Source organism: Oerskovia jenensis (genome assembly GCF_016907235.1).
Lineage (GTDB): Bacteria > Actinomycetota > Actinomycetes > Actinomycetales > Cellulomonadaceae > Oerskovia > Oerskovia jenensis.
The window spans coordinates 1,836,341-1,893,641 of the sequence record NZ_JAFBBO010000001.1 but is presented as its reverse complement, the minus strand read 5'-3'; the positions used below and the strand labels follow the sequence as shown (position 1 = coordinate 1,893,641).

Here is a 57,301-nt window from a genome sequence, read left to right as displayed (position 1 = left end):
GTCGTCGTCCTGCTGACCTACGTCTTCACCTTCCTGGTGATCAGCGTGCTGCCCGGGGACCCGGTCACGAACACGCTGCGCGACCCGCAGAACGGGTTCAGCGAGGAGGAGATCGCCTCGATCATCGCCTACTACCGGCTCGACGAACCCGCGGTGGTCCAGCTCTGGCTCTCGCTGTCCCGGTTCCTGCAAGGCGACCTGGGGGTCTCCTTGCGCTCGAACCTCGACGTGTCCGAGCGGATCGGCGAGGCGCTGCCCGCGACCCTGACGCTCGCCCTCACCGCGCTCGTGGTCGCCGTGGTGCTCGCGCTCCTGATCGCCTACGGGACCCAGTTCCTGCCCAGGAGGTACGGGCAGGAACTCGTACGGGCCCTTCCGTCGCTGTCCCTGTCCGTCCCGACCTTCATCATCGGGATCGTCCTCATCCAGGTGCTCGCGTTCCAGCTCGGGCTCTTCCGCATCACCGAGGCCAACGGGCCCGTCGCGACCCTCGTGGCCGCCACGGCCCTGGGCATCCCGGTCTCGGCCCAGATCGCCGAGGTCCTCGTCGCGAACCTCGACCACGAGCGCGAGCAGGACTACGTCGCGGTCGCCCGGTCCCGGGGGTTGAGCGGCACGGCGCTGTTCTGGAGGCACCTCGTCAAGCCCTCGGCGCTGCCCGTGCTGACCGTCCTTGCCCTCGCGGTCGGCGAGCTGCTGGGCGGGTCCCTCATCACCGAGACGATCTTCGGACGCAACGGGATCGGCACGCTCGTGCAGTCCGCGGTCACGAGCCAGGACCTACCGGTCCTCCAGGCGGTGGTCGCGCTGGCCGCCCTGGTCTTCGTCGCGGTCAACCTGGTGACCGACCTGGCCTACCCGCTGCTCGACCCCCGGCTGCGGGCCGGCGCGTCGGCCGGCACGCGGACCGGCGGGGTGGGCAGGGGGCCGGCGCGACCCGGCGAGGCATCCGTCGGCACGACCGGCACGAGCGGGCTCGATCCCTCGACCGAGACCACCGTCGTGGGGGTGCGTGCCTGATGGCGTCCTCGCTCCTCGCCGGACCGGTCAGCGCCCCCGTCGCCCCGCGAGCGCGACCTGGCGTCGCGCCGTCCCTGCTCCTGTCGTTCGCGGTGATCGCCCTGGTGGTGCTGTGGTCGGTGATGCCCGCCGTCTTCACCTCGGCCGACCCCGCGAACGGGGACCCCGCGCAGAAGTTCCTGGCCCCGAGCTCGACGTACTGGTTCGGCACCGACCACCTCGGGCGCGACCTGTTCGCCCGCGTCGTGCACGGCACGGCGTCGTCGGTGCTCAGCGCACTGGTCGCGGTCCTCATCGGCGTGGTCGTCGGCGGGCTCGTCGGTCTGCTCAGCGGATTCCTGGGCCGTTGGGTCGACAGCGTGCTGGGCAGGCTGGTCGACGTCCTCCTGGCGGTCCCCAGCTTCCTGCTGGCCGTCGTCGTCGTGAGCTCGCTCGGGTTCGAGACCATCAACGCCGCGATCGCCACGGGCGTCTCGGCAGTGGCCGTCTTCGCCCGGGTCATGCGCGCCGAGGTCCTCAAGATCTCGCGGACACCGTTCGTCGAGGCCGCGGCGCTCCACGGTGGGTCCAGGCTGCACGTCCTGTTCCGGCACATCCTGCCGAACTCCTACCGGTCGGTGCTCGCCCTCTCGGTGCTGCAGTTCGGGGTCTCGATCCTCGTCATCGCCGGGCTCGCGTTCCTGGGGTACGGCGATCCGCCGCCGGCCTCGGACTGGGGCCTGCTCGTCTCGGCAGGCAAGGACTACCCCCTCGCACCCTGGCTCGTGCTCGCCCCCGCGACGGTCATCGTCGTGGTCGTCCTCGGCGTCAACCGGATCAGCCGCTGGCTGCGCCGGAGCTCGTGACCATCAGCTCCCCAGGAAGGCGAGACATGTCCGCTCAGATCGACGCGGTGGCAGGGGGTGGCGCCGCTGCGGCGGCCGCGACCTCGGCCGTGGCCCTGGCCGAGACCGCGGCAACGGAGGCCGCCACGGCAGCCACGGCAGCCACGGCCGAGCACGCTCGCAGCGCGCTCCTGCGCGTCGAAGGGCTGTCCGTCGCGTACCGGCACGACGAGGTGGTCCACGACGTGGCGTTCACGGTGCGCCGTGGCGAGAGCGTCGCGCTCATCGGGGAGTCCGGGTCGGGGAAGTCGACGATCGCGAAGGCGGTCCTGCGCCTGCTCCCGCAGGGTGCGACGGCGCACGGCACCGTGGACCTCGTGGGGCAGGAGGTGCTCGCGTTGTCGGACCGACAGTTCCGTCCCCTCCGAGGCCGGACCGTGGGTTTCGTGCCGCAGGACCCGGCGAACGCGCTCAACGCCGTGCGAACCGTCGGGGCCCAGGCGCACGAGGCCGCCGCCCTGCTGGGCATCCGCGACGTCGAGGCCCGGAAGGAGCGGATCCTCGAGGTGTTCGCACAGGTGGGCCTCGACGACCCCGAGCGCGTCTACGCCGCCTACCCGCACCACCTCTCGGGCGGCATGCTGCAGCGGGTCCTGATCGGCCTCGCGATCCTGCCGGGCCCCGCGCTGCTGGTCGCGGACGAGCCGACCTCGGCGCTCGACGTGACGATCCAGCGGCGGATCCTGGACCTGCTGACCGAGCTGCAGTCCTCGCTCGACCTCGGGGTGCTCCTGATCACCCACGACCTCGCGATCGCCGCCGAGCGCGCGGACTCGCTGGTCGTCCTGCGGTCCGGCCGGGTCCAGGAGACGGGACCGGCCCGCACCGTCCTGGTCTCGCCCCGTTCGGAGTACACGCGCAGGCTCCACGCCGACGTGCCGGCGCTGCACCCCGACCGGTACCGCGACCTGAAGGCGCTGCGGCGCGCCGCGCAGGACCTGCCGGCCACGCAGGCGAGGCCGGCCGCGCAGGCCCGACCGCCCCAGGGTGTGAAGGGCCGGGCCGCCACGGCTGCGCAGATCGAGTTCCGTGCGGTCGGCAAGACGTTCACCGCGGGGGCCGCTCCCGTCGTGGCGGCCCAGGACGTCTCGTTCACCGTGGCCGCTGGTCGGACCCACGCGATCGTGGGGGAGTCGGGGTCGGGCAAGACGACCGCGGTACGCATGCTGCTCGGGCTCGAGCAACCGGACTCGGGGGACATCCGCGTGGGTGGGGAGTCCGTCGTCGGCCGCTCCCGCTCGGACCTGCGCTCGCTCCGCCGCCACCTGCAGCTCGTCTACCAGAACCCGTTCACGTCGCTCGACCCCACGTGGCGGGTGTCCCGGATCGTGCGCGAACCCCTCGACCGGTTCGGGGTCGGTGGACGCGGTGAGCGCGCCGGGCTGGTCGAGGAGGCGCTCACGAGCGTCGGTCTGGGGGACCAGTACCTCGCGCGGCGCCCGGCGGCGCTGTCCGGAGGGCAACGACAGCGGGTCGCACTCGCTCGCGCGCTGGTGCTGCGCCCCGACGTCATCGTGCTCGACGAGCCGACCTCGGCCCTGGACGTGACGGTGCAGGCGGACATCCTCGACGTCCTGTTCCGCCTCCAGGTCGAGCACGGACTGACCTACCTCTTCGTCTCCCACGACCTCGGCCTGGTCCGACAGGTCGCCGACACGGTGACGGTGCTCGAGAAGGGGCGGGTCGTGGAGCAGGGGGCGATCGAGCAGGTGTTCGCCGATCCGCAGGAGCCGTACACCCGCGCCCTGCTCCAGTCGATCCCGCGCGCCCGCTGACCCTGCCCCCATCACGCCCCGCCCCCGTCCCGCCCCGCCCACGATCCCGCCCACCAGGAGCGCACCATGACGCTGACCGCCTCGCCCACGACCGCCTCGCCCACGCCGGCGCACACCCCCACCGAGCTCGTCGCCGCCTTCACCGCACCGCAGGGGTTCGGCGACACCACGTTGCGGGACCGCAACCCGCACGCGATCGAGCTGCTCGGCGGGATCCCGGACCCGAGCGTCCTGCCCGCGACCGAGCTGGCCGAGGCGACCGCCCGGGTCCTCGCCAGGCCGGGGCAACCCGCGCTGCAGTACTCCCGCACGGCTGGTCTGCCGGTGCTCAGGGAGTGGATCGCGGAGCGTGAGCGGGTCCCGGTCGAGCGGGTCCTGGTCACGAACGGGGGGTTCCACGGCCTCGCGCTGGCGCTGCAGGTCGTCGTCGAGCGTGGCGGCCTGGTGGCGGTGGACAACCCGGTGTTCCCGCTGTTCCTGCGTGGGCTCGAGCTGTCGGCGGGCCGGGTCGTGCCGGTCCCCGTGGGGGCTCGCGGGCTCGACGTCGAGGCGCTGGCCCGGCTGCTCGACGAGGGTCTGCGCCCGGCGGCGCTCTACACCGTCCCGGACTTCCACAACCCGTCGCAGGGCACGCTGCCGAGCGAGCAGCGCCACGAGCTGGTCCGCCTCGCGGAGCGCTACGGCTTCGTGGTCCTCGCCGACAACCCGTACCGCGAGCTGCGGTTCCACGGTGAGCCGCAGGACGTCGAGCCGTTCAACCGTTCGAGCCACGTCGTGCACGTCAACACGTTCACCAAGACCCTGGGCCCGGGGCTGCGCCTGGGGTGGGTCGTGCTGCCGGAGCATCTGGCGGCGGACGTCCAGGCGTTGCGCAGCCGCCACGACTCCCACTCCTCGACCTTCGTCCAGGCCGTCGTCGCCGAGGTCCTGACGTCCCGCGAGGGCTTCTTCGACGACACCCTCGACACTGCGCGGGCCCTGTACCGCCGTCGGGCCGTGGCTCTCGCGGAGGCCCTCGAGCGGGAGGCGCCGGGCGCGTTCGAGGTCGAGGTCCCCGAGGGCGGCCTGTTCCTGTGGCCCCGGGTCGTCGACGACACGATCGACACCGAGCTCCTGGCGGAGCACGCGGCCGACGAGGGCGTGCTCTACCAGCGAGGGTCGTACTTCCCGTCCGGGCCGGGGACGGACGCGGCACGGCACCTGCGGCTCTCGTTCGGGGACACGTCCGAGGACGCGCTCGTCGAGGCTGCCCGGAGGCTGGGGCGTGCGGTGCGTCGTCAGGGAGCCTGACCGCCCGCACCGTCCGCCGTCGTGGCTCCCGGCTTGCGACGGACCCCGCCGGCGCGCGAAGGTACGCGGGTGCCTTCAGCCCCGCTCGTCCGTCATGTCCTCTTCCCGGGGCGCCACCACCTCGTGACCCGCTTCCAGGTCGACTACCTGCGGGCGCTGCGCGCCGGGCTGGTGAGCGACCTCGACGGCGTCCCCGTCCGCTGCTCCCCGGACGCGGTGGTCGTGTGGGCCGTGACGTCCGCGAACCACGCGGGCACGCGACGCAACCCCGTCCCGGGGCACCGGCGCGAGGCGCTCATCGAGCACGTGACGGCGGTCGAGCACCTGCCGAGCCTCGTGGTCCCGGTCCCGGACGTGGCGCCGCACCCGCGGTTCGCGCACCTCGTCGCGACCACGGTCGAGACGGCGACCGGTCACGCCGTGACGCTCGACCCGCACGACACGGTCGTGGCCTGCTCGACCCCCGAGGTCATCGCGGCCTACCAGGAGCTCGGGTACCGCGTCGTGGGCGTCGAGCTCGACGCGACCGACGCCCAGGGCGAGGGGCCTGCCCGCCCGTGGGACGCCGTCGGGCGCCTGGCCGCGGGGGACCCGACGTGGACCGACGTCGCACACCCCGTCGTGCCGGGCTTCTTCCGGCGCTACGGGCTCGAGGCGCAGATCGCCCAGGTCTTCGCCGACCCGGTCGTCTCGGGCGACGGCGACCTGACCGCGACGCGCGACTACCGGACGTACGCCGCGGCGTTCGAGGACGCCTCGCGCCGCAAGTGGGAGCAGGTGCGCCCGTACGTGCTCCCGGGGCGGATCGTCGACATCGGGTGCGCGACGGGTGGGCTGCTCGAGCTCGTCGCGGCCGAGCCGCGCCTGCACGAGTCGGACCTGTTCGGCGTCGACGTCGCGCGCCACCTCGTGGCCGAGGCCGAGCACAAGAAGACGCAGGGCGTGTTCGCGAACCCCAACGTGTGGTTCGTGCAGGCCAACATCCTGCGCGGGGAGGTCATGCCCGAGCGCAGCGTCGACACGACCGTCACGATCGCCCTGACGCACGAGATCTCCTCGTACGGCGAGGGCGTCCCCGACGTCGGACGGTTCGCGCGGCGCACCTTCGTCCACACCCGCCCCGGCGGGGTGTGGATCAACAGCGACGTGTGCGGCCCCGCGGACGGCGACCGCGTGGTGCACCTGACCCTCCGGGACGACGACGGCGCGAGCCCGGGCGTCGTGACGGACCTCGACGAGTGGGCGCGGCCCGACGTCGCCGCGCACGTCCGGGGGTTGTCGACGGCCTCGCGGATGCGCCAGTTCGCGGTCGACTTCCCGCGCCTGTCCGGTGCGTCGTTCGCGGTCGAGGAGGTCGAGCCCGCGACGTTCCGGCTCACGCTGCGCGACGCCATGGAGTTCCTCACGACCAAGGACTACGCCGACAACTGGCTGTCCGAGTGCCACGAGCGGTTCTGCGACCTGGACGGCGACGCGTGGGCCGACCTGCTGGCGGGTGCGGGCTTCGAGCTGGGGCCAGAGAGCGGCGCGTGGCGCAACGAGTGGCTCGTCGAGCACTCGATCGCGCCCGTGGCGACGCTGACGGACGCCGCGACGGGCGACCCCGTCGAGTGGCCCGACACGCACGTGCTGACGGTCGCGCGCCGGCCCGTGCTGGACGCGGCCCGTGCCCGTGGGTGATGGGGTGGGCCCGACCCTGCCCACGCGCTGGACCGCCACGCTCGACCGTGCCGCGCCGCTGCCCGAGTACCCGCGCCCGCAGCTCGCCCGCGACAGCTACCTCAACCTCAACGGGGTCTGGGAGTACGCCGTCACGGCGCAGGGTCCCGGTCCGGTGGGCTCGCTGGGCGGCACCGAGCCCGAGGGGTTCGACGGCGAGATCGTCGTGCCCTTCTCGCCCGAGTCGCCGCTGTCCGGGGTGGAGCGCCAGCTCCAGCCCGACGAGGCGCTCTGGTACCGCCGCGACCTGTCGCTCCCGGACGGGTTCGTGCCCGGCGGCGGCCGTGTCCTGCTGCACTTCGGCGCGGTCGACCAGTCGTGCCGCGTCCTGGTCGACGGCGTCGAGGTGGGGCGTCACACCGGCGGCTACCTGCCGTTCGCGTGCGACGTCACGGACGCCCTCGCCGGTGCGCCGGGCGAGGCGCACGAGCTCCTCGTCGAGGTCACCGACGTCAGCGACACCAGCTTCCACGCACGCGGCAAGCAGAACCTCGCGCGGGGCGGCATCTGGTACACCGCGCAGTCGGGCATCTGGCAGACCGTGTGGGTCGAGGCCGTGCCCGCCCTGCACGTCGCCCGGCTCACGCTCGTCCCCGACCTCCCGGGCGCCCGCCTCGACGTGACCGTCCACGCGGGCGAGGGGTCCGCGGGGGCGAGCGGCGCCGTCGGGCAGGACGCGCCCGTGGCGCGCATCCAGGTGCACGACGGCGCCACGCTCGTCGCGCAGGTCGACGCGCCCGTGGGCGTGGTCGCCCGCGTCCCCGTGCCCGACCCGCACCTGTGGACGCCCGAGGACCCGCACCTGTACGACGTGACCGTGACCCTCGGCGACGACGAGGTGCGCAGCTACGCGGGGCTCCGGTCGTTCGGCGTCGGACCCGACGCGCAGGGGGTGCCGCGCCTGCTGCTCAACGGCGAGCCGTACTTCCACGCCGGGGTCCTGGACCAGGGGTACTGGTCGGACGGGCTGCTCACCGCGCCGTCGGACGAGGCCCTGGTCCACGACATCGCGACCATGAAGGACCTCGGGTTCACGATGCTGCGCAAGCACATCAAGATCGAGCCCCTGCGCTGGTACCACCACTGCGACCGGCTCGGGATGCTCGTGTGGCAGGACATGGTCAACGGGGGAGGCCCGTACCGGCCGGCGGTCGTCAAGGCGCCCGTGCTCCTGCCGCTGCGCCTGAGCGACCGGTTCCACGCCCTGTTCGGCCGGGGCGACGCCGAGGGGCGCGAGGAGTTCCTCCGCGAGGTCGACGCGACCGTCGAGCACCTGCGCAACGCCGTGGGGCTCGCCGTGTGGGTGCCGTTCAACGAGGGCTGGGGGCAGTTCGACGCGGCCCGGGTCGCGGCCCGCGTCAAGGCGCTCGACCCGACCCGGACCGTGGACCACGCGAGCGGCTGGCACGACCAGGGCGCGGGCAACCTGCGGAGCCTGCACGTGTACCTCAAGCCGTTCCGTGTGCCGCCGCGGCGTGACCGGCGGGCGCTCGTGCTCTCGGAGTACGGCGGCTACAACCTGCGGGTCGAGGGGCACGTCGCCGGGGAGAAGGACTTCGGGTACAAGGCGTACGACGACGCCGAGGCGCTCGGCGGCGCGTTCGAGGCGCTGCATCGGGAGCAGGTCGTGCCCGCGATCGCCCGCGGCCTGGCCGCGACGGTGTACACCCAGCTCTCGGACGTCGAGGACGAGACCAACGGGCTGCTGACCTACGACCGTGACGTCGCCAAGCTCCCGGCCGACCTGGTGCGCGCGGTCAACGCCGAGCTGCGGCTGGGCTGAGACCGGTCAGCCGAGCCACACGACGACGGAGTACCCGTCGGCGGCCGCGTCCGCGTACAGGTCCGTCAGGTCGCGCAGCGACGGCAGCACGTACTCCTGGACCGTGCCGGGGTCGTCCTGCCAGCCGCCCGGGTACACGTCGGCCTCGTCGAGCAGCTCGGCCGAGACGTCCGCGAGGAGGGCTTTCGGGGTCGTCGCTGCGAAGGCCGCCGCGGCCTCCTGGACGCGGGCCGGGGTGAGGTAGCGCGGGGGACCGTAGCCCCACTCGTCCTCCGTCAGGGGCTGTTCCCCGTGGATCACGTCCACGGGGAACCGCACTCGTCCGAGCGCGAAGGCGACGGCCGCCCACGCCTTGTCGAGGTCGAGGACCCGCGGCCCGGGACGGGTCTCGTCGTCCGACCCCTCGAGCTCCTCGACGAGCTCGAGGGCCCAGTCCGGGTCGGCAGCGGCCCGGACGAGGTCTGCGGGGGACAACGTCAGTGCGTAGCCGATCATGCTCATGCCGTGAACCTAGCCTCGGGTACCCACAGCAGGGAGAAGTGCGGGGTCCTCGCGCCCGCGCGGCCGGACGCGCGCCGGTGGCTGGTCAGCCCGCCGCGTCCGGGAGCGGCTGCGGGCACTCGCCACCGGGCGAGGTCGCCAGCTCGAAGTGCCACATCTCGTTGGCGAACGTCTGGCACAGGCCGTAGCGCGCACCCTTGCGGATCGTCCAGTCGGCCCCGTCGGTCGGACCGATGTCGACGGCCTGGCCGGAGACGTGCTCCGACGTCTCGGGCGTCTTGACGAACCTGCGGGCCTCGTCGAGCGAGCCGTAGCGGTCGACCGCCCGGTCGAGCAGGCTCTGCTGGTAGCCGGTGCTGCGCCACCCGGAGGTGACCCAGAAGTCGACGCCCGCGGCCCGGGCGTCCTGCGCGGCGGCCTGGAGGGCGGCGCGCAGGTCGTCGTCGAGGCCCGAGATCGCGGGGTGCGTAGTGTCGAACGGGTCGATCGTGTCGTCCTCCTGGCGCGGGTCGTCCTGCGCGGGGAGGTCCGACGTGCCGCCGGCAGCCACCTCCGAGGTCGACGCCTCGTCGCCGAACGTCTGCGTGACCACGGTCCGCAGGCCGCGGTCGGCGCTCGGCAGGAACGCCCACGCGAGGGCGACCAGGATCGCGGCGGCCGCGACGAGTGCGACGGTCCGTCGTCTTCTCGCGCGCCTGCGCGGGCCCCCGGCGGGAGCGACCGGGGGCGGTACGGGGGAGAAGGTCGTCGGTGGGTTGCGTGTTTCCATGTGGTCCACTGAACCCAGGGGGATGTTGTGCGGACGTCTCACTTTTTGCAGACGTTTTCGACACCTCCTCGTTCCTAGACTGACGGGACGGGCCCGCCGTCGGAGGGGCCGGGCGGCGACGAGCGAGGTGGAGGACCGATGCGGGTGCTGGTCGTCGAGGACGAGCCGTTCCTGGCCGAGGCCGTGCAGACCGGGCTGCGGCGTGAGGCCATCGCGGCCGACGTCGCGCTCGACGGAGAGCAGGCGCTCGAGAACCTGAGCCACACCGCGTACGACGTCGTGGTGCTCGACCGCGACCTGCCCGGGGTCCACGGCGACGAGGTGTGCCGGTCGATCGTCGCCCGGGGCAGCGCGAGCCGCGTCCTCATGCTCACCGCGGCGGGCACGCTCGACGACAAGACCCGTGGCTTCGGGATCGGCGCCGACGATTACCTGACCAAGCCGTTCCTGCTGCCCGAGCTGATCCTGCGCGTGCGGGCGCTCGGGCGCCGTCCCGCCCCGCTCCCACCCGTGCTGGAGGCCGCCGGGGTACGACTCGACCCGTTCCGCCGGGAGGTCTTCCGGGACGGGGAGCACGTCCGGCTGAGCCGCAAGCAGTTCGCCGTCCTGGAGGTCCTGCTCACGGCCGACGGCGGGGTGGTCAGCGCCGAGGAGCTGCTCGAACGGGCGTGGGACGAGAACGCCGACCCGTTCACCAACGCCGTGCGCGTCACGGTCTCGACACTGCGCAAGCGCCTGGGCGACCCCTGGGTCGTGCACACCGTGCCAGGCGTGGGCTACCGCGTCGGGGCGCCGAGCGTCGAGACTCCGTGAGGATCCTGCGCCAGACGGCCCGGCTCCGCCTGACCCTGAGCTACGTGGCGTTCCTGCTCGCCGCCGGGCTCGCGATGTCGGTCATCGTGTACGCGGTCATGCGCTTCGTCCCCAACTACCCGCTCACGGCCGCGAACCCCTCCGACGCCCATCTCTACATCGCGTCGCGGGGCACGATCCTCGACTCGCTGATCCAGGCCTGCACCGTGGCGATGGGCGTGCTCGCCGTCGTCGGGACGGCGGGCGGATGGCTCGTCGCCGGGCGTGTGCTGCGCCCCCTCGCGGACCTCAACACCGCCGCGCAGGTCGCGGCGTCGGGGGACCTGTCCCACCGCATCTCGGCCCGCGACACGCGGCGAGGACGGGACGAGTTCACCGACCTGGCCGACACGTTCGACACCATGCTCGAACGGCTCGAACGGTCGTTCGCGACCCAGCAGCGCTTCGCCGCCAACGCCTCGCACGAGCTGCGGACCCCGCTCGCGGTGACCCAGACCATGCTCGACGTCGCTCGGGCCGATCCCGACGCCGTCGACCTCTCCCGTCTGCTCGAACGCCTCGACGTGACCAACCGTCGGGCCAGCGACCTCGTCGCGGCCCTCCTGCAGCTCGCGGCCCTCGACCGTGCGCCGATCGCCCGGACGCCGGTCGATCTCGACGTCGTCGTCGAGGACGCGGTCGACGACGTCGCGCGCGAGGCCACCGACCGCGGGGTCAGGATCGCGGTCGAGAGCACGCCCGCGATCGTGCCGGGCGACGAGGTCCTTCTCGCCCGGGTGGTCGACAACCTGCTGCGCAACGCGATCCGGCACAACCTGCCGCACGGCGGCTGGGTCACGATCCGCCTCGAGGACACCGCGCCCGTCGTCCTGACCGTCGAGAACAGCGGGCGCCCCCTCACCGAGGACGGCCTGCGCATCGCGCTCGAACCGTTCGCCCGGCAGGTCGACCAGCCCGCGCACGCGCGGACCGCCCAGCACGACACGCGACCCGACCGCAGCAGCAACGGCCTGGGGCTCGCGATCGTGGCCAAGATCGTCGAGGCGCACCGTGGCAGGCTGCGGGTCACGGCCCGGCCCGGTGGGGGCGCGGTCGTGCGCGTCGAGCTCTCGCGCGGCGCCGCTCGTGCCGGGACGCGTCGGCCCACGGGTGACGACGTCGGGCCCGCCTGACCGCACGACGCACGGCGGATCGGGTGGGACGTTCGCAGGAGCGGCGCTGCGCCGTCGGGCGAGCGTTCGTACGCTGGAGGCATGCTGCTCACCCGGCAGACGCTCAGCGGTCTCGAGGACGGTACGGTCTCGCTCGCGTACCGCCGCTGGCTCGCGCCGCGCGTGCGCGCGGGAGGGCGGATGAGGACACGCATCGGGGTCGTGGAGGTCACGTCGATCGACCGGGTCCCGGAGGGGGCGGGGGTCCCTGTCCTGCCCGACGACGACGCGCGCGCCGCCGGGTTCCGCTCGGCCGACGCGGCGCTCGCCTGGGTCGCCGCCAAGGGCGAGGGGGACCTCTACCGGATCGGGCTGCGGCGCGTGGGGGAGGACCCGCGCGTCGCGCTGCGGCAGGAGGCCGACCTGTCCGCCGAGGAGGTCGAGGCGCTCCGCGCACGGCTCGCCCGCATGGACCATGCAGCGCCCGAACCGTGGACCCGGGACTACCTCGACCTGATCGTGGCCCGGCCCGAGGTCGTGGCGCGCGACCTCGCGACCTCGATCGGGGTCGAGCGCGACTACTTCAAGATCCGGGTCAGGCGCCTCAAGGAGCTCGGGCTGACCGAGAGCCTGCCCGTCGGCTACCGGATCTCGCCGCGCGGGCGGGCCTACCTCGACGCGACGTCCGGCCCGGACCAGGAACCGACGTCCGTCAGGTCACCGGAGTGATGTCCACCCCGGGCAGCCCGTCGATGCTCGTCGCGTTCTTCTTCTGCCAGTAGGCGTCGAAGTACTCCGGCTCTCGCCGGTCGTGCGCGCGGTCCAGGACGTCACGGTCCGCCACGAAGTCCATGAGCGGCACCGAGAACCCGCACGAGTCGGAGACCCGGTCCACCTCGACCACCACGATGCCGCGCTGCCCCGACTCGCGCTCCTTGGCGAACAGCGGGCGCAGCGCGTCGAACTCGGGGGTGCGGGCGAGGACGTAGCGGCCCCGGCCGTGGAAGCGCACGATGTTCGGCGGCCCCTCGAACGCGCAGAACATGACCACGATGCGCCCGTTCTCCTGCAGGTGCGCCGCGACCTCAGCGCCCGAGCCCGTGTAGTCGAGGTATGCGACCCGGTGCGGGTCGAGCACCACGAACGTGCCCCCCATGCCCTTGGGGGAGACGTTGACGTGCCCGTCCCCCGCGAGGGGGGCCGTGCCCACGAAGAAGACGGGCTGGGACAGCACGAAGCGGGAGAGCCGGGGAGTGATCTCGTCGTGGACGGTCGCCATGGGCGGCAGTCTGGCACCGGGAGCGCACGGCGCCGAGGCGCGGTCCGTATGTGAGACGAGCGGCGACGTCGGCCTGCCCCGTCTCCCCGGGCGGGGCCCGACCTACCAGCGCTGGCGGGCCTCCTCGGCCCAGCCGACGAGGCCGCCCAGGTCCACCCAGGTGCCCTCGTCCGTGCGTGCCCGGCCCGACCACGTGCCGAAGCACTGGTGCGTCTCGCTGCCGACCACGAGCAGCTCGGTGCGTGCGACCCGCTCGTGGAAGGGCGTGAAGACCGCCTCGACGCCGTCCCCGGAGATGTGCCACGGGGCGAGCTGGTCGGTGGAGTCGTACGCCCACTCGAGCTCCGCGCCGATCTTGTGGATCCGCCCGTCCACCAGGAGCGCGTTCTCGGTCGAGCCCGTGCCGTCCGTCCACCTGCCGCCGAGCTGGACGCCACGGCCGTGCCCGCTGCCCGCGGCCCAGTTCCAGGTCATCGCGTAGGGCCAGCGGCCGCGACCGTGGTCGAGCACCGCGAACGAGTCGTCGGCACCGACGTCGTGCCGGTTGCCGCGCACCGTGAGGGATCCGTGGACCGGGCGGGCCACGTCCTTGACCGTGTACTGGAACAGCCGGTCGCTCCACGGCACGACGACGCCCAGCGACTCGTGCCCCGGCGGGAGCGGGACGGTCAGGTCCAGGCTCACGTCGTGCGAGGCTGCCCGGATGCGGGTGGCCTCGGGGGCCTGGTCGATCACGATCGCGAGCCTCTTCGCGCGCGCCTCGACGCGGCCTGCCCCGCTGCGCTCGGGCAGGACCACGCCCCGGGCGAGCGGCACGACGACGTCGGTCACCGTCTCCTCGCCCGTCGCGCGATCCAGGACGTACAGGCCGTGGACGCCCGCGTAGTCGATCGAGGACGCGACGATCCCGACCACGTGGGTCGGGGTGACCACGCCCCAGTACTCCCACCGCTTGGTCCGCCCCCAGCCGCGCAGGTTCGCGCGGTGGAGCGGGGAGCGCGTCCACCCGACCGCGCCGGGGTTCAGGCGTCCGTCCGGCAGGCAGAGGTCGACCGAGGTCGTGATCTCGCGCTCGTGCGTCGTCATGCCAGGAGGTTACCGGGTGGTAGGCCGTGGGCCTCCGGGGGCCGCGCAGAGGACATCTCGATGTCCTGCGTTCGCAACACGGACGAAACGCCGGTGCCGCAGGATCGAGAGCCACAGCCCCGGCAGCGGGGCGGTGCCGACCGGAGGAGAGCCCATGAGCACGCAACGCCCCTACTTCCTCGCCCCGAGCACCCCGCACCGGCGCACCCGGTCGACCCGGGCGACCGGCGCACCTGGCACCTCGGGTGCCCTGCCCCGCGTCGTCGAGGCCGGTGACCGTGCGGGCAAGCCTGTGCGCCGCGCCAACCCCGGGGACGAGAGGACCATCGACCCGGCGGACCGCAAGCGCCGAGCGCGCGCCGCCCTCGGGGACCTGACGCGGGCGCTCCGCGACTGAGGCTCCTCGACCCAGGGCCGGCGCAGGCGCCGACCCTGCCGGCAGCGGCGCCGGGGTGTCAACGGAGACACCGCAGCATCCTCCGAGCGGCGGGGACCGCCGTCGGGCCGGTGGGCGCACGGCCCCGCGAGACTCAGCGCGGCTTGCGTGCCTCGATCAGGAAACGCGTCGTCGTCGCGACGAACGGCCCCTCGGTCTCGAGCCGCTCGTGCAGCGCGGCGAGCTGCGGGCGGTACGCCTCGACCGTGAAACCGGGGACCATCCACACGACCTTGCGCAGGAACCAGACCACGGCGCCGACGTCGAAGAACGCGGTGCGCAGCTCCTCGAACCGCAGGTCCACGACCTCGAGCCCCGCTGCGGTCGCCGCCGCGCGGTCGTGGTCGGGGTGGCGCCCGTTGCGGACCTCCTCGGGCTGCGGGCCCAGGAAGTGCTCCACGAGCTCGAACACGCTCCAGGGCCCCACGTGCTGCGCGAAGTACGTGCCGCCCGGGACGAGGACGCGTGCGATCTCCGACCACCACGGCGTCACGGGGTGCCTGCTGACCACGAGGTCGAACGCCTCGTCGGCGAAGGGGAGGGGCGGCTCGTCCGTGTCGGCGACGACCGCGACACCGAGCGGGTGCAGCAGTCTCGTGGCCTTCGCGACGTTCGGGGGCCAGCCCTCGGTCGCGACGGTCAGCCGGGGGAGCCGTGGGACCGAGGCGAGGACCTCGCCGCCGCCCGTCTGGAGGTCGAGGGCAGCGCTCGCCGTGGACATGCGTTCGCCCATCGAACGGGCGTAGCCCCACGAGGGACGTTGCTCGATCGCGCGCCCGTCGAGCCAGGAGAAGTCCCAGCCGTCTACGGAGGCGGCTTCTGCCTCGGAGATCAGGTCGTCGAAGGAACGCGTCATGCCGTCGATCCTGACAGGTCGGGGTGGCGTGCGTTCAGCTGATTCCGAGGTCAGCGGACGATGAGCGCGATGGTGGTGATCACCGCTCCCCAGAAGGCGACGCCTGCGCCGAGGGCGATACCCATGCCGTGACCGCCCGTGCTCGAACGCCCGCGCTGCTCACCGGCACGCACGGCCCACGCGGCGCGTGCGGCGAGGAGGACGCCGAGCACCACGAGAACCAGCCCTACCGAAACCCATACCATTGTCCCACTCTGCACGTAGGAGGCCGCTGCCCGCAATTCGAAGAACCTCCTGGTAGATGGTGTTTTATGCCACACAGGGGGCGGGCCGTCCTAAGAACCCTAGGTAACGAGCCTGGGAATCCGGACGGTGCTCACTGAGTGGGACGACACCAGGTCTATGCATGGGACGGGCGAGTCAGTCGTCATTCGCGCACGGGGTCCCGTCAGCCCGCTCGCCGTCGTCCGAGATCGCGCTGGCGTAGGTGCCGCGCACGGCGAGGGTGTCCCCGTCGCGGCGGGTGGGGAGCGGGTGAGATCGGAAGGAGTGCGTCCGATCGCCCGCCATCCGAACGCAGTTCGTCAACCCCCCGAGGGAGGATGTAATGTCTTCCTCGGTGGCGCGAAGTACCCCCTGCATCGCGCCACCACCTAACGTTCACGAAGCCCCCGATCGGCCCCGGCCGACGGGGGCTTCGTCGTTCCCCGACCGGTGCGCCGCGCGAGGTCCCCGCAGCCCGCCCGCCCGACGCCGCGTCGTCGAGCCGTCCTCGCTGGTGGGGCGCCGGATCCGGGCTAGTATCACCGAGGAGTCTGGAAGTAGGCCCGCTCCTTTCCCATGCCCTGGGGGCCTACTTGACCACTTCGTACAACCCGTCTCGCCGATTCGACCCCGAGCTCGCCGAGGCCCTGCTGCGCGGCAGGCCGCAGATCGTCGGTCAGTTCATCCTCGACCTGTCCGACCAGAGCTGGTGGTGGTCGGACGAGCTGTACGCCATGCACGGCTTCCGCCCCGGCGAGGTCATGCCCACGACCGCGCTCATGCTCGCGCACAAGCACCCCGAGGACCGCGAACGCGTCGAGGACGTCCTGCTCTCCGCCGTCACCACGGGCGAACCCTTCAGCTCCGTCCACCGGGTCGTCGACGCACAAGGACGGACGCGGACGCTCGGCGTCGTCGGACGCGGCCGCGTCGACCGCCGCACGGGCGAGGCGACCCACGTCTCGGGCTACTTCATCGACCTCACCGCGACACAACGCGAGCTCGCCCAGCGCGAGGCCACGGCCGCGATCCGGGCGTCGTCCGCGAGCCGCTCCACGATCGAGCAGGCCAAGGGCGCCGTCATGGCGATCTACGCCCTGCCCGCCGACGAAGCCTTCGACCTCATGTGCCACCACTCGAGCGTCAACAACGAACCGCTGCGCGACCTGTCCCGGCGGCTCGTCGCAGAGCTCACCACCGGCGGGGTCGCAGGTGCGCTGCGGCGCGCCGACCTCGACCGCTTCTTCGAGGGGAAGCGGCCGGTGCGGTAGGTCGTTGCCGGGGCGGCTCGTGCCGTCGCCGGTGACGACTCAGGCGCGCTCCCGGGCGATGTCGACCCAGAGCGCGAGGTCCGAGGCGTAGGTGATCGCTGTTGCCGCGACCTCGATCCAGCCGGGGCCCATGGTGCGCCCGGCTCCCATCTCGGCGGTCGACGCTCCCAGGCGTCCGAGGAGCTCGCCGTGACGGTCGACCGGAACGCGCACGAGCAGGCTCCCGTCCTTCCGGGCGCTCACGACGGCCGCTCGTCGAGCATGAACGATCGCCCTCCGAACATCGAGACCTCACGCAGCGACGGCTCGTCGGCGAGCACGTCGCGAAGCCGCTCGACGAGGGTGGTCCGCGCGGTCATCGGACGAGCTGCTCCTGCGGCGGCAAGGACACCGCCCGGGACACCACGCGTGCGTTCACCCTCGACGAACGCGACCAGGTCATGGCGTTCATGGACACCGACCCTCGCGCACAAGCTCACGACCTTGGCGACCTGATCGCGTTCCTTGCTGGCACCGGGGCTCGACTGGGGGAGGCGTGCGCCCTGCGCTGGTCACGTCTCAACCTGGAGGGTGCGAACCCGACTGCAAGCATTGACGCGACACTTGTGCGCCTCCCTGGAGTGGGGCTGGTGGTGCAGGAGGAGACGAAGACGCACCGGCACACGTCCGATTCCAGCAGGCGTGTCCTCCTGCTCCCCCGTGGCTTGCGGACCGTCTCCTGATCCGACGCGACATCCTCGCAGGCTCGGGCAGGCTGGACGAGACGGACGTCGTGTTCCCCTCACCGATGGGCAAGCTCCGAGACCCGTCGAACACCACGAAGACTCTGCGCGCGTTGCTTGACCAGGCCGGGTTTGGTTGGGCCACGTCCCACACGTTCCGCAAGACTGCCGCCACCCTCATGGACCAGGCCCACATGTCGGCACGGGAGATCGCTGGGCAGCTCGGGCACGCGAATCCGAGCCTCACCACCGACGTCTACATGGACCGGCGCCCAGCTACTACACGCGCCGCCCAGGTGCTCTAGGAGGTCTTCGGGTGGCGCGACCTTTGAACGACCTTTAGTCGTAGAGGAAGCACCGCGCTGTGGCGACGCCATCGGAATCGGTGCCGGAGAGCACCCAGATGGAGCCGTCGTCCTCGCGGTACACGACACGATCGATGTCAGGCTCCGCATCGATGGTCCGAACCGTGTGCTCACCGTTCTTCAGCCTTATCTTCATGCGCATACGGTCCCAGAAGATGCGAGCACTGTCACTGTCTGACGCCCAACTCCTTCCTGTTGGGTACGTGGTGCCATCTGCCCACGCCAAATCGAAAGGACGGAGCGTGGCATGCCAGCGAAGAAGATCCTGACCTGCTAGTTGAACGCCTCTACGAGGATGCTGGCATGACAGCCACCCAGATCGTCGCTTTCCTCAAGGACCACATGGGCATTGAGGTGACCACAGAAGCGCTGATCATGTGGCGCAAGCGCCGAGGCCTCGACCGCAACCCAGTCAGCCCCAAGCGCATCCCCTGGAAGCTGCGACCCGAGCACGTCAACACCGTAGAAGCGCAAGCCATCCGGGCCTACTACGGCAGGGAAGATGGTCTTGCTGTCGACAAGGAGCGCACCCGCATCCTCGCTAGCATGGAGCGCCGCCTGTACCCGCGCGGACTCGTCATCCACTACGACCCTGATACAGAGAGAGGGTGGTGGGCTGTCCCGGCCAGGCCTGGTGTCGACCTCGGACTAGTACGCGAGCCCGATGGTTTGCCACGCCCACCAAGGCACGACTCCAGGGCCATGCATGGTTGACCGGTGTGGGGCCCGCCCAGTTGCCTGTCTGAGGCTGAGGGCCCGCGCGAGAGGGTCTTTGTCCGATGCGCGCAGGCGTGAGGGCGCGGTGCGCGCCGGTGCGATGCCGCCTCGACGAGGCACAGGCAAGTACGGGGTAGAGGGTCTCCCGACGAACCATGCACTGCCGTGATGGAGACTCCACCGTGCCGACGGAGTCAACGTGGCGCCCCTACGCTCGGCCGAGCCGGGCTGTATCGAGACGCATCTTGAGACAAGAGCCTGCTAACCTGCGCCGATGGGCGAAACCATGCGGTCCTTCAATCACGGCGATAATGCGAGCCCCTTCTCCCTGCACCCAACGCGCAAACTCCGGGTTGTCGTCGATAAGAGCGCTCCTGCCACGGAAGACCCAGAATCGATGGCCCTCCTGCTCAAGTTGCTCGAACACAAGTCCATTGATGTGTTGTTCTATGGAGGATTCGATGTCCCGAGGAGTGTCCCGCGCAGCACGCAATTTGGAGAAGACGGTGCCCCAGTCGGGTGGATTGAAGTAGAGGGCGGTGCGGGAATTGATCAGACGTACGTCGCAAAGTGGTCTGAATCGCCAACCACCTTCTCCCATTCGCTGCTATCTTCGGCATTCCTAAATCGATCAAACCTGCAAGCCGTGGCGACAGCTCAGCCTGGATGGACCGGCGGCGCAACCGAGGATGAACTCTTCTCAGGCTCGCTAATGCGGAATGCCGCACAAGCGGCAGATGCTGATATCGTGATCACGCCGAGCAAATCGCTGTCGGAAGTTTCGGGCCCGCTTGTGGAGGGGGTTGCCACGATAGATCCGGGCCTTGCCATCGCTTTCGTTGGATTGTATCTTCGTTCCATCGACCGATGTGTCGTGATTTACGAAAAGCCCTCAGAAATGGCAGCGGAACTAAGCCGGGGCCTGTTCTACCGGGCTGCAAGTCGAATAGTCTGCCCATCAGTAGGCAGCCTCTATGTCGATATACTACATCTTGAGCACGCGGAAACGCCGACCGATGGGCGCAGAACGGAATATGTCTACCGCAATATGCTGGCGTTGGCGGGTGCGGTCTCTTCTCGCGTTGCGCGGTGTTTGATGGCGAGGGATGGGATCCTGATTGGATCCCTCTTACCCGAAAGTAATATGGGCCTAGGGTCGCGCGACCAAGTAGCGGCCGAGTTTGACTCGACGGTGGTCCTCGTTGCCGCCGCGTTCGATGCGCTGGCGGGCCTGTGTGATGCAATTCTCGACTTAGGATCCAAGGAGCGCGATACCAAATGGCAAAATGATCAGTGGCGTCAAAAAGCCTGTCGTGTCGACCAAAATCTTGACCGCGTCTTTGCGCGGGAATCAAACGTTGAACTGATACGACTTCTGGGTTTGTTACGCAATGAGATCCACGGCGAGGGTATCGAGGCAACTGAGTTTCTTTCGGACAAGGATGATCGTCGTCTCATGATTGGGCTAAGTAGTCGACGAACCGAGAAGTTCTTCCGACACCTTTCGGCAGGCGATCTCGGGGGGGCGGTCGAGACTGTAGATGTCGGACCCTACGGGCTGCTTATTAATCCACTGGACGTCTGCAGTGTCCTGATTCCAAAGATGCTTGACCTGCTCAATCAAATTGCGAACGCAATGACAAGTGCGCTACGAGCGGGCAATGGGATGCCTTTGGAAAATCGGAGCGAAAGGCAAGTTCTGGGACACTTGGACCTTGACGCCGTCAGGAATTCTGTTCGTATGCAACTATGGTTGGGAGAATAGTCGCAACCACATGGTTTCATCCAGCAGAGAGCCCGGCATGTCGGCTCGTACGGGTTGCATCCGCGAGGATGATCCAAGAGGGGCCATGACGAATGCCGGGATATTTCATCGAGGCCTTTGGCGGCTACAGATGCCTGACGGTTGTTTGTGGCGAAGACAGAACGCCTCCCTGCGTTTCGCGAAGTCTCCTGGCCTGGAGTACCCGCGCGGCGGCTATCGAAACGGACGTGAATCTCTGACTGTTCGTGCGACTGCAAGGGTCTCAACTGAGGTTCTCTTGAGAATAGGTTTGGGGGCCCGTCCCGAGGTCGGAAGTATCACCAACGTCCATTCTCACAGAGGGGAGTGACGCCCTTCATCGGCCACGGTATGCCCGGCGTCGTGGTGTACTTCAAACCCGCGAGCGATGCAATCTCGTTTGGATCGATGACGCCCCCAAGCGCTGGCTCGTCCTAGCGATTTCCATCCCCTGGTTCGTCCTGGTCCTCGCCCTCTTCTTTGGGGTTTGCCTCAATCACTTTGCCGTACAAATTGAAGCCCGAGAAGAGATTTTGGTAGAGGTCAGGACTGAATTCAATCGCAGGGAATTTCAATGCATCGAGGTCGTAGGCTATCGTTGGGAATTTCATGGCGTCGAAGTTGTGGACCGTTCGAGCGGTTAGTGCGCTCCGAATGTGGTCCCAATCAGTTTGAGTCTGGCCCCAGATTCGGGCCCGAAGCGCCTCTTCGAGTGCGGACTCTGACCGCCTTTCGCGGGATATCGCACTCTCCTCCGTTAGGTTCGCGGTCGACACCTCCGCGTTCAGCGAGTCCCGAGCCCACCGCATGAGGCTCTCAGTGCTGACCTGGTAGTAGTTTTGCCCAGTTTTCCGTGCGAACTCTGCGAGGAGGGCTGGTAGTGGCCTAGTTGGGACGCCATCGCCCCCCTTTTCCCACCAGTCTTCCTTTCCGTCGTCCGTGACGAAGACAACGTTCGACTTGCTGGTTCGGGCGTACTGGAGCATTTCGCACCAGACGAGAAAGTCGCCTGCGGCATCGGTCGGCCCGCTGGTTGCGATCTTTGATATATCGCTGAATCCTGGCGGGATTCGTTCGGGGGCGCGAATCGTGACGAACTTTCTAACTCGTTTGCGCGTGAGCTTTGCCGAGGGGGCGGTTCCGACCCTGCCGTCAAGGAGCGTCTCGATTCTGTCCAACAATTTGTCGTCGGCTGGCTTTAGGTGGTGGCCATCATCCGCTTCAAGTTTCCGAAGTTCGCCTTCGAGTTTAGCTACGGCTTCGTCAACGGCCTTCTGGACGCGCGCTTGAGACTCGCTGAACTTTGACTTGCCGAACGTCTTCGCGGCCTTCTTGACCGGTGTGAGAGTGTCTCGGACACTCTTATAAGCGTCGCTGAGGTCGCGAATCACCCTAGCGCGGTTGCGGTGGAACTCCAGGCCGACCTGGTAAGGGACCCACAGGCGATCGCTGATCTGTTTTAAGACGCCCAACCGGGCCTCGCGGAGCTCAGGGCTGACTCCGTAGAGACCGGTGAGGACGTTGGTGTCGAGAACGATAGTGGCCGTTCCGAGAGCTTCGTAGATCTCGTCCTGAGTCCTGACACGGTACTGATCGAGGGCTGTGCGCACACGCACACAGTAGGAGACGTGGGTTCCAGATCGCGGGGGCCATGCCGCAGGTTCCGGGACGGTTCATCCGACCTATGAGGGGGGTAACCGGGGGATGCATGCCTAGTGCACTGCACCGATGTCTCGTAACGCCCGTGTTTGCAACGGTTTCGGTGGGCCCCGTGGGACTCGAACCCACAACCTACGGATTAAAAGTCCGCAGCTCTGCCATTGAGCTAGAGGCCCGGGCACCGTGCGCACGCCTCGTCCGAGGCGCCACCGAGGCCCGCGCAGAGTCTACGCGCCGAGCCCCTGCCGGTGGCGACGTGCCCACGGGTGGGGAGCGGCGCCGTCGGGCCGGATGGCGCCCGGACGTCGCGGCCGGCTGGGCGGCGTCGTCGACGGCCCTGGTCCGGTGAGCGAAGCGCGGTCACGGAGCCATGCTCCCACCGACCTCAGCCGGCGCTGAGTGCGGAGTAGTTGTCGTGCAACGCGTCGCTTCACGACAACTACTCCGCACTCAGCGGGCGGCCCCGCGTCGCCCCGCGGGCGCGGACCCTAACGCGATCCGCGGGTGCTTGTCGCGCTCGATCCCACTTCCTGAGAGACACGCCGTGAATCGGCTCCTGACCTTGCATCCGGGCCCGATCCTTGTTTGGTTGGAGGCAACCGAAAGGCGCACGCCGAGGGTTCGTCGCAAGACTGCCCGTGCGTCCCCAGGCAACCGAGAGGAGCTTCCATGCTCACCCTGACCGACAACGCCCGCGATGCAGTCCAGGACCTCACCACGCGGGCCGGAGTGCCCGAGGGCGGTGGACTCCGGATCGCCGAGTCGGCGCCGCAGTCCGGCGACTTCGAGTTGGCCCTCGTCCCGAGCCCGCAGCCCGACGACACGGTCGTCGAGAACGGCGACGCACGAGTGTTCGTCGAGCCGACCACGTCGATCGCGCTCGCGAACCTCACCCTGGACACCGACCCTCGTGCGACCGAGGGACCCGGGTTCGTCCTGACGCCGCAGGGCTGAGGGCCCGGCACCCACCTGCGGGGCCTGACAGCCCGCACCAGATCTCGACCGGCTGCGCGGCCCGCCCGTCCCGGGACCCGACCACCCTCCTCCTCGGAAGGTTCCCGGCCCGGCCAGGGCTACGCACCCGATCACCTCGACGGGCCGTCCGCACACAGCGGGCGGCCCGTCGTCGTGCGCCCGCACGGTGCGCTCCCGGCGCCCGGCGAGAAGAAGTCCTCCCGCGGCTGTTGCACCTGGTCGCTCGGAGACCATGTGTTCGGTATGAGACCTTCTCCTCGCATCGCTCGACCCGGTGTCCTGGTCACCGGGCTGCTCGTGACCGCCGCCCTCGCGGGTTGCTCCGCCGCCGGGGCGGACGACGGACCAGCACCGGGAGGTGACGTCGCGCGCTACGGCTACGACGAGTCGACGGCGACGCACACCCCCGTCTACGAGCTGGTGCCCCAGTTCAACGACCCCCGCGACGGGTACGCCCGCGACCTCCTCGCCCAGCAGTGCCTGCAGGGCGTCATCGAGTACCTCCCGGTCGTGCCGGGATCCGGCTCGCCCCTGTACGACGCGCGGACCGGGGAGCTGGCCTTCGACGAGCAGATCGCGCAGCAGTGGGGGTACGTGAGCCTGCGGCTGCCACCGGCGAACCCCGTGGTCCCCGGAGGCGTGGAGATCACACCCGAGATGCAGGACGCGATGATCGCGTGCGGGAAGAAGACCGACGAGCGCCTCGGCGACGTCCCCGCGCGCTTCCTGAACGGCGTCCTGAGCGCGGGCTGGGACGCGGTCGACGGGGACGCGGGCGTCCGGGAGGCGATCCAGGCGTGGCGCGCGTGCATGGGGCCTGCAGGGGTCGCCGACCTGCCGGAGAGCCCGGTCGCGATGCCGTCGGAGTCGGTGACGGGTCCGATCGGTGACGCCGACGGGGTGCTCACGGACACGACGGTCCCGCTCACCGACCGAGAGCGGGACGTGGCCGTGATCGATGCACGCTGCCGGGCGCAGGGGTACGACAAGGCGGTGTTCCACGCCCGGGTCGAGGGCGAGCTCGCCGCGATCGGACGAGACGTCGAGGGCTTCGAGGCGACCCGGGACGACTACGTCGAGTACGAGAAGCGCATCGACGCCGTCATCAACGAGCTGGGCTGAGCGGGCGATGGGACGCAGGGGCCCCTCGGGCAGAACGGTCGGACGAGGATGAAGCGCCTCGTGCTCGCCGTCGTGGCCATCGTCGTCGTCGGGTTCGGCGCGTGGCTGCTGGCGGTCAGGATGGAGTCGCCGCAGCAGGTGGCGGCCCGCGCCGAACCCCCGGCACCGGAGCCGGTGGTCGTCGCGCTGGACCGCGGATACCTGAACGGTCCGGTGTCGATGACCACCCGGGCGCAGAACCAGGAGAGCGTCGCGGTGACACCCCCGGCCGCGCTGACGGGCGTGGTGACGTCGGTCGACCGGTCGGTCGGCGACACGCTGTCGCCCGGTTCCGTCCCGTTCCGTGTGAACGGGCGTCCGGTCTTCGTCCTCGAGGGGGCCTTCCCGCTCTACCGCGACATCGGGCCCGGGGACGAGGGGGACGACGTCCTGGCCCTCCAGAAGGGGCTGCTGGCCGCGGGGTACGCGATCGGACGGCCCGACGGGAAGTACGGTCCGCGGACCCAGGCCGCGGTGAGGTCCATGTACCGGGCGACCGGTTACACGGCGCCCGAGGTCGCCGTCGAGGCCCCGGCCGGTCCGGGGGAGACGCCGCCCGGGGCCGCCCCGTCCGGGGCTTCCCCGTCCGGCACGGGCGCTCCCGGTGCTCCGAGCGCGGGCAGCGCCGACGCGGACGGAGAAGCGGGGGAAGCGGACGCGGGGGCGCCGGCTACCGCTGCAGCCCCGGCGACCGGCGCGGCTCCCGCGACCGCCGCAGCCCCGGCGACCGGCGCGGCTCCCGCGACCGGCGCGTCCCCCGCGACCACGACGGGGGCCGCCGCGACGCGGAAGGGGCCCGGGGTCCTGCAGTCCGAGGTGCTGATGGTGCCTCGCCTGCCCGCCGTCGTCGACACGATCACGTCCGTCGGGACGAGCGTCGCGAGCGACACGACCCTGCTGACCCTCGGAGCGGGCCAGGTCGTCCTCACGGCGACGCTGCCGCAGACCTCCGTCGGCGCGCTGTCGGTCGAGGCCGTGGCGCGCTTCACGAACGACGCGGGGACCGAGTCCGAGGCTCGCGTGGTGGCGCTCGACCCCACGGAGAACGGGGAGGTCGTCGTCAGCGTGCTCACCGACGGCGCGGTCCGTGCGGGAGGCTCCTACGTCCTGACGATCGACAACCCCGCGGCCGAGGACGGCGAGAAGCTCCTCGCGCCGGTGTCCGCGATCGTCAACCGCGCGGGGCGTGCGTACGTGTACGTGCGCGACGGGGCCGCGTTCCGCCAGGTCGCGGTCGACGTCGAGTCGACCGTGGGCGGTGTCGCGGCGATCACCGCGGCCGACGTGGCCGACGCGCTCGACGAGGGGACGGAGGTGCGCATTGGTTGACACGGCACTCGACGAGGACCTGCGCGGTGCGGCCGGGGACCTCACCCGTCCGGTGATCGAGCTGAGAGGGATCACCCGTCGGTATGCGAACGGCACCACCGCGCTCGGGGGGGTCGACCTCACGATCCGCCCCGGGGAGCGGGTGGCCGTCGTCGGGCGATCGGGCAGCGGGAAGAGCACCCTGCTGAACATCCTGGGCCTGCTCGACGCGCCGGACTCGGGCGAGGTGCTCATCGACGGGCACCCTGTCGAGTCCGCGCAGGACCGGGTGCGGGCGGAGTGGCGCGCCTCCGAGCTGGGGTTCGTCTTCCAGAGATCACACCTGATCCCGGCGCTGAGCGTGCGTGAGAACGTCCTGCTCGGTCTGCGCTACTCCACGGCCTCGACCAGCGACGCCGACCAGGTCGTGACCGACTCCCTGCGAGCGGTGGGGCTGGCGCACAAGGAGCAGGCGCGCGCACGGACCCTGTCCGGTGGCGAGATGCAGCGGGTCGCGATCGCGCGCACTCTCGCGCGCCCTGCCCGCCTGTGGCTGGCCGACGAACCGACGGGGAACCTCGACTCCGCCCAGTCACTGGAGATCATCGAGGAGCTCAAGCGCCGCGCCGCAGAGCGCGGTGCAGCACTCGTCGTGGTCACGCACGAGCCGGACATCGCCGCGCAGCTCGACCGCGTCATCACCCTGCACGACGGCGTCGTCGTCGCCGACACGACGAGCACGAGCACCGGGTCGCGCGGACCGGTCGAGGACCCTCTCGGGGGGACGGTGCACGAGCGCAGGCCGCGGACGCGCTCCACCACCCGCCTGGCGCGGACGCTGCGGTTCGTGGTGCAGGGGATCACGTCCAACGCAGGGCGCACCGCGAGCGGCACCGTCGCGTCGGCCCTCGCCGTCGCCCTGACCGTCACGGCTCTGGGCCTCGCCCAGAGCGCAGCAGGCCAGGTGACCGACCTCTTCGACGCCCAGCGGGCGACACAGGTCACCGCGAACCTCACCGCGGACGGCGCGGCCGACGCCCGCCGGCCGGTGCGGGTCGACGCCGTCGCCGACTTTCCCGGCGTGACGGGGGTCGAGCTCTGGCGTCTCCACCCGGAGACGCCCGTCGCGAACGGGACGCTGACCGCGTTGACCGTCGACCTCGTCTCGGTCGAGGAGGCACCGGGCGAGGTGACCGACACCGCGGTGACCTGGGCGCCCGGCGACGACGGCGTCCTCGCGGAGGGCGAGGTCCTGCTGGGCGCCGACCTCGCCCGCCGGCTCGGCGTCACGCAGCTCGACGTGAGTCCCGAGATCACGGTGCAGGGCGCGCCGTTGCGGGTCGTGGGGCTCGTGACCGCGTCGAGGTCCGGCACGGCCACCGGATCGGCGTTCGTCGGCCCCTCGACCGTCGAGGGCCTGCCCGCGTCGCTGTCGAGCGAGCTGTTCGTCACGACCGTCCCCGGCGCCGCGCGCAACGTCGCCGACCGCCTCCAGAGCCTGGCCGACCCGTTCGAGACCACCCGGATGACGATCGACCCCGTGCTCGAACCGGGCTCCTTCAAAGGAGAGCTGCAGGACAGCGTCTCGGCGTCCTTGCAGGTGCTCGCCGTCGTGGCAGCGCTCGCCGGGCTGATCGGCGTCGTCTTCGTCAACCTCCTGAGCGTGAGCTCGCGCACCGCCGAGCTCGGCGTGCGGCGGGCGTTCGGCGCCCGGCGGAGCGAGCTCGTCATGCTCGTGGTGGGCGAGTGCACCGCGCTCGCGGTCCTCGGTGCCCTCGTCGGTCTCGTGACGGGCTTCGCTGCCGTCATGGTCGTGACCGCGGTCGCCCGGTGGCAGCCCCTCTTCGACGAACGCCTCCTGCTCGTCCCGCTCGCCGGAGCACTCGTGTTCGGCATCGTCGGCGGCCTGCCGCCCGCGGTCGCCGCCGGAAGGATCGAGCCCGCCGATGCCGTACGGTCCTGACGTGAACCCCGACCGCGACCTCGATGCGGCCTTCGCCACGATGTACCGGGAGACGTACCCGCACGTCCTCGCCTTCCTCCGCCGACGCGTGGACGGCGACGACGCGGAAGACCTCGCGTCGGACGTCTACACCGTGGCATGGCGCAGCTGGGGACGCGTCCCTGCCGAGGAGATGCGGCCGTGGCTCTTCGGGGTGGCACGCAACATCCTGGCGAACGGTCACCGCACCACGGACCGACGTCGTCGACTCGAGCTCCGGGTGCGCACCGAACGCGACCCGGTGGCCGACGACGGGGCGCTCGCGGACATGTCGATCGACCTTCGCCGCGCCTGGGCACTCCTCGACGAGACGGACCGCGAGGTCCTCTCGCTCGTCTCCTGGGACGGGCTCACCTCGCACGAGGCCGCGCGGGTCCTGGGCTGCTCGCGGGCTGCCTACTCGATGCGCCTCACCCGAGCACGACGACGCCTGAGGCGATCGCTCGACGCCGGCGAGCCCGACCCCGTCCTGGAGGCGCGGCAGCGCCCGGACGCGAGGCGACGCGAGGAACCACGGCAACGCCCCCAACCGCTGTCCCGCCCGGACACCTGGCAACGCCCGGACGACCGCTCGACGCCCACGCTCACCGAAGGGAGTACGCCATGAAGGACCCTCTGGACGACCCGATCATGCGGCAGCTCGCGGCGCACAACCCCGTCGAGGTCGGACCCTTGACCCGCGAGGAGTCGGTCCGCGCCGAGGCGGCGCTGCACCGGATCGCCACTGCCCCGCGCCAGGTCCGGTCGCCCGTTCGTCGACCGGCGTCGGTGCTGCGTCGGTGGGCGAGCGTCGTCGCGGCGCTGCTCACCGCGGTCGCGGTGGCCCTGGTCGCGACGACACCGGCCTCCGCGGAGCAGGTGCTGCTGGAGGCGGCGGCGAACGCCGCCAAGCAGCCACCGACCAGCGGTGAGTACCTGTACGTGCGCTCCCAGGCGGAGGACCCGTACTCCTTTCCGTACCAACGCGAGGTCTGGCTGTCGAGGTACGACGCGGTGCTGCGCGACGAGGGGGGCGTCTCCTTCATGGCTTTCCATGACGGCAAGGACACCTACGATCCGAGCCTTGCGCGGGTGATGGACCTCGACGAGGACGGCGAGATGCACACCTTCGGCAACGGCGCGTCGATCACGTGGGACGAGCTGACCGACCTGCCCACCGAGCCCGGGGCGCTCGGACGGCACCTCACAGACGGGCTCGCGCCCTCGGGGCACGGAGACAGGTTCGACCTGTGGAAGCACGTGGTGGCTCTCCTGCTGGAGAGCCCGGCCTCTCCCGAGCTCCGTCGAGCGCTCTGGCAGGTTCTCGCCGCCACCCCGGGCACCGAGCTGCTCGGGACGATGACGGACTCCGTCGGGCGCCCGGCATGGGGTATCGAAGCGGACTTCACGCAGGAGACGCGCGAACGTGACGTGCTGCTCGTCGACCCGAGCGACGGCACGCTCCTGGAGTCACGGTCGTATGCCGACGGCGGTCTCGCCTACCGCGTGACCGTGCTCGAGAGGGGCTACCGGGACGTCGCCCCGGCCGTCGAGCCTTACCACTGCGGACCCAGCTCGATCCCGTACGTCTCGTGCTGAGGCCGTGATGAGCCGGGGCAGGGCGTGGCCCTGCGCGGCGCGGCGCGTCCCGGCCGGGGCCCGCTCTGCCCCCGCGGGTCGGCGTCGTCGCGCGGGAGCGCGTTCAGCCCCGCCGCGCCACGCCCAGCGCCCATGCCACGAGCGGCACCTGGACCGGTAGGCGCCCCCACGCCACGACGGGCTTGCGGGCCCACGACCTGGCGCCGGGATGCGAGTCGAGCGCCATCTTCACGTTCCCGGGGAAGACGCCGACGAGCAGCGCGGCGCTCGCGAGGCCGCCGGCGCGTCGCGTCGCGGGGACGAGCAGCGCCGTCGCGCACGCGAGCTCGGCCACCCCGCTCCACGTGACCCACGGGCGCGGGTCCCCGAGGGCGTCGGGGATCAGGGGCTCGAAGACCTGCGGGCGCACCAGGTGCACCACACCGGACGAGCCGAGCAGAGCGGCGAGCGAGACCGCGGAGAGCGCGGGGGAGAGAGCCATGCCCCGATGCTAGGCAGGGAAGCCGCCGCTCGCCCCGGGGATCGCGCCGGGCCCGGCGGGGCCCGGCGCCGCTGGCGCGGGCCTGTCGCCGCTGGTGTCAGAACGAGCGTGACCCTGGGTTCACGCTGGTTCTGACAGGTGGAGCGACGGGCTCACGCCGTCGCCGGTGACACGATCCAGTACCCGCCCAGCACGGCGGCTCCGACGGTCACGAGCAGGAACACCCCGACCCACACGAGCCCGGGGATGCCGGTGAGCCGCGCGAGCATGTCGGCGTCGGACTGGCGGGCCTTGCCGCGGCTGCGGGAGACCTGCAGCTCCAGGACGGGCCGGATCGCGCCCAGCAGCAGGAACCACGTCACGGCGTACGCCACCGCGCTCTGCACGGGCGGCGTCGCGGCCCACGACACGACGACGAGGGCGACGCCGCTCACCAGCACGGACCACAGGCCGAACCAGTTGCGGATCTGCAGCAGCATCAGCGTCAGCAGGAGCACCAGGAGCCACAGCAGCCCGACGGCGTAGCCCGCCCGCAGCAGCGCGGCCGCCCCGAGCCCCACGAGACCTGGGCCGACGTATCCCATGAAGGCCGTGAGGACCATGCCGAAGCCGCGCGGCTTGCCGTAGGAGACCGTGAGGCCCGACGTGTCGGAGTGCAGGCGGATGCCCGTCAGCCGGCGGCCGGTGAGCAGGGCCGCGATGGCGTGCGCACCCTCGTGCGCGATCGTCACGACGTGCCGCGCGACCCGCCAGACGGGCGTGAAGACCACGACGATCAGGGCGACGAGGGACATCGACAGGACGACCGCCGAGGCCGGTGCGGGCACGGGAGTGGTGGCCGCCGACCAGATCTGACCGATGACGTCGCCCACTGAGCTCAGGAAGTCCACGGGCGACATTCCACCACGTGCGCAGCCGCGGCAGGTGAGAGGTCCGGGTGGGTCGCCGGGTGAGTCACCAGGGACGTGAGGGATCGGTGAGGGATGTGGAGACGTCGATCACCTTGGACGCACGCGCGGCCCAGGCATGAGAGAGTGGGGATCGTGGCTGCGCATCTCTGCGCGCCCAGCGTCGTGGAGTTCCCTGGATTTCTTGCGGCGAACCCCGACCCTACGCCCGAGAGGCAAACCCTTGAACAACCCCATTCGTGCTGCCGTGCGCCCGAACGCCGCAGCCCCCCGCACGAACCAGTCGCAGGGACAGCAGTCCCGCGACACCAACCGCCCCGCTCGCGACGACCGGGCCCGCCCGGCCCGCGACTCCCGCGACGAGCGCGACAACCGCGACTCGCGTCCCGCCAAGGTCACCCGCGACGGTCGTCCGGTCCGTGAGCGCGACTCGCGCGACCGTGACGGTCGCGGCGCAGGCCAGGGCCGCCCCGCAGGCGGCAACCGCGAGCAGCGCGCTCCCCGTGAGCAGCGCGAGCAGCGTCCCGCCGTGGAGCGTTCGTCGGTCCCGACCGTCGTTCCCGAGGGCTTGACCTTCAACGACTTCGCGATCCCCACCACGGTGATCCGCGAGCTCGCCAGCCAGGGCATCGAGTCGCCGTTCCCCATCCAGGTCGCCTCGCTGCCGGACACGCTCAAGGGCCGCGACGTCCTGGGCCGTGGCCGTACGGGCTCGGGCAAGACCCTCGCGTTCTCGCTGCCGGTCGTCACGCGCCTGTCCCAGTCGGACACGCGCCGCGCCGCCCGCCGCCCCCGCGCCCTGGTCCTGTGCCCGACGCGTGAGCTCGCGAACCAGATCAACGCCGTCATGGAGCCGCTCGCGAAGGCCCTGGGCCTGAACACGACGACCATCTTCGGTGGTGTCGCGCAGAGCCGTCAGGTCAGCGCGCTCAACGCGGGCGTCGACATCGTCATCGCGTGCCCGGGCCGCCTCGAGGACCTCCTCAACCAGCGCGTCCTGTCGCTCGACGGCATCGAGATCACGGTGCTCGACGAGGCCGACCACATGGCCGACCTGGGCTTCCTGCCCGGCGTCAAGCGCATCATGGACAAGACCCCGACGCGTGGCCAGCGCCTGCTGTTCTCGGCGACGCTCGACAACGGCGTGGACCAGCTCGTCAAGCGGTACCTGAGCAACCCGGTGAGCCACTCGGTCGACTCGGCCGAGTCGCCCGTCTCCAACATGACGCACCACATCTTCGCGGTCCGTGACGCGGACGCGAAGAAGGACGTCGTGCAGCAGCTCGCGTCGGGCACGGGCCGCCGCGTCCTGTTCACGCGCACCAAGCACCAGGCGAAGAAGCTCGCGAAGCAGCTCACGGCGCAGGGCATCCCCTCGGTCGACCTGCACGGCAACCTCGGCCAGGGCGCGCGCGAGCGCAACCTCGAGGCGTTCTCGAACGGGTCCGTCCGCGTGCTCGTCGCGACCGACATCGCCGCGCGTGGCATCCACGTCGACGAGATCGAGCTCGTCGTGCACGTCGACCCGCCGGCCGAGCACAAGGCGTACCTCCACCGCTCGGGCCGTACGGCTCGCGCCGGTTCCGAGGGTGTCGTCGTCACGGTCATGCTCCCCGAGCAGCGCACCGACGTGAAGGACCTGACGCGCAAGGCGAAGATCACGGCGCAGCCGCAGTCGGTCGCCCCGGGCGACGCGGCCATCACGTCGCTCGTCGGTGACGTCGCCGAGTACGTGCGCCCCGCGGACATCACGCCGCCGCAGACGCAGGCAAAGCGCGGCACGACGTCGCGCAACGGTGGGACGCGTGCGGCGCGCACGTCGGCACCGGCCAGGTCCGCAGGCGGCCCGACGGCGCAGCGCGCCCAGGGTGGTCGCGGCCAGTCGGCGCAGGGTGGCGAGGGCGGCGCTGGTGCGCAGGCTCGTCGTCGTGGCGGCCGCGGTCGCGCTCAGCGCGGTGGCGGCTCGGCGACCGTGTACTCGTCGTCGTCGTACTGATCCTTCGCCGACCGGCCCGACGGGAGCTTCCCGCCGGACGCAGGTGAGAGACAGAGCAGGGCCCCGGCGGTGATCTTCGGATCGCCGCCGGGGCCTTCTGCGTCCGGGTGGGGGGCTCGCCGCACCACGGGAACACCTGAAGAGCGGCGACGGTTGTCGCTGTCGGAGGTGGATCATGACCAACGAGACCCACGACACGACCGGAAGCCTGTTCTCGCAGAAGGTGTACCCGGTGGCCAAGCCCGATGCCGAGTGGCGCGAGGAGCTGGCTCCCGACGAGTACGCGGTGCTCCGCCAGGCGGGCACCGAGCGCCCCTGGACCGGGGAGCTCCTCGACGAGAAGCGCGAGGGCATCTACCGGTGCCGGGCGTGCGGGCACGAGCTGTTCCGTTCGGACACCAAGTTCGACTCGCACTGCGGGTGGCCGAGCTTCTACGCGCCCAAGGAGTCCGACGCGGTCGAGCTCATCCAGGACCGCAGCCACGGCATGGTGCGCACCGAGGTCCGGTGCGCCAACTGCGGCTCGCACCTGGGCCACGTGTTCGACGACGCGCCGCAGACCCCGACCGGCGACCGGTTCTGCATGAACAGCCTGAGCCTGACGTTCGAGGACGCCGGCGCCTGAGCAGCAGCAGGACATCTGTCAGAACGAGCGTGACCTCGAGGTCACGCTCGTTCTGACACCCGCGAGGTCCGGACGGTGACGAGCACGTCGAGGGTCACCGCGAGCAGCGCGCCCACCAGGTACAGCACCAGGTCGCGCACGGCGAACGTGCTCCCGAGCACCCACGCGGCCGCGGGCACCACGTCCAGCACGGCGGCCACGACGGGGGTCGCCTGCAGGGCCTCCACGAGCCAGCACCACGCGAGCACCCCGGCCCCCGCGACCCACGGTCGCAGCCGGGGAGCCACGAGCACGAGCGCCACGTAGACCGCGACGGCGTACAGCAGGTCCCCGACCACGTCACCGACGGGGTCGGGGACCTGCGTCGTCACCACGAGGCCCAGGGCGACCACGACCACGAGGACGGCCAGGACGCGGGGGCGGCTGCGCCGTCGGGCAGCGCGGTCCCCGGGCGCGACGCCCGACGGCGCCACCGACGCGTCGCCCGACGGGGCGCTCACGTCAGCGCGTCGCCTGCCAGCGCACGACGTCCTCCGAGTACCGGTGCAGCAGCCCGGCGAGGGCTGCGACGTCGTCGGGCGACCAGTCGCTCAGGGCCTGGGAGATCGAGTCGACGCGACGCTCGTGCGTGGTCCGCAGCAGCGTCGCCCCGGCCTCGGTGAGCGTGATGACCTGCCCGCGGGAGTCGTCGGGGTCGACCTCGCGGTCCACCATCCCGACCGACTCGAGCCGGGCGAGCTGGCGCGAGATCGTCGCGCGACCGACCCCGAACTGCTGCGCGAGGTCCGACCCGCGCACGCCCGGGTTGGCCCAGATGTGGGCGAGGAGCGGGTACGCGCTCGCGTCGAGGTCGGGGTGGATGCGCTTGGCCATCGCGTTCGCGGACGAGCCCGCTCGGCGCGTCAGGACGCGCAGCTCGCGTTCGAGCGCGTGGAGCGGCGACTCGTCGGCGGGGGGCGGGGTGGGCGTTGAGGACACAGTCGGCTCCGGCTGGTCGGACGGCGAGGGCGGGATCACACGCCCCATCATGGCGTGCGGCGGGGCCGCCGCGGAACACGCATCCACGACGGCCCCGGGTGAGGTCCTGCGAGAAGGAGGTCAGCGCGAGGTGCTGCCCCCACGAGCGGGGCCGTCCCCGGCGTGCTCGTGGCCCTGCGACGACGAGCTGCCCGACGGCGCGCCCGCCCCCGCGAGGACCGAGCCCTCGGCGGCCGCGAAGTCGCCCTCGTGCTCCTGCTCGATCTCGTCGGTCAGGTCGGGCAGCCCGGCGGCGAGCTCGCGCTCGAGGCGCTCGTCGAGGCCGGACTTGGTGCCGAGCGGTACCTCCTTGAGGAACAGCACGCAGATCAGGCCGATGACCGCGAGGGGCACGGCCACGAGGAAGATCTCCGCGATGCCCTCGCCGTACGAGCGCTCGACGAGGTCGCGCATCGGTGCGGGCAGCGTCGAGACGTCGGGAATGGTGCCGCCCGTGGCGTCGGTCGGCACGCCCATCGTGGCGAGGCCCTCCTGGATCGAGGACGTGACCTTGCTCGCGAGGATCGCGCCCAGGACGGAGACGCCGATCGCGCCGCCGAGCGTGCGGAAGAACGCGACGGTCGAGGTGCCGGCACCCATCTCCGAGACGTCCAGGGTGTTCTGGACCGCGAGCACGAGGTTCTGCATGAGCATGCCCATGCTCGCGCCGAGGAAGAACAGGTAGACGCTGATGAGCACGAAGCTCGTGTGGTAGTCGATCGTCGAGAGCGCGAAGAGCGACCCGACGAGCAGCACGCCGCCCGTGACCATGAAGGCCTTGTACCGGCCGGTGCGCGTGATGAGCTGCCCGATCAGGGTCGAGGCGACGAACGTCCCGACGATCATCGGGATGGTCAGCAGACCCGACTCGGTCGCGGTCTTGCCGCGCGCGACCTGCATGTACTGGCTGAGGAAGACCGCGGTGCCGAACATCGCGACGCCGACGGCGACGCTCGCGAGGACCGCGAGGACGAACGTGCGGTTCCTGAACAGGTGCAGCGGGATGATGGGCTCGACCGCGCTCTTCTCGACCAGGACGGCCGCGACCAGCGCGAGCAGCGACCCGATCACCATGACGGCGCTCTGCCACGAGACCCACTCGAAGTTGTTGCCCGCGAACGTGACCCACAGCAGCAGGGTCGAGACGCCGACGCTGATGAGCAGCGCACCCCAGTAGTCGATCTTCACGACCCGGCGGGGGATGGGCGGCAGGTGCAGCGTGCGCTGGAGCACCACGATCGCGGCGATCGCGAACGGCAGGCCCACGAAGAAGTTGAGGCGCCAGCTCACGGTGTCGGTCAGGACGCCGCCGAGGAGGGGGCCGCCGATCTGGCTCACGGCCATGATCGCGCCCATGAGGCCCATGTACTTGCCGCGCTCACGCGGGGAGATGATGTCGGAGATGAGGACCATGGCGAGCGCCATGAGCCCACCGGCGCCGATGCCCTGGAGGGCACGGAACGCGATGAGGGTGCCGACGTTCTGCGACAGGCCGGCCAGGGCCGACGCGACGACCGAGACGACCAGCGCGAGCTGGATGAGGACCTTGCGGTTCGTCAGGTCGGCGAGCTTGCCCCAGATGGGGGTCGAGATGGTGGTCGTCAGGAGGGTCGCGGTGACGACCCAGGTGAACGACGACTGCGACCCGTTCAGGTCGTTGATGATCTTGGGCAGCGAGCTCGAGACCACGGAGGTCGCGAGGATGGAGACGAACATCCCGAGGAGGATGCCGGACAGTGATTCCAGCACCTCCCTGCGGGTCATGGTGGTGGTAGCGCTCATAGGGGACTCACATTCATAGGTCGTGCTGTGTCGTCGAGACGTCATGGCGGTGCCCGACGGCGGAGGCCGGGCGGGGTGGGCGGGTCGCCCTGGGCGGTAGGTCTGGGGCGCGAGGCGTGCGGGGGGCCGTTGCGGTCAGGCGCGCGAGAGCGCCTCGGTGAGACGCCCGAGCTGGTCGATCGACGCGCGCAGGTCCTCGGCGGTCCAGCCCTCGAACGTCTCGGCCGTGCGGCTCATGAGGAGGCGGAACGTCTCGTCGACCTTCTCCCGACCCTCGGGCGTGAGGGTCACGCTGCGGGCGCGCCGGTCGTCGTCGCACGCAGTCCGCTCGACCAGTCCCGCGTCGACGAGGTGCGTGACCTGTCTGCTCGCGACCGACAGGTCGACCTTGAGGTGGTGCGCGAGCTCGGTGACCTGCAGGGGGCCGCAGCGCTGCAGGAGGCGCAGCGCTCCGAGCGACGCCCGGGGGAAGTCGAGCTCGCGGGCGAGTCGGGCCGAGACCTCGCGCTGGGCGCGGTTGAGCTCCTCGAGGGCGACCGTGAGCTCCTTGACGGGCAGGTCGAGGACGTGGCCGTGGGGGGTGCTCGTGGATGTCGAGGGGGACGCCGTGGGGGCGGCGGGCGGGATGACGGGGGCGTCGAGGGAGGGGGGCACGCGAGAGATCTCCTTAGTTGCTGCAAGCAACCATAAACCCAAATGGTTGCTGAGGGCAATAGTTGCAGCGAGCACGTTCTTGGGACGTCTGTACCGCTCGCGGCGAGACGAGCGCCGCGCGGGCGTCGCGTCGTCGGGCACCCTGCGTACGATCGAGAGGTGAGCGAACAACCGGCCCCCAGTCACCGCCCGCGCCGCCCCGCGATGCTCGACCCGCGCGAGGCCGACGAGCTCCCCGGCGACCTCGACCCCGCGCTGCGCGACCAGATCGCCCACACGACCGCCGCCGCGATCGTGCACGGGGCGCGCGCCGCCGAGGACCCCGAGGTCGTCGACCGCCTCATCCGCCTCGTCGAGACCGAAGGCCTCGACGTCGTGTCCGGCCTCTGGGCCGACTCGGCCCCCGCGACGCTGCCCGGCGCGCTCTGGCGCCTGTACGTCCTGCGCGAGTGGGTGCGCCGCGACCCGCAGACCGTGGCGCTGCGCTACCGCCTCGGCGTCGACGCCGCCCCCGTCCAGGAGGTCGTCGCCGGCGTCGTCAGCCCGCCCGGTCCCGAGGACGTGCGCGAGCTCGCCGACGCCGTGCTCTCCGGGGTGTTCGCCGGCGACCTCGCCGTGGCCCTCGAACGAGCCGCCGCGTTCTGCCGCATCCTCGCCACGGGCGCCGCGTTCGACGCTGACGCGCGCGAGGCCGGCGACCCCGACTCCGCGCTGCGCATGACGCGCGGCGCCTCGTCGCTGCTGCGCACGGCCGAGGAGCTCGAGCACTCCGCCGCGCTGTGGCGGGCCGACAAGCTCGACTGACGCGACGCCGTCGGGCCGGCGCGCACCGGGTCCCCTGGGCCCGCTTCGCGGCGCGAAGGGCCCTGTGACCTGCGGGTTCGAAGCCTCCGGAACGCGGGCGTACGATGGTTCACGACGTCGGGTCGCGGTAGCCCCGGGCTCCAACATCAGCCGCTTCGAGCGGCCTTCGCGCCGACAGGCGCTCCCGGCCCGGCGTCGCCCCCACCATGACGTGAGCGCCGTCCGGCGTGCCCACCCAGGGCCCTCGGACGCTCCCGCCGGTCGCCGCGAGCGATTGAACGTTCAGGCGACAGTTCGGCTACATTTGACGAGCGTTAGAGATGCGTTAACGCGCCCTCCGGCGCCACTCACCACAGCGTCACCTTCCAACAGAACACCTGTGACATCCGGGTGACGATCGCTCCGTGCGGTCGTCATCTGCCTGTGAAAACCCATCAGCGTCCAGCCCTTTCGGAGCCTCCCGTGCGCTTGCGCCTCACCCCGCGCGATACCTCGTTCTTCGACCTCCTCGCCGACTCCGCTCAGCACCTGGTCACCGGGGCGAACCTCCTGGCCGAGCTGCTCGGCGCAGACCGCCCGACCCGCAAGGAGCTCGCCAAGAAGCTCGCGGAGACCGAGCACCTGGCTGACGACGCGACGCACACGATCATGCGACGCCTCAACCAGACCTTCGTCACGCCGTTCGACCGCGACGACATCTACGGTCTCGCGTCCGCGCTCGACGACTGCATGGACTACATGGAAGAGGCCGCGGACCTCATCGTCCTCTACAAGATCGAGGAGCTGCCCGCTCGCGTCGGTGAGCAGGTCCAGGTCCTGCAGCGCGCGGCCGAGCTGACCGCCGAGGCCATGCCGCGACTGCGTTCGCTCAACGACCTCGCCGAGTACTGGGTCGAGGTCAACCGCCTCGAGAACCAGGCCGACAAGATCCACCGCAAGCTCCTCGCCGAGCTCTTCGACAACGTCTCCGACCCGATCCTCCTCATCAAGCTCAAGGAGGTCATCGAGATCCTCGAGCAGGCCGCCGACGCGTTCGAGAAGGTCGCGAACATGGTCGAGACCATCGCGCTCAAGGAGTCCTGAGCCCCGTGGAATTCGCTCTGGTCGTCCTCGTCGTCGCGCTCGCGCTGAGCTTCGACTACACGAACGGATTCCACGACGCGGCCAACGCGATCGCCACATCCGTCTCGACGAGGGCCCTCACACCGCGCGCCGCGCTCATCATGGCCGCGGTCATGAACTTCGCCGGCGCACTCCTCGGGACCGAGGTCGCCGAGACCATCGCGACCTCGATCGTCGACCTCGAGGACGTGCCACCGCACACGGCACTCGTCGTGGTGCTGTGCGCCCTGGTCGGCGCGATCGTGTGGAACCTCATCACGTGGTGGTTCGGGCTCCCGTCGTCCTCGACGCACGCGCTCATCGGCGGCCTCGTGGGTGCCGGGCTAGCGGGCGGGCTCGCGATCTACGGCGCCTCGATCGTCGACAAGGTCGTCCTGCCGATGATCTTCTCCCCGCTCGTGGGCTTCGGCCTCGCGTTCGTCGTCATGGTCGGTCTGCTGTGGGCGTTCCGCCGCGCGGCCCCCTCCAAGACCACGCGCCGCTTCCGCCTCGCGCAGACCGTGTCCGCCGCGGCCATGGCCCTGGGCCACGGCCTGCAGGACGCGCAGAAGACCATGGGCGTCATCTTCATGGCGCTGCTCACGGTCGGCTGGGCCAGCCCCGACGAGGGCATCCCCCTGTGGGTCAAGCTCGCCGCGGCCGCCGCGATCTCCGCCGGGACCTACTCGGGTGGCTGGCGCATCATGCGGACCCTCGGCCGCAAGATCATCGAGCTCGACCCGGCGCGCGGCTTCGTCGCCGAGTCCGTCTCCGCGATCGTGCTCTACGTCAACGCGTTCGCGCTGCACGCGCCGGTCTCCACGACGCACACCATCACGTCCGCGATCATGGGCGTCGGCGCGACCAAGCGCCTGTCCGCGGTGCGCTGGGGCGTCGCCAAGAACATCGGCATCGCGTGGGTCCTGACCATCCCGGCGGCCGCGCTCGTGGCCGCGATCATGTACTGGATCCTGTCGCCGATCCTGCTCTGAGCGCTCTTTTCACGCATGTCAGAACGAGCGTGACCTCGAGGTCACGCTCGTTCTGACACGTTGCGGGCCGTGTGCCGGGTGTCAGACCGAGCGTGGACTCGAGTGCTCGCTGGTTCTGACACATCGGTGGATGCGGTGAGTCGTGCACAGGGCGCGTCCGCCTGCTGTTGTCCACAGCGCCCGGTCGTCCTGGGGACGAGCGCCCGCCCGACGGCGCATCCTCGGTCCCATGACAGGCTCCTCGTCCGCACTGCGCACCGTCTCGGGCCTCGCCCGGCTCGCCGCACGACAAGCGCACGCCGTGACCCGCAAGCAGCTCGCGGACCTCGGCGTCGACCGCTTCCACATCGGGTCCCAGCTCAGCGCCCGCCGCTGGCAGCTCGTCGCGCCCGAGGTCCTCGTGCTGTACACAGGGCCCCTCGCCCCCGGTACGCGCCTGTGGGTCGTCGCCCTGGCCGCCGCCGAGCCCGTCGCGATCGGTTCCTGGACCGGGCTGGCGCTCCACGGGCTTCGTGGATGGGACCGGCCCGGGATCCATGTGGTCGTGCGGCGGGGGAGCAGACCACCGCGGCTCGCGGGCGTCGTCGTCCATGAGTCGCGACGGCCCGCGCCCGAGGACATCGAGCACCGCCGTGGGCTTCCCGTGCACCGGGTCGAGCGGTGCGCGATCGACGCCGCAGCCTGGCAGACCTCGCCGCGCACCGCCGTCGGGCTGCTGGCCGCGGTGGTGCAGCAACGGCTGACCACGCCGGAGCGCCTCTGGGAACAGCTCGACCGGGTCGGGAAGGTGCGGTTCCACCGCCTCATGCGGGCGAGCGTCGCCGACATCCGCGGAGGGGCAGATGCGTTGAGCGAGATCGACTTCGGGAAGCTCTGCCGTGAGCACGGGTTCCCCGAGCCCCGGCGCCAGGTACGGCGGCAGGACGCGCGCGGCCGCTGGAGGTTCCTCGACGCCGAGTGGGACCTGCCGGGTGGTCGGCGACTCGTCGTGGAGATCGACGGGATCGGGCACATGGAGGCGACACGTTGGTACGACGACCTGCTGCGGGGCGCCGAGCTCGGTCCGGACGAGGGCACGGTGACGATCCGCCTGCCCGCAGCCGCCGCCCGGATCGAGCCCCTCCGGGTGGCGCGGATCCTGGAGCGCTACCTCCGACGCACCTGACGTGTCAGAACGAGCGTGACCTCGAGGTCACGCTCGTTCTGACAACCGGGTGCCGACCACAGGGGTGTCAGAACGAGCGAGCACCCTGGGTCACGCTCGTTCTGACAACACCCTCCGACAACACGTCAGTGCAGCGGCGGTGCGACCTTCTCCGCCGCGAGCACCCTGGGCCCCTTGGGCGTGTCCGCGACGTGCGCGACGAGCATCTCGCCCGGCTCCAGGAACGGGTCCCGGCTCGGCAGGGCGTTCGCGACCGGGCGACGTGAGTGCTGACCCAGGACGTCGAGCACCGTGGGCAGCACGGGCCGGTGCGTGCACAGCACGGTCGACCGCTCGGACTCCAGGAGCTCGCGGACCGTGCGCGCGACGCGCGACGGCGACCGCTCGTGCTGGGCCTCGGACAGGTGGTCGATCGAGATCCTGTCCAGCCGTGCGGCCTCGGCGTACGGGGAGATGGTCTGCTCGCACCGGTTCCACCGACTCGTCACGACCGCGTTGACGCCGTAGGCGGCCAGCACCGGGACGAGCGCGGCCGACTGCGCATGACCCGCGGGCGTGAGCGGCCGGTCCTCCTCGGTGCCGTGCCACGCCGCACGGGTCACGGCCTTGCCGTGGCGTGCGATCACGACGACGCGGGTCGCGAGACGGTCGTGCGCGAACTCCTCGGCCAGCGCGGCGAGCGGACCGCGGTCGGCCTTGCGGGTCACGCGCCGCGCGGCGTCGTCGAGGCCGAGCCACACGGAGTCGTCGATCTCGTCGACCGACACCGGGGGCACGGGGGCGCGCGCAGCGAGCGGGCCTGCGTCACGACCCCGCTTGGCCTGCCGTGCAGCCCAGTAGTGCACGCGCTTCACACGGCCCTCGGGCGTGAGGTACTGCAACCCGGGCAGGGGCACGCCGAGGACCACGGGTCGGCCGGTCTCCTCCGCGACCTCGCGCACCGCGGCCGTCTGGAAGGCCTCGCCCGGGTCGAGCTTGCCCTTGGGCCACGACCAGTCGTCGTAGCGCGGGCGGTGGACGAGCTTGACCTGCAGCTCGCCGTCGCGCACGCGCCACACGAGCCCGCCCGCGGACTCGATCACGGGGGCGTGGGGGACGTGGGTGGGGCCGAGCGAGTCGACGAGCGGGGCGAACGACGACGAGCTCATCGACCCATGCCCAGCCGCCGCCGTTGTCGGGTGATGAGCGTCGACTGGATGTCGGTCAGCGGCCCGTCGGGTCCCACGGCATGACGCTCCCACGAACCGTCGCTCTGCAGGTGCCAGGACGCGGTGGCATCGTCCATCGAGACGTCGATGAGGTCGATCAGGTCCGAGACCTGCTGGCTGTCCACCAACCGCACCAGCGTCTCGACACGGCGGTCGAGGTTGCGGTGCATGAGGTCGGCCGAGCCGATGAAGACCTCGGGCCCGGACTCGGGGCCGTCGGCGATGGCCGGCCCGCCCGAGTTGGCGAACGCGAAGATCCGCGAGTGCTCCAGGAACCGGCCCAGGATGGACCGCACCCGGATGTTCTCGCTGAGCCCCGGCACCCCGGGGCGGATCGCGCAGATCCCGCGGACCACGAGGTCGACCTTCACGCCGGCCTGCGAGGCCCGGTACAGGGCGTCGATGATGGTCTCGTCGACGACCGAGTTGACCTTGAACTTGACCCACGCCTCGCGGCCCTCGCGCGCTGCGACGGCCTCGCGCTCGATGCGCTCGACGAGCCCCGAGCGCACCGAGCGGGGCGCGACGAGGAGCCGGTGGAAGCGGGACTGGGGTGCGTAGCCGCTCAGCTGGTTGAACAGCCGCGTGAGGTCCTGGCCGACCTCGGGGTCCGCGGTGAGCAGCCCGAGGTCGGTGTACAGGCGTGCGGTCTTGGGGTTGTAGTTGCCCGTGCCGACGTGGCAGTAGCGCACGAGGCCCTCGGGCTCCTGGCGGACCACGAGCGAGAGCTTGCAGTGGGTCTTGAGCCCCACGATCCCGTACACGACGTGCACGCCCGCCTGCTCGAGCTTGCGGGCCCAGGAGATGTTGGCCTGCTCGTCGAAGCGCGCCTTGATCTCGACCAGGGCGAGGACCTGCTTGCCGGCCTCGGCCGCGTCGATCAGCGCGTCGACGATGGGGGAGTCGCCCGACGTCCGGTACAGCGTCTGCTTGATCGCGAGCACGTTGGGGTCCGCGGCGGCCTGCTGCAGGAACGTCTGGACCGACGTCGAGAACGAGTCGTAGGGGTGGTGCAGCAGGATGTCGCGGTCACGGATGGCGGCGAACACGTCGGTCGGGTTGGCGCTCTCGACCTCGGCGAGGAAGCGGTGGGTCGTCGGCACGAACCGCGGGTAGTGCAGGTCCGCGCGGTCGAGGTCGGCGATGAGGTTGAGCCCCGTGAGGTCGAGCGGCGCGTGCAGCTTGAAGACCTCGTCGTCGGCCACGTCGAGCTCGCGCACGAGGAGCTGGCGGATGCGAGGGCTGATCCCGTCGGCGATCTCGAGGCGCACGGGCGGGCCGAACCGGCGGCGCAGCAGCTCCTTCTCCATGGCCTGGAGCAGGTTCTCGGCGTCGTCCTCCTCGACCTCGACGTCCTCGTTGCGCGTCACGCGGAACGTGTGGTGCTCGCGCACCTCCATGCCGGGGAACAGGTGGTCGAGGTGCTGGGAGATGACGTCCTCGAGCGGCACGAACGACGTGGGGCCCTTGTCCGGGTCGGCGGCCTGCGAGCTGGGTGCGGACGGGCGCCCTCGCGAGTCGACCGCGATGAATCGCGGCAGCAGCGGCGGCACCTTGACGCGCGCGAAGTGCTCCTTGCCCGTCGTCGGGTTGACCACGACGACCGCGAGGTTGAGCGAGAGCCCCGAGATGTACGGGAACGGGTGCGCGGGGTCCACGGCGAGCGGCGTGAGCACGGGGAAGATCTGCTTGCGGAAGAACTTGTGCAGGCGCTCCTGCTCGCGTGTGTCGAGCTCGTCCCAGCGCAGCAGCGAGATGCCCTCGGTCGCGAGCGCGGGCTGCACCTGGTCGGAGAAGACCGCGGCGTGGCGGGCCATGAGCTCGTGCGCGCGCTCGCTGATCGCGTCGAGGACCTGGCGCGGCGTGAGACCGGAGGCCGCCGTGACCGCGAGGCCCGTCGCGATGCGTCGCTTGAGTCCTGCGACGCGGACCATGAAGAACTCGTCGAGGTTCGACGCGAAGATCGCGAGGTAGCGGACGCGCTCGAGCAGGGGCTGGGACTCGTCCTCGGCGAGCTCGAGCACGCGCTGGTTGAACGAGAGCCAGCTCAGCTCTCGGTCGGCGAACCGGTTCGCGGGCAGCGGCTCGGCGGTGAGCACCTCCACGTCGATCGAGCCGGTGACCTCTTCCTCCTCGGCGATGTGCTCGGCGATGTGGGCCGCGAGCTCGGGGTCGAGGGTGGCTCGCGGGCCGGCTGGGCGAGAAGCGTCCGGCTGCTGGTCCGGGCGCGCGGGGGGCCGGACGCCGGGACGGACGGTGGAGTCGGTCATGACTTCATGGTGGCATCACTCGGTGAACTTTGGGTGACGGGGTTCACTGCCGGCGGGCCGTACTGGACGTCGACCGTGTCCTTGCCGAAGCCCGCCCCGAGGTAGGTCCGGGTCGCGGCGGCGTTATCGCCGTCGACGTAGAGGACCGCGCGGTCGAGGCCGAGCGCCGCGAGGTGCGCGAGCCCGACGGCGGTCAGCACCTTCCCGAGCCCCTGTCCCTGGGCGTCGGGGTCGACGCCCACGACGTAGATCTCACCCTCGCGGTGCGCTCCGGCCTGGTCGGTGGGGACCTTGGTCCACAGCGAGCCGGCCAACGAGCCGTCCTCGCGCTCGAGCAGGAAGAAGCCCTCGGGGTCGAACCAGTCCTCGGCGAGCCGGGCGTCGAGGTCGGCCTGGGTCAGGCGGCCCTGCTCGGGGTGGTGCGCGAAGGCGCGGGCGTTGACGCGGAGCCAGGCGTCGTCGTCGGGCCCGGGGCGGAACGTGCGCAGGCGCAGGCCCGTGGGGATCTCGGGGAGCGCCCACGTCCCGGACCGCAGGTCGAGGCCCATCTTCCACAGCTCGCGCACGACGACGAGCCCCGCGTCGGCAGCGAACGCGCGCGCCGCGGGCAGGTCGCCGTGCGCCCACACGTGCAGGACGCCGCCGTGCTGGCCGGGCTCGCCCGAGCGTGCGGGCAGGGTCGCGTCGCGCTGCGCGGTGCGCAGCAGCATGCGGCCGGTCCGACGGCGGCGCGCGGCCGGGTGCACCACGAGCTCGGCGCTCGCGACCTCGCCGCCGCGGTCGACCTGGGCGTACCCCGTGACCGTTCCCTCGCCGTCGTACGCGACGACGTGCGTGAGGTCCTCGTCGTCGACGCCCAGGCGCAGGAGCGGCTGCTCGGAGAGGGGCGCGACGCCGTCGGCCTCCTGGGCGGCCGCGGCCAGGGCACGGACCTCGTCCGCGGTGGCCGGGTCGAGCGGGCCGATCTCGAGGGGGGAGCGCATGGCTCCATCCCATCACGTCGGGAGCGTGCTCACCGAGTCGGCGGCGGGTCGCGGCGGGTCGGCGGTACCCGGTTGTCAGAACCAGCGAGGGCCAGGCCCCTCGCTGGTTCTGACAGCTCGTGGGGCCGGACCCCTCACGGCTGCGCCAGGTGCTCGGAGAGGAAGCTCAACCCGTACGGCAGGCCCGCGTGGACCATGGCCCACGTGTGCCCCTGGCCCTTCTCCTCGCGCAGCTCGACGGTCTGGCCACGCTCGACGAGCGCCGCGGCGAGCCGGCGGTTGGCCTCGCGGTCGACACGCGGGGACTCGGTGCCCCCGTCGAGGAACACGGCGACGGGCTCGGGGAAGTCCATGGTCGGGACGTAGCGGCTGGGGGAGTTGGCGTCGAACTCCTCCTGGGTCGCGAGCATCCTGCGCCCGCCCTCGCCCGGGTCGCCGTAGGGCTCGAGCGCCATGATCGCCCCGAACGTGTCGAGGTGGCGCAGGCCCAGGTTGAGCGCGCAGAACCCGCCCGAGGACATCCCGCCGATCGCGCGGTGCTCACGGTCGGGCACGGTCGGGAAGCTCTGGTCGACCCACGGGACCACGACGTCGGTCACGTACGTCTCGACCTGGGCGCCGCCCGTCGTCGAGTCGAGGCACTCGGTGTCGCGCGAGGACGGCCCGGTCCCGTTGACGTCGACCGCGACCAGGATCATGGGCCGGACCAGCCCGGCGCCCAGCAGCGTGTCCATGACGTTCGCGCTGTCGGCTGCCGCGAACCAGTCGCTGGGCTGGCCCGGGCTGCCGTGGAAGAGGTAGACGACGGGGTAGCGCGTCGCGGCCGACGGGTCGAAGCCGGGCGGGGTGTAGACCCACGTGGTGCCCGCGGCCATGCGTAGGTCGGGGGCCTCGACCGGGGTCGCGGTCACCGATCCGGTCGTCGAGGACCCGTCGTGCTGCGAGGGCTCGTCGCGGTGGCTCGGTGGTGGGTCGGCGAGGCCCCACCCGGCCATGGTGATGCGGACGGCCGCGACGTTGGGCACGTAGCCCGCGTACGCGTTGACCGCGGCAGTGACCGCGAGGACCACGAGGAGCCCCGACGCGACGGTCCCGACCCACGCGCGCCAGGCGCCGTGCCGTCGCCCCGTGCGCTTGCCCGAGCCCGAGCCCGAGCCCGAGCCCGAGCCCCCGCCCCTGCCTTCGGTGTCGCCGTCGCCGTCGGCGCCGGTGCTCGCGTCCCGCCTGGCCCCGGCACCCCGCCGCCGGTCCCACGCGACGAGGACCGCCACGAGCACCGCAGCGGCCGCGAGCAACCCGACCGTCCACCACGACGACACCCAGTCGCTGCGCCCCGCGAGCTCGCGCAGCACCGCGGGCGGCAGGGTCGGGGCGATCTCGGGCTCGGGCAGCGGGGCGGCGTCGGGCAGGACGTGGAACGGGCTCACCCTTCCAGCGTGCCCGCCGCGCACAGGTTCCACCGGGCGAACCTCCAGGTGGGCAGCAAGGTCCACGGGACGTCCACAGTCCGTCCCCACGCGGGGCGTCGCTGTGCGACGCGTCACGGCCGTGACCCGGATGGGTCCTGTGCTCGGCGCGGTTGGTACGGGTGTGAGCACCTCGTCCGCACCGGTACACCCCGTCGACGTCCTCGTGGTGGGCGCGGGCCAGGCCGGTCTCTCGGCCGCGTTCCACCTGCGTCGCCGGGGCTTCGTCCCGCTCGGCCTCGACGGTCTCCCGTCGAGCGGGCCCGACGACGACGCCGCCTCGGGCGTGCGGCGCACCTTCGTGGTGCTCGACGCGGCGCCCGCCCCGGGCGGGGCGTGGCAGTTCCGGTGGCCGTCGCTCACCATGGCGCAGACGCACGCGGTGCACGACCTGCCCGGCCTGGCCCTCGACGCGGGTGACCCGCAGGAGAGCGCGAGCACCGCCGTCGGGCGGTACTTCGGGGCGTACGAGCAGGTCAACGACCTGCGGGTGCTGCGGCCCGTCGCGGTGCGCGAGGTGCGCGACGACCCGGGCTCGGACGCGCTGCTCGTCGGGTCGACCACGGCCGACGGGCCGGTGACCTGGCGTGCGCGGACGCTCGTCAACGCGACCGGTACGTGGACCAAGCCGTTCTGGCCCTCGTACCCGGGCCGCGAGACGTTCGCGGGCACGCAGCTCCACACGCACGACTTCGGTGCCGCCGAGGACTTCGCGGGCAAGCGCGTCGTCGTGGTGGGCGGCGGCGCGTCCGCGACCCAGTTCCTGCTCCAGATCGCGCCGCACGCGGCCTCGACCACGTGGGTCACGCGCCGCGAACCCGTGTGGGTCGGCGGTCCGTTCGACGAGAACCGAGGGCGCGACGCGGTGGCCCTCGTCGACGAGCGCACGCGCGCGGGCCTGGCCCCGGAGAGCGTCGTGTCGGTCACGGGGCTGCCGCTCACGCCCGCGTACGAGGCGGGTATCGCGTCGGGCGTCCTGCGGCGCCTGCCGATGTTCGCGCGCGTCGTGCCCGACGGCGTCGCGTGGGACCCCGGCGTCCGTGCCGACGGCGTGACGCACCAGGGTGCCGACGTGATCCTGTGGGCCACGGGCTTCCGGGCCGCGCTCGACCACCTCGGGCCGCTGGGGCTGCGAGGTCCCGGCGGGGGGATCGTCATGGACGGTCCGACCGTGGTCGCCGACCCCCGCGTCCAGCTCGTCGGGTACGGGCCGAGCGCGTCGACCATCGGGGCGAACCGGGCAGGTCGCGAGGCGGTGCGCGCGGTGCTGCGGGTGCTGGACAGCGACGTGTCAGAACCAGCGAGCGCTCCAGGTCACGCTCGTTCTGACAGTCCGGTGGTGGCACCCGCAGCTAGGCTTCCGAGGTGACCCCCGAAGCCCTGCCCGAGCCCCCCGACGGCATCGTCGACCCACCCGTCGACCGCGTCCAGCGACGGACGGTCACCGTCCTCGCCGCGAGCCAGGTCTTCGGCGGGATCGGGGTCGCGACGGGGATCTCGGTGAGCTCCCTCATCGCGTCGGAGCTCTCGGGTTCCGACGCCATCGCCGGCCTCGCCCAGACCACGGCCGTCGTGGGCGCCGCGATCGTCGCCCTGCCGCTCTCGCGCCTCGCCGAACGCCACGGCCGACGCCGGTCCCTGGCCACCGGGTACGTCGTCGCGTTCCTCGGCGCGCTCCTCGCGGCGACCGCGACCCTGCTCCAGACCTGGCCCCTGCTGCTCGCCGGGATGCTCCTGTTCGGCGCAGGGTCCGCGACCGGCCTCGCCTCTCGCTTCACCGCGACCGACCTCGCCCGCCCCGAACGCCGGGCCACCGACCTGTCGGTCGTCATCTGGGCGACGACCATCGGGTCGGTCCTCGGACCGAACCTCGCCGGGGCGACCGAGAAGCTCGGCCTCCTGCCCGGCCCGGTGGGGGAGCACGGCGCGCACGGCACGTCGGCCCTGCCGCTGCTCGTCGCGGCCTTCGCGTTCGCCGCGGCCGCGACGTCCGTCTGGCTGCTCCTGCGCCCCGACCCGCTGCACGTGGCCGCGGCACGCGCAGCGGCGGGGACGACGCCGGCCGGCATCGCCCCCGCCCGGCCCACGGCGAGCGGGACCGCCGCGCACACGCCCGAGGGGGCGGCGCCGTCGGGCCTCGTGGACACGCCGAGCACGGCCGACGCACCCCCTGTCCCGATGCCCCCACGGCCCGGCTTCCGTGCGGGACTCGCCGCCGGGTGGGCCGTGATCCGCGCCTCGGCGACCGCGCAGCTCGCGCTCGCCGCGATCGTCGTGAGCCACCTCGTGATGGTCGGGCTCATGTCCATGACGCCCGTGCACATGGGGCACGGCGGCGCGAGCCTGCAGATCATCGGGATCGTCATCAGCGCGCACATCGCGGGCATGTACGTGCTCAGCCCTGTCATCGGGTGGGCCGCGGACAAGGTCGGCCACGCGCGCGTGCTCGCGGCGGGCGGGGCGATCCTGCTCGCCTCGGCCGTGATCGTCGCCGGGGCGCCGAGCGACGACTCGGCGCGACTGACCGTCGGGCTCGTGCTGCTCGGGGTGGGCTGGTCGTGCGGCCTCGTGGCCGGGTCCGCGCTGCTCATCGACGCGACGCCCGCCGCGGACCGCACGCAGGTCCAGGGGCTCTCGGACTTCGCGATGAACCTCGGCGGAGCGGTCGGCGGGGTGCTCGCGGGCATCGTCATCGCGGTCTCGTCCTACGCTGCGCTCTCCTGGGGCGCCGCGGCGCTGCTCGTCGCGTACCTCGTGCTGGTCGCGGGGCGGCTCCTGCGCAAGGATGGGCCGCGATCCCCCGGACGCCGGCCGACCCGATCATGAAGGAAGCACCCACCCCGTGACAGCCTCTGCCCTGCCCGAGACCCGCACCGCGCTCGACGTCCTGTCGACCGTGTTCGGGTACGACCACTTCCGGGGCGACCAGGCCGAGATCATCGACACGGTCGTCCGCGGGCACGACGCGCTCGTCCTCATGCCCACGGGCGGCGGCAAGTCGCTGTGCTACCAGATCCCCGCGCTCCTGCGGCCCGGGACGGGCGTCGTCATCTCGCCCCTCATCGCCCTGATGCAGGACCAGGTCGACGCACTGTCCGCGCTCGGGGCCCGCGCCGGGTTCCTCAACTCGACGCAGTCCGTGCCCGAGCGCCGCGCGGTCGAGGACGCGTTCCTCGCCGGTGAGCTCGACCTGCTGTACCTGGCCCCCGAGCGCCTCGGCGTGCCCGAGACCGTGCGCCTCCTGCAGTCCGGCAAGGTGGCCCTGTTCGCGATCGACGAGGCCCACTGCGTCTCGGCCTGGGGCCACGACTTCCGGCCCGACTACCTCCGGCTGACCGTGCTCGCCGAGACGTGGCCCGACGTCCCGAGGATCGCACTCACCGCGACCGCGACGCAGCAGACCGCCGACGAGATCGTCCGACGCCTCGAGCTGCACGACGCCCGCACCTTCGTCTCGAGCTTCGACCGCCCCAACATCACCTACCGCATCGCACCCAAGGACTCCCCGCGCACCCAGCTCGTCGACCTCATCCGGGCCGAGCACGCGGGGGACGCGGGCATCGTCTACTGCCTCTCGCGCGCCTCGGTCGAGACCACCGCCGAGCACCTGAACGCGCACGGGATCCCGGCGCTGGCCTATCACGCGGGCATGCCCGCCGGTGCGCGCGCGGCCAACCAGTCCCGGTTCCTGCGCGAGGACGGCATCGTCATGGTCGCGACCATCGCGTTCGGCATGGGCATCGACAAGCCCGACGTCCGGTTCGTCGCGCACCTCGACCTGCCCAAGTCGGTCGAGGGCTACTACCAGGAGACGGGCCGCGCCGGACGTGACGGCCTGCCGTCGACCGCCTGGCTGGCCTACGGGCTCCAGGACGTCGTCCAGCAACGCCGCATGATCGACACCTCCGAGGGCGACGCCGCCCACAAGCGCCGCATGGGGGCGAACCTCGACGCGATGCTCGCCCTGTGCGAGACCATCACGTGCCGCCGGGCCCAGCTCCTCGCCTACTTCGGTCAGGACGGGCCCGCGTGCGGGAACTGCGACACGTGCCTCGCCCCGCCCCAGTCCTGGGACGGGACCATCGCCGCGCAGAAGATCCTCTCGACCGTCCTGCGCCTCGAACGCCAAGGGCAGCGGTACGGCGCCGGGCACGTCGTCGACATCCTGACCGGGAAGTCGACCCCCCGGATCACCTCGCTCGGGCACGACCAGCTCCCCGTCTTCGGCGTCGGCGCGGATCTCAGCGCCACCGAGTGGCGCGCGGTCGTCCGGCAGATCCTCGCCCAGGGTCTGCTCGGTGTCGACAGCGACGGGTACGGCACGCTGAGCCTGACCGAGGCCGCGGACCCCGTGCTCGGTGGCAAGCAGGAGGTCCGGCTGCGCCGGGACGTGCGGACCAAGACGTCCCGCACCCGCAAGCCCGCCGCGGCCGCGGCCGACGCCGAGCTGACGCCCGACGCCGCGGCGCGCATGGAGACGCTGCGCGCCTGGCGGGGAGCGACCGCCAAGGAGAGCGGGGTGCCGGCCTACGTCGTCTTCCACGACGCGACCCTGCGAGCGCTCGCACAGCGCAACCCGACCTCGATCGACGACCTGTCCGACGTCAGCGGGATCGGTGCCGCCAAGCGCGAGCGGTACGGCGCTGCGATCCTCGAGGTCCTCGCCGAGGGGTAGCGCGGCCCCTTGGTGCGCGGCCCCTTGGTGCGCGGCGTCGGGCGTCCGGGTCGGCGCCGGGCGTGCGCCGGGCGCGCGTCGTCCGCGCGTGGCGACCGTCGGGCGCGCGTCGTCAGCGCGCGGCGACCTGCTTGTAGAAGATCGTCGTCGACACGAGAGCGCCACCCGCGACCTTGGCGAACCCCGGCACCGAGCCCGCCTCGGTCCACCCCCACCGCCGGTAGAGGGACTCGGCCAGACTCCCCGTCTCGGTGTCGAGCATCAGGAGCGTGAGCCCCTCGGCACGGGCGAAGCGCTCGATCGTCGCCATGAGACCCGGCGCGAACCTGTTGCCCCGCGCCTGACGGTGGACCAGGAGCTTGACCACCTCGGCGCGGTGCGCGCCGTTGTCCTTCGAGGTCAGGGCGAGCGAGGCGGTCGCGACGATCCTGCCCGAGTCGTCGCGCCCGACCCACGTGCGGTGGTCCGGGTCCGCGAGGAACGCGGACCACCAGGCCGTCGCGGCCTCCTTGGTCGGCGCCTTGACCCACCCGACGCTCGCGCCGCCCTGGACGCAGTCGATCAGCACGTCCGCGAGGTGGGACAGGTCGGCGGTCCTGGCGGCGAGGCTGTCGAGCAGCGAGAGCCCGGCCGGGGCCGGGGCGCTCGCCGGCCCCGGGCGGCCGGAGGCGGGGGAACCGGGCCGGCCCGGCTGGTCCGATCGACCCGGCCTGCTCGCCTGGGTCGAGCCTCCCGGGCGCCCTGACCGGACCGTGGTCCCACCTCGCGTGGTCGAGGGGACGAGCGCGCCACCACCGGGCGCGGGGAACGTGAGAGGTTCGATCCGCATGGCCGTCACGCTAGCCACGACGAGTTTCGGTCCCGTGAACACCAGGAGCCGTCCCTGTGTCCGACGGAGCGGCGTGTCCGACGGAGCGGCGAGCGGCACCCGGGGCCCCTCGTGTCAGAACCAGCGGGTACCCGGGGGCTCGCTGGTTCTGACAAGCCGTGAGCGCGACCGAGCGTGTCAGAGCGAGCGTGGCCTCCAGACCTCGCTGGTTCTGACAGGACGGCCCGGGCGGGTCGCCGCGCGGCGCACCCCGACGCCGGGAAGACTGAAGGTCCACGCGTCGTGCGCGACGCGCATCCTCAGGAGGTCCCGTGTTCCTCAGCCTGCTCGCCGCGATCACCGCCGCGATCGGCTACGGCGTCAGCACCGTCATGCAGGCCGTCGCGGCCCGCCGCGCACAGGGGCTCGCGGTCGTGCGCCAGCCGCTCGTGATCCTCGCGTTCACGGTCGACCTCGTCGCCTGGTTGTTCTCGCTCGTCGCGCTCGACCACCTGCCGCTGTTCGTGGTCCAGGCCGTCCTCGCGAGCTCGCTCGTCGTCACGGTGCTGCTCGCCCGGGTGTTCCTGTCGGTGCCCATGCGTCGGATCGACGTCGCGGCCATGACCGCCATCGTGGCCGCGCTCGTGGTGCTCGGGATCGCGGGTGGTGAGCAGCCCGCCCCTGTGCCGCCGGACTGGTTCGCGCCCGTGCTCATCGGGGTGGCCGCGGGGCTCGCGGTGGTCGCGCTGGTCTTCTACAAGGCCGGGACGCCCGTGCTGCTCGCGGTGATCGGGGCCCTGGGGTACTCGGGGGCGGCCGTCGCGGCGCGAGGTGCGCACGCGTCGGGGGACCTCTGGGACACGATCCTCCAGCCGCTCGCGATCGCGATCGTGCTGTTCGGGGTCGTGGGCGCGCTCGCGTACCTGCGCTCGCTCGAGCGCGGCAAGGTCGGGACGAACGCCGCGATCCTGTCGGTCGTCGAGGTCGTCGTCCCGGGGGCCGTGGGCATCGCGGTGCTCGGGGACACGATCCGCTCGGGCTGGGACCCGGCCGTCGCCGTCGCGGCGCTCGTCGCGCTCGCGGGCTGCGTGGTCCTCGCGACGAGCCCCGCGAACGAGGCGGCCGAGGCGGGGGAGGCGAGCGACGGCGTCGGGCCGTCGAAGGACGCGGCGGCCGAGCCTGCGTAGGACGCACCCGGCAGGGCAGGGGAAGGCCACGAGGCCCGACGGCGGAGCGCACCACGTGCGGTGGCCGCACCCGGGGCCCGGCAGGCCTCGGGTGCGGGCCGCCCGGCGCGCCGACCAGCTCGGCGCGCCGGGCCGGGCTCAGTCCTCCGAGCCTGCCGGCTTCGCCAGCCCCGACGCGATGAGCGTCATGACGGACGAGTCCGCGAGCGTCGTCGCGTCCCCGACCGTGCGGTTCTCGGCGACGTCGCGCAGCAGGCGCCGCATGATCTTGCCGGACCGCGTCTTGGGCAGCTCGGGGACCACGAGGATCTTGCGGGGCTTCGCGATGGGCCCGATCTCCTTGGCCACGTGGTTGCGCAGCTCGAGCTCGACCGCCGCGGCCCCGTCGGCGTCCGCCGCACGGGCCGCGTGCTCGCCGCGCAGGATGACGAACGCGACCACGGCCTGACCCGTGAGCTCGTCCGTGGCGCCCACGACCGCGGCCTCGGCCACGAGCGGGTTCGACACCAGCGCGGACTCGATCTCGGTGGTCGACAGGCGGTGGCCCGAGACGTTCATGACGTCGTCGACGCGGCCGAGCAGCCAGATGTCGCCGTCCTCGTCCTTCTTGGCGCCGTCACCCGCGAAGTAGATGCCCGGGAAGCGGGACCAGTAGGTGTCCTTGAAGCGCTCGAGGTCTCCCCAGATGCCGCGCAGCATGGAGGGCCACGGCTCCGACAGGACGAGGTAGCCCCCGCCGCCGTTGGGCACCGGCTGCGCGTTGTCGTCGACCACGTCCGCGACGATGCCCGGCAGCGGGACCTGGGCCGAGCCCGGCTTGGTCGCGGTCACGCCCGGCAGCGGCGAGATCATGATCGCGCCCGTCTCGGTCTGCCACCACGTGTCGACGATGGGTGCCTTGTCGCCACCGACGACGCGGCGGTACCACATCCACGCCTCGGGGTTGATGGACTCACCGACCGAGCCCAGGACGCGCAGGCTCGTGAGGTCGAACTTGTTCGGGATCTCCTCGCCCCACTTCATGCAGGCGCGGATCGCGGTGGGGGCCGTGTAGAAGATCGAGACCTTGTACTTCTCGATGATCTCCCACCAGCGGCCCTGGTGCGGGGAGTCGGGCGTGCCCTCGTAGATGACCTGCGTCGCGCCGTTGAGCAGCGGGCCGTACGTCACGTAGGAGTGGCCCGTGACCCAGCCGATGTCCGCGGTGCACCAGTAGACGTCGGTCTCGGCCTTGAGGTCGAACACGTTCTTGTGGGTGTACGACGCCTGCGTCAGGTAGCCGCCGGTCGTGTGCAGGATGCCCTTGGGCTTCCCGGTCGTGCCGGACGTGTAGAGGATGAACAGCGGGTGCTCGGCCTCGACCCACACGGGGGTGTGCTGCACGTCGGCCGCCTCGAGGGCGTCGTGCCACCAGACGTCGCGTCCCTGCGTCCACTCGACGTCCTGCTCGGTGCGGCGCACCACGAGCACGTGCTGGACGGTCGTGGCCTCGGCGCCCTCCTTGGGGGCGAGGGCCTCGTCGACCGCGGGCTTGAGGGCCGACGCGGCACCGCGGCGGTAGCCGCCGTCCGCCGTGATGACGACCTTGGCCTCGGCGTCGGCGATGCGGCTGCGCAGCGCGTCGGCCGAGAACCCGCCGAACACGACCGAGTGCGGGGCGCCGATGCGGGCGCAGGCCAGCATCGCGACGACGGCCTCGACGATCATGGGCAGGTAGATGACGACGCGGTCACCCGTGGTCACGCCCAGCGCGTTCAGGGCGTTGGCGGCGCGCGAGACCTCGCGCTGGAGGTCGGCGTACGTGACGGTGCGCGTGTCGCCCGGTTCGCCCTCGAAGTGGATCGCGACGCGGTCGCCGTTGCCCGCCTCGACGTGCCGGTCCACCGCGTTGTACGCGGCGTTGAGGGTGCCGTCCGCGAACCAGCGGGCGACGGGGGCGTTCGACCAGTCGAGGGTCTCGGTGAACGGGGTCCGCCACGACACGAGCTCGGTGGCCTGGCGTGCCCAGAACGCGAGACGGTCTGCCCGGGCCTCCTCGTACAGCGCGGGCTGGGCGTTGGCCTGGGCCGCGAACTCGGGGCTGGGAGGGAAGCTGCGCTCCTCGTGCAGGAGGTTCTCCAGACCCGGGGTCCCGGCCTGTCCGTCGACCTTCGTCTCGGTGGTGGTCACATTCTCAGGCACTCTTACCTCCGGTGCGCATCGACTCTGGTGCGGGGCTCGTGACGTGAACCCTCCGCCTGCGAGCGGCCGGGAGGGTGCGAGACACGTCGAGCGACGGGGCCTGTCCTGCCCCGACCGGGCCGAGTCTAGACCCCATCGGGTGACCCGCGTCACTGCTTCCAGAAAATGGCGAGGGTGCTGACAAAACGGTGCGCGGCGTCGTCGGGCCAGGGCTCCTCATGCGACACGGTCGCAACGGTGCCACGATGGCGGGAACCCGAACTACTGACCAGGTGCGCAGCGCTGCGCACTGCGAAGGGAACGTCGTGGCGCGATCTCGAGCAGCACGTCCTGTTCTTCCGGTGATCGCCCTCGGCGTGATCGTGGCCCTGGCCGCGTGCACCGCACCGGGCGGGAGTACCGGCGGCGCGAGCCCGGGTGCGGCGGCCGACGGCATCGTGCTCGCCGACGGTTACGAGCTGGGCGGGTACAACCCCGTCGCCGGGTTCGGGGCCGCGGGCGAGGCCAAGATGTACGACGGCCTGGTCCGCCTCACGGGGGGCGAGGGCATGCCGGGGTTCGAGCCCGCGCTCGCCGCCGAGCTCCCCACGGCCAACGACGACGCGACCGTGTGGACCGTGAAGATCCGTCCGGGCGTCACGTTCTCCGACGGCAGCACGTTCGGCCCCGAGGACGTGGTCGCGACGTACGAGGCGATCCTCGACCCGGCGTCCGCGTCCGAGGCCAGGTCGTCGTTCGACATGATCGAGGAGGTCGTCCAGACCGACGACGACACGGTCGAGTTCCACCTCGCGTACTCGTACGCGCCGCTCCTGACGAAGATGCTCATCGGCGTGGTGCCCTCGGAGGCCGTCGCGACGCCGGGCCTCGCGGCCGAGTCCGCGCTCAACACCGCACCGGTCGGGACCGGGCCGTACACGCTCGTGGACCTGTCCCCGGACCGTGCGGTCCTCGAGGCCAACGAGGGCTACTGGGACGGCGCGCCCGAGGTCAAGAAGCTGACGCTCCTCTACGTCCCCGACGACAACACGCGCGCGCAGCGCATGGCCTCGGGCGAGATCGACGGCACCAACCTGCCGCCGCTGCTCGCGAACACGTTCGAGGGCAAGGACGGCATGACGGTCACGGCGCACACCTCGGCCGACTGGCGCGGGCTCTCGCTCCCCACCGACAACCCCGTCGCGGGCGACCCCGCGGTCCGCATGGCGCTCAACCTGGCCGCGAACCGGCAGTCGATGATCGACGACGTCCTGGGCGGGCACGGCCGCCTGGCCGCGACGCCCATCCCCGAGGTCTACGGCGACGCGTACGAGCCCGGCGCGGTCTTCGCGTACGACCCGGACCGTGCCGAGCAGATCCTCACGGACGCGGGCTGGGTCGAGGGAGCGGACGGGATCCGGGTCAAGGACGGGCAGCGCGCGCAGATCGCGCTCATGTACAACTCGGTCGACACGGTCCGCCGCGACCTCGCGCAGGCCTTCGCGTCCGACGCGCTCGCGGTGGGCGTCGAGGTGAACCTCGAGGCGCTGTCCTGGGACCGGATCGACCCGCGCATCACCACCGACGCGACGCTCCTGGGCGGCGGCGACGAGCCCTTCGACCCCGACACGCAGGCGTACGGCGCCCTGAGCTCGGTGTTCGTCCAGCCCGACGTCGGCAGCATCTACGACAACCCGAGCGACTACCAGGACGCGACGGTCGACGCCGCACTGGAGGTGGGGCGACGCAGCCTCGACCAGGCCGAGCGCGACGCGGCCTACCGCCAGGTCCAGGACGCGTACATCGACGACCCGGGCTACGTGTACCTCGTGTTCCTCGACCACACGTACGT

Annotated in this window: 52 protein-coding genes and 1 tRNA gene (2 of these 53 cut by a window edge); 31 read left to right on the top strand and 22 right to left on the bottom strand. The window is 71.7% G+C overall.

The genetic code is table 11. The features are described from left to right. From JOD49_RS08500 to JOD49_RS08475, 6 genes are all read left to right on the top strand, one after another. Positions 1–1,020: the 3' portion of an ABC transporter permease gene (locus JOD49_RS08500; RefSeq protein ID WP_205306785.1), read on the top strand. The gene continues 51 nt to the left of window position 1, outside the view; the window shows 1,020 of its 1,071 coding nt (coding positions 52–1,071); the start codon falls outside the window, past its left edge; it ends in the stop codon at positions 1,018–1,020. Next, positions 1,020–1,865 carry an ABC transporter permease gene (locus JOD49_RS08495; protein ID WP_205306784.1) on the top strand — a complete coding sequence of 282 codons (846 nt, stop codon included), beginning with the start codon at positions 1,020–1,022 and terminating at the stop codon, positions 1,863–1,865. Before JOD49_RS08500 ends, JOD49_RS08495 begins: the two co-directional genes overlap by 1 nt. 26 nt (positions 1,866–1,891) lie before the next feature. After that, positions 1,892–3,679: a dipeptide ABC transporter ATP-binding protein gene (locus JOD49_RS08490; RefSeq protein ID WP_205306783.1), complete on the top strand. Its 1,788-nt coding sequence runs from the start codon at positions 1,892–1,894 to the stop codon at positions 3,677–3,679. Between the two features lie 66 nt (positions 3,680–3,745). After that, positions 3,746–4,969 (top strand): aminotransferase-like domain-containing protein, encoded by a 1,224-nt coding sequence (locus JOD49_RS08485; RefSeq protein ID WP_205306782.1) that lies wholly within the window; start codon positions 3,746–3,748, stop codon positions 4,967–4,969. 69 nt (positions 4,970–5,038) lie between these two features. Continuing rightward, the gene (locus JOD49_RS08480) at positions 5,039–6,649 is read left to right on the top strand and encodes a methyltransferase domain-containing protein (protein WP_205306781.1); all 1,611 of its coding nucleotides are present in this window, start codon (positions 5,039–5,041) and stop codon (positions 6,647–6,649) included. A 4-nt stretch (positions 6,650–6,653) separates the two neighbouring features. Further along, complete coding sequence (locus tag JOD49_RS08475; protein ID WP_205306780.1) at positions 6,654–8,471, top strand: glycoside hydrolase family 2 protein; 1,818 nt, start codon at positions 6,654–6,656, stop codon at positions 8,469–8,471. A gap of 6 nt (positions 8,472–8,477) precedes the next feature. Here JOD49_RS08475 and JOD49_RS08470 read toward each other — a convergent pair whose 3' ends face one another. Both JOD49_RS08470 and JOD49_RS08465 read right to left on the bottom strand, forming a co-directional pair. Further along, on the bottom strand, positions 8,478–8,972 hold the full coding sequence (locus tag JOD49_RS08470; protein WP_205306779.1) for a YfbM family protein: 495 nt from the start codon (positions 8,970–8,972) through the stop codon (positions 8,478–8,480). A gap of 85 nt (positions 8,973–9,057) precedes the next feature. Continuing rightward, positions 9,058–9,741, bottom strand: coding sequence for a M15 family metallopeptidase (locus tag JOD49_RS08465; protein WP_205306778.1), 684 nt, complete (start codon positions 9,739–9,741; stop codon positions 9,058–9,060). 138 nt (positions 9,742–9,879) lie between these two features. On the opposite strand from JOD49_RS08465, the gene JOD49_RS08460 reads away from it, so the two are divergent. From JOD49_RS08460 to JOD49_RS08450, 3 genes are all read left to right on the top strand, one after another. Continuing rightward, positions 9,880–10,554, top strand: a complete 675-nt coding sequence (locus tag JOD49_RS08460) for a response regulator transcription factor (protein ID WP_205306777.1) — start codon at positions 9,880–9,882, stop codon at positions 10,552–10,554. Then, on the top strand, positions 10,551–11,726 hold the full coding sequence (locus JOD49_RS08455; protein ID WP_205306776.1) for a sensor histidine kinase: 1,176 nt from the start codon (positions 10,551–10,553) through the stop codon (positions 11,724–11,726). Before JOD49_RS08460 ends, JOD49_RS08455 begins: the two co-directional genes overlap by 4 nt. A gap of 81 nt (positions 11,727–11,807) precedes the next feature. After that, positions 11,808–12,434 (top strand): hypothetical protein, encoded by a 627-nt coding sequence (locus tag JOD49_RS08450; protein ID WP_205306775.1) that lies wholly within the window; start codon positions 11,808–11,810, stop codon positions 12,432–12,434. On the opposite strand, the gene JOD49_RS08445 is transcribed toward JOD49_RS08450, so the two are convergent. Together JOD49_RS08445 and JOD49_RS08440 are read right to left on the bottom strand one after the other, a co-directional pair. Continuing rightward, positions 12,418–12,984: a pyridoxamine 5'-phosphate oxidase family protein gene (locus JOD49_RS08445; protein ID WP_205306774.1), complete on the bottom strand. Its 567-nt coding sequence runs from the start codon at positions 12,982–12,984 to the stop codon at positions 12,418–12,420. The genes JOD49_RS08450 and JOD49_RS08445 overlap by 17 nt on opposite strands. A 102-nt stretch (positions 12,985–13,086) precedes the next feature. Next, positions 13,087–14,070: a DUF2804 domain-containing protein gene (locus JOD49_RS08440; protein ID WP_205306773.1), complete on the bottom strand. Its 984-nt coding sequence runs from the start codon at positions 14,068–14,070 to the stop codon at positions 13,087–13,089. A 154-nt stretch (positions 14,071–14,224) separates the two neighbouring features. Here JOD49_RS08440 and JOD49_RS08435 point away from each other — a divergent pair, with 154 nt between their 5' ends. After that, positions 14,225–14,467, top strand: coding sequence for a hypothetical protein (locus JOD49_RS08435; RefSeq protein ID WP_205306772.1), 243 nt, complete (start codon positions 14,225–14,227; stop codon positions 14,465–14,467). Between the two features lie 133 nt (positions 14,468–14,600). On the opposite strand, the gene JOD49_RS08430 is transcribed toward JOD49_RS08435, so the two are convergent. After that, positions 14,601–15,362, bottom strand: a complete 762-nt coding sequence (locus JOD49_RS08430; protein ID WP_205306771.1) for a class I SAM-dependent methyltransferase — start codon at positions 15,360–15,362, stop codon at positions 14,601–14,603. A gap of 50 nt (positions 15,363–15,412) precedes the next feature. Further along, a complete protein-coding gene (locus JOD49_RS08425) occupies positions 15,413–15,607 on the bottom strand; it encodes a hypothetical protein (protein WP_205306770.1) in 195 nt (64 codons plus the stop codon). A gap of 612 nt (positions 15,608–16,219) precedes the next feature. On the opposite strand from JOD49_RS08425, the gene JOD49_RS08420 reads away from it, so the two are divergent. Continuing rightward, entirely contained in the window at positions 16,220–16,897 is a 678-nt protein-coding gene (locus JOD49_RS08420; protein WP_205306769.1) for a PAS and ANTAR domain-containing protein, read from the top strand. 39 nt (positions 16,898–16,936) lie between these two features. On the opposite strand, the gene JOD49_RS20055 is transcribed toward JOD49_RS08420, so the two are convergent. Further along, a complete protein-coding gene (locus tag JOD49_RS20055; RefSeq protein WP_239525172.1) occupies positions 16,937–17,140 on the bottom strand; it encodes a hypothetical protein in 204 nt (67 codons plus the stop codon). A gap of 475 nt (positions 17,141–17,615) precedes the next feature. Here JOD49_RS20055 and JOD49_RS20890 point away from each other — a divergent pair, with 475 nt between their 5' ends. Beyond that, positions 17,616–17,924, top strand: a complete 309-nt coding sequence (locus JOD49_RS20890; protein WP_372441357.1) for a tyrosine-type recombinase/integrase — start codon at positions 17,616–17,618, stop codon at positions 17,922–17,924. Between the two features lie 34 nt (positions 17,925–17,958). On the opposite strand, the gene JOD49_RS08405 is transcribed toward JOD49_RS20890, so the two are convergent. Further along, complete coding sequence (locus JOD49_RS08405) at positions 17,959–18,120, bottom strand: hypothetical protein (RefSeq protein ID WP_205306767.1); 162 nt, start codon at positions 18,118–18,120, stop codon at positions 17,959–17,961. A gap of 167 nt (positions 18,121–18,287) precedes the next feature. On the opposite strand from JOD49_RS08405, the gene JOD49_RS08400 reads away from it, so the two are divergent. Together JOD49_RS08400 and JOD49_RS08395 are read left to right on the top strand one after the other, a co-directional pair. Then, complete coding sequence (locus tag JOD49_RS08400; protein ID WP_205306766.1) at positions 18,288–18,698, top strand: hypothetical protein; 411 nt, start codon at positions 18,288–18,290, stop codon at positions 18,696–18,698. 277 nt (positions 18,699–18,975) lie between these two features. Continuing rightward, positions 18,976–20,466, top strand: a complete 1,491-nt coding sequence (locus JOD49_RS08395; protein ID WP_205306765.1) for a hypothetical protein — start codon at positions 18,976–18,978, stop codon at positions 20,464–20,466. Between the two features lie 452 nt (positions 20,467–20,918). On the opposite strand, the gene JOD49_RS08390 is transcribed toward JOD49_RS08395, so the two are convergent. Then, positions 20,919–22,094 (bottom strand): PIN-like domain-containing protein, encoded by a 1,176-nt coding sequence (locus JOD49_RS08390; RefSeq protein ID WP_205306764.1) that lies wholly within the window; start codon positions 22,092–22,094, stop codon positions 20,919–20,921. A gap of 153 nt (positions 22,095–22,247) precedes the next feature. Then, positions 22,248–22,319: transfer RNA gene (locus JOD49_RS08385), tRNA-Lys, on the bottom strand. Between the two features lie 493 nt (positions 22,320–22,812). Between JOD49_RS08385 and JOD49_RS08380 the strand changes: the two genes are divergently transcribed. From JOD49_RS08380 to JOD49_RS08355, 6 genes are all read left to right on the top strand, one after another. Beyond that, positions 22,813–23,097, top strand: a complete 285-nt coding sequence (locus JOD49_RS08380) for a Fe-S cluster assembly protein HesB (RefSeq protein WP_205306763.1) — start codon at positions 22,813–22,815, stop codon at positions 23,095–23,097. 264 nt (positions 23,098–23,361) lie between these two features. Continuing rightward, positions 23,362–24,240 carry a hypothetical protein gene (locus JOD49_RS08375; RefSeq protein WP_205306762.1) on the top strand — a complete coding sequence of 293 codons (879 nt, stop codon included), beginning with the start codon at positions 23,362–23,364 and terminating at the stop codon, positions 24,238–24,240. 48 nt (positions 24,241–24,288) lie between these two features. Continuing rightward, entirely contained in the window at positions 24,289–25,608 is a 1,320-nt protein-coding gene (locus tag JOD49_RS08370; RefSeq protein WP_205306761.1) for a peptidoglycan-binding domain-containing protein, read from the top strand. Next, entirely contained in the window at positions 25,601–27,550 is a 1,950-nt protein-coding gene (locus tag JOD49_RS08365) for an ABC transporter ATP-binding protein/permease (RefSeq protein ID WP_205306760.1), read from the top strand. The genes JOD49_RS08370 and JOD49_RS08365 overlap by 8 nt, the downstream gene beginning before the upstream one ends. Before the next feature lies 1 nt (position 27,551). After that, the gene (locus JOD49_RS08360) at positions 27,552–28,196 is read left to right on the top strand and encodes an RNA polymerase sigma factor (protein ID WP_205306759.1); all 645 of its coding nucleotides are present in this window, start codon (positions 27,552–27,554) and stop codon (positions 28,194–28,196) included. Next, positions 28,193–29,167 carry a CU044_5270 family protein gene (locus JOD49_RS08355; protein WP_205306758.1) on the top strand — a complete coding sequence of 325 codons (975 nt, stop codon included), beginning with the start codon at positions 28,193–28,195 and terminating at the stop codon, positions 29,165–29,167. Before JOD49_RS08360 ends, JOD49_RS08355 begins: the two co-directional genes overlap by 4 nt. A gap of 103 nt (positions 29,168–29,270) precedes the next feature. On the opposite strand, the gene JOD49_RS08350 is transcribed toward JOD49_RS08355, so the two are convergent. Both JOD49_RS08350 and JOD49_RS08345 read right to left on the bottom strand, forming a co-directional pair. After that, entirely contained in the window at positions 29,271–29,648 is a 378-nt protein-coding gene (locus tag JOD49_RS08350) for a DoxX family protein (RefSeq protein ID WP_205306757.1), read from the bottom strand. A 152-nt stretch (positions 29,649–29,800) separates the two neighbouring features. Next, positions 29,801–30,547, bottom strand: a complete 747-nt coding sequence (locus JOD49_RS08345) for a M50 family metallopeptidase (RefSeq protein ID WP_205306756.1) — start codon at positions 30,545–30,547, stop codon at positions 29,801–29,803. 577 nt (positions 30,548–31,124) lie between these two features. Here JOD49_RS08345 and JOD49_RS08340 point away from each other — a divergent pair. Together JOD49_RS08340 and msrB are read left to right on the top strand one after the other, a co-directional pair. Continuing rightward, positions 31,125–32,552 (top strand): DEAD/DEAH box helicase, encoded by a 1,428-nt coding sequence (locus JOD49_RS08340; RefSeq protein ID WP_239526130.1) that lies wholly within the window; start codon positions 31,125–31,127, stop codon positions 32,550–32,552. A 175-nt stretch (positions 32,553–32,727) separates the two neighbouring features. Next, positions 32,728–33,177, top strand: a complete 450-nt coding sequence (gene msrB, locus JOD49_RS08335; RefSeq protein WP_205306754.1) for a peptide-methionine (R)-S-oxide reductase MsrB — start codon at positions 32,728–32,730, stop codon at positions 33,175–33,177. A 41-nt stretch (positions 33,178–33,218) separates the two neighbouring features. Here msrB and JOD49_RS20050 read toward each other — a convergent pair whose 3' ends face one another. From JOD49_RS20050 to JOD49_RS08315, 4 genes are all read right to left on the bottom strand, one after another. After that, complete coding sequence (locus JOD49_RS20050; protein ID WP_205306753.1) at positions 33,219–33,677, bottom strand: DUF2809 domain-containing protein; 459 nt, start codon at positions 33,675–33,677, stop codon at positions 33,219–33,221. A gap of 1 nt (position 33,678) precedes the next feature. Next, a complete protein-coding gene (locus JOD49_RS08325) occupies positions 33,679–34,155 on the bottom strand; it encodes a MarR family winged helix-turn-helix transcriptional regulator (protein WP_307822453.1) in 477 nt (158 codons plus the stop codon). Between the two features lie 120 nt (positions 34,156–34,275). Continuing rightward, positions 34,276–35,976 carry an MDR family MFS transporter gene (locus JOD49_RS08320; RefSeq protein ID WP_239525171.1) on the bottom strand — a complete coding sequence of 567 codons (1,701 nt, stop codon included), beginning with the start codon at positions 35,974–35,976 and terminating at the stop codon, positions 34,276–34,278. A gap of 135 nt (positions 35,977–36,111) precedes the next feature. Next, positions 36,112–36,630 carry a MarR family winged helix-turn-helix transcriptional regulator gene (locus JOD49_RS08315; RefSeq protein ID WP_205306751.1) on the bottom strand — a complete coding sequence of 173 codons (519 nt, stop codon included), beginning with the start codon at positions 36,628–36,630 and terminating at the stop codon, positions 36,112–36,114. A gap of 204 nt (positions 36,631–36,834) precedes the next feature. Between JOD49_RS08315 and JOD49_RS08310 the strand changes: the two genes are divergently transcribed. The 4 genes from JOD49_RS08310 (at position 36,835) to JOD49_RS08295 (ending at position 40,692) form a co-directional block, all read left to right on the top strand. Then, a complete protein-coding gene (locus tag JOD49_RS08310) occupies positions 36,835–37,434 on the top strand; it encodes a hypothetical protein (protein ID WP_138827537.1) in 600 nt (199 codons plus the stop codon). Positions 37,435–37,896: 462 nt separating this feature from the next. Next, positions 37,897–38,517 (top strand): DUF47 domain-containing protein, encoded by a 621-nt coding sequence (locus JOD49_RS08305; protein ID WP_030151734.1) that lies wholly within the window; start codon positions 37,897–37,899, stop codon positions 38,515–38,517. Positions 38,518–38,522: 5 nt separating this feature from the next. After that, positions 38,523–39,527 carry an inorganic phosphate transporter gene (locus JOD49_RS08300; RefSeq protein ID WP_205306750.1) on the top strand — a complete coding sequence of 335 codons (1,005 nt, stop codon included), beginning with the start codon at positions 38,523–38,525 and terminating at the stop codon, positions 39,525–39,527. A gap of 229 nt (positions 39,528–39,756) precedes the next feature. Beyond that, the gene (locus JOD49_RS08295) at positions 39,757–40,692 is read left to right on the top strand and encodes a hypothetical protein (protein ID WP_205306749.1); all 936 of its coding nucleotides are present in this window, start codon (positions 39,757–39,759) and stop codon (positions 40,690–40,692) included. A 125-nt stretch (positions 40,693–40,817) separates the two neighbouring features. On the opposite strand, the gene JOD49_RS08290 is transcribed toward JOD49_RS08295, so the two are convergent. From JOD49_RS08290 to JOD49_RS20710, 4 genes are all read right to left on the bottom strand, one after another. Then, positions 40,818–41,840: an NUDIX hydrolase gene (locus JOD49_RS08290; protein ID WP_205306748.1), complete on the bottom strand. Its 1,023-nt coding sequence runs from the start codon at positions 41,838–41,840 to the stop codon at positions 40,818–40,820. Then, a complete protein-coding gene (locus JOD49_RS08285; protein WP_205306747.1) occupies positions 41,837–44,170 on the bottom strand; it encodes an RNA degradosome polyphosphate kinase in 2,334 nt (777 codons plus the stop codon). The genes JOD49_RS08290 and JOD49_RS08285 overlap by 4 nt, the downstream gene beginning before the upstream one ends. Further along, a complete protein-coding gene (gene mshD / locus JOD49_RS08280) occupies positions 44,167–45,153 on the bottom strand; it encodes a mycothiol synthase (protein WP_205306746.1) in 987 nt (328 codons plus the stop codon). The genes JOD49_RS08285 and mshD overlap by 4 nt, the downstream gene beginning before the upstream one ends. Before the next feature lie 134 nt (positions 45,154–45,287). After that, positions 45,288–46,580: an alpha/beta hydrolase gene (locus tag JOD49_RS20710; RefSeq protein WP_205306745.1), complete on the bottom strand. Its 1,293-nt coding sequence runs from the start codon at positions 46,578–46,580 to the stop codon at positions 45,288–45,290. Between the two features lie 163 nt (positions 46,581–46,743). Here JOD49_RS20710 and JOD49_RS08270 point away from each other — a divergent pair, with 163 nt between their 5' ends. Genes JOD49_RS08270 through recQ form a run of 3 tightly spaced genes read left to right on the top strand, consistent with a single transcriptional unit; the run spans position 46,744 to position 51,294 of the window. After that, positions 46,744–47,988, top strand: a complete 1,245-nt coding sequence (locus tag JOD49_RS08270; RefSeq protein ID WP_307822452.1) for an NAD(P)-binding domain-containing protein — start codon at positions 46,744–46,746, stop codon at positions 47,986–47,988. Then, the gene (locus tag JOD49_RS08265) at positions 47,985–49,445 is read left to right on the top strand and encodes an MFS transporter (protein ID WP_205306743.1); all 1,461 of its coding nucleotides are present in this window, start codon (positions 47,985–47,987) and stop codon (positions 49,443–49,445) included. The genes JOD49_RS08270 and JOD49_RS08265 overlap by 4 nt, the downstream gene beginning before the upstream one ends. Beyond that, positions 49,405–51,294, top strand: a complete 1,890-nt coding sequence (gene recQ / locus JOD49_RS08260; protein ID WP_205306742.1) for a DNA helicase RecQ — start codon at positions 49,405–49,407, stop codon at positions 51,292–51,294. Before JOD49_RS08265 ends, recQ begins: the two co-directional genes overlap by 41 nt. A 112-nt stretch (positions 51,295–51,406) precedes the next feature. Here recQ and JOD49_RS08255 read toward each other — a convergent pair whose 3' ends face one another. Next, positions 51,407–52,123 (bottom strand): GNAT family N-acetyltransferase, encoded by a 717-nt coding sequence (locus JOD49_RS08255; RefSeq protein ID WP_239525169.1) that lies wholly within the window; start codon positions 52,121–52,123, stop codon positions 51,407–51,409. A 311-nt stretch (positions 52,124–52,434) separates the two neighbouring features. Here JOD49_RS08255 and JOD49_RS08250 point away from each other — a divergent pair, with 311 nt between their 5' ends. Then, complete coding sequence (locus JOD49_RS08250; RefSeq protein ID WP_205306741.1) at positions 52,435–53,289, top strand: hypothetical protein; 855 nt, start codon at positions 52,435–52,437, stop codon at positions 53,287–53,289. Positions 53,290–53,427: 138 nt separating this feature from the next. Here the strand turns inward: JOD49_RS08250 and acs are convergent, their stop codons facing one another. Then, positions 53,428–55,458, bottom strand: coding sequence for an acetate--CoA ligase (acs, locus tag JOD49_RS08245; RefSeq protein WP_205306740.1), 2,031 nt, complete (start codon positions 55,456–55,458; stop codon positions 53,428–53,430). 353 nt (positions 55,459–55,811) lie between these two features. Here acs and JOD49_RS08240 point away from each other — a divergent pair, with 353 nt between their 5' ends. Then, positions 55,812–57,301 carry the 5' portion of an ABC transporter substrate-binding protein gene (locus tag JOD49_RS08240; RefSeq protein WP_205306739.1) on the top strand. It continues 109 nt past the right edge of the window, so only the first 1,490 of its 1,599 coding nucleotides appear in the window; the start codon lies at positions 55,812–55,814; its stop codon lies beyond the right edge, outside the window.

Coding starts and splice junctions, on each gene's coding strand:
- JOD49_RS08495 (WP_205306784.1), top strand. CDS start 1,020: ATGGCGTCCTCGCTCCTCGCCGGACCGGTCAGCGCCCCCGTCGCCCCG.
- JOD49_RS08490 (WP_205306783.1), top strand. CDS start 1,892: ATGTCCGCTCAGATCGACGCGGTGGCAGGGGGTGGCGCCGCTGCGGCG.
- JOD49_RS08485 (WP_205306782.1), top strand. CDS start 3,746: ATGACGCTGACCGCCTCGCCCACGACCGCCTCGCCCACGCCGGCGCAC.
- JOD49_RS08470 (WP_205306779.1), bottom strand. CDS start 8,972: ATGAGCATGATCGGCTACGCACTGACGTTGTCCCCCGCAGACCTCGTC.
- JOD49_RS08465 (WP_205306778.1), bottom strand. CDS start 9,741: ATGGAAACACGCAACCCACCGACGACCTTCTCCCCCGTACCGCCCCCG.
- JOD49_RS08460 (WP_205306777.1), top strand. CDS start 9,880: ATGCGGGTGCTGGTCGTCGAGGACGAGCCGTTCCTGGCCGAGGCCGTG.
- JOD49_RS08450 (WP_205306775.1), top strand. CDS start 11,808: ATGCTGCTCACCCGGCAGACGCTCAGCGGTCTCGAGGACGGTACGGTC.
- JOD49_RS08445 (WP_205306774.1), bottom strand. CDS start 12,984: ATGGCGACCGTCCACGACGAGATCACTCCCCGGCTCTCCCGCTTCGTG.
- JOD49_RS08440 (WP_205306773.1), bottom strand. CDS start 14,070: ATGACGACGCACGAGCGCGAGATCACGACCTCGGTCGACCTCTGCCTG.
- JOD49_RS08435 (WP_205306772.1), top strand. CDS start 14,225: ATGAGCACGCAACGCCCCTACTTCCTCGCCCCGAGCACCCCGCACCGG.
- JOD49_RS08430 (WP_205306771.1), bottom strand. CDS start 15,362: ATGACGCGTTCCTTCGACGACCTGATCTCCGAGGCAGAAGCCGCCTCC.
- JOD49_RS08425 (WP_205306770.1), bottom strand. CDS start 15,607: ATGGTATGGGTTTCGGTAGGGCTGGTTCTCGTGGTGCTCGGCGTCCTC.
- JOD49_RS08405 (WP_205306767.1), bottom strand. CDS start 18,120: ATGAAGATAAGGCTGAAGAACGGTGAGCACACGGTTCGGACCATCGAT.
- JOD49_RS08400 (WP_205306766.1), top strand. CDS start 18,288: ATGACAGCCACCCAGATCGTCGCTTTCCTCAAGGACCACATGGGCATT.
- JOD49_RS08395 (WP_205306765.1), top strand. CDS start 18,976: ATGGGCGAAACCATGCGGTCCTTCAATCACGGCGATAATGCGAGCCCC.
- JOD49_RS08380 (WP_205306763.1), top strand. CDS start 22,813: ATGCTCACCCTGACCGACAACGCCCGCGATGCAGTCCAGGACCTCACC.
- JOD49_RS08375 (WP_205306762.1), top strand. CDS start 23,362: ATGAGACCTTCTCCTCGCATCGCTCGACCCGGTGTCCTGGTCACCGGG.
- JOD49_RS08370 (WP_205306761.1), top strand. CDS start 24,289: ATGAAGCGCCTCGTGCTCGCCGTCGTGGCCATCGTCGTCGTCGGGTTC.
- JOD49_RS08355 (WP_205306758.1), top strand. CDS start 28,193: ATGAAGGACCCTCTGGACGACCCGATCATGCGGCAGCTCGCGGCGCAC.
- JOD49_RS08350 (WP_205306757.1), bottom strand. CDS start 29,648: ATGGCTCTCTCCCCCGCGCTCTCCGCGGTCTCGCTCGCCGCTCTGCTC.
- JOD49_RS08345 (WP_205306756.1), bottom strand. CDS start 30,547: ATGTCGCCCGTGGACTTCCTGAGCTCAGTGGGCGACGTCATCGGTCAG.
- msrB (WP_205306754.1), top strand. CDS start 32,728: ATGACCAACGAGACCCACGACACGACCGGAAGCCTGTTCTCGCAGAAG.
- JOD49_RS08320 (WP_239525171.1), bottom strand. CDS start 35,976: ATGAGCGCTACCACCACCATGACCCGCAGGGAGGTGCTGGAATCACTG.
- JOD49_RS08310 (WP_138827537.1), top strand. CDS start 36,835: ATGCTCGACCCGCGCGAGGCCGACGAGCTCCCCGGCGACCTCGACCCC.
- JOD49_RS08295 (WP_205306749.1), top strand. CDS start 39,757: ATGACAGGCTCCTCGTCCGCACTGCGCACCGTCTCGGGCCTCGCCCGG.
- JOD49_RS08290 (WP_205306748.1), bottom strand. CDS start 41,840: ATGAGCTCGTCGTCGTTCGCCCCGCTCGTCGACTCGCTCGGCCCCACC.
- JOD49_RS08285 (WP_205306747.1), bottom strand. CDS start 44,170: ATGACCGACTCCACCGTCCGTCCCGGCGTCCGGCCCCCCGCGCGCCCG.
- mshD (WP_205306746.1), bottom strand. CDS start 45,153: ATGCGCTCCCCCCTCGAGATCGGCCCGCTCGACCCGGCCACCGCGGAC.
- recQ (WP_205306742.1), top strand. CDS start 49,405: ATGGGCCGCGATCCCCCGGACGCCGGCCGACCCGATCATGAAGGAAGC.
- JOD49_RS08255 (WP_239525169.1), bottom strand. CDS start 52,123: ATGCGGATCGAACCTCTCACGTTCCCCGCGCCCGGTGGTGGCGCGCTC.